Source organism: Streptomyces sp. O3 (genome assembly GCF_054788135.1).
Genome location: NZ_JBTVYK010000040.1, coordinates 1 through 55303, shown reverse-complemented (window position 1 = coordinate 55303; position 55303 = coordinate 1). Strand labels below are relative to the sequence as shown.

At 70.8% G+C, this 55303-nt stretch carries 55 protein-coding genes, 1 tRNA gene and 1 pseudogene (1 of these 57 cut by a window edge); 27 read left to right on the top strand and 30 right to left on the bottom strand.

Features of this window, described 5'->3' with window-relative positions; genetic code table 11:
- The 4 genes from ACX6XY_RS20740 to ACX6XY_RS20725 form a co-directional block, all read right to left on the bottom strand.
- Window positions 1-578 carry the beginning of a PucR family transcriptional regulator gene (locus ACX6XY_RS20740; RefSeq protein WP_460332702.1) on the bottom strand. The gene continues 637 nt to the left of window position 1, outside the view, so only the first 578 of its 1215 coding nucleotides appear in the window; it begins with the start codon at window positions 576-578; its stop codon lies off the left edge, out of view.
- Window positions 579-728: 150 nt separating this feature from the next.
- Entirely contained in the window at window positions 729-1904 is a 1176-nt protein-coding gene (locus ACX6XY_RS20735) for a PucR family transcriptional regulator (protein WP_460332700.1), read from the bottom strand.
- 172 nt (window positions 1905-2076) lie between these two features.
- Window positions 2077-2940, bottom strand: a complete 864-nt coding sequence (locus ACX6XY_RS20730) for a poly(ethylene terephthalate) hydrolase family protein (protein ID WP_460332698.1) — start codon at window positions 2938-2940, stop codon at window positions 2077-2079.
- A gap of 226 nt (window positions 2941-3166) precedes the next feature.
- On the bottom strand, window positions 3167-3832 hold the full coding sequence (locus ACX6XY_RS20725; protein ID WP_460332696.1) for a TetR/AcrR family transcriptional regulator: 666 nt from the start codon (window positions 3830-3832) through the stop codon (window positions 3167-3169).
- Between the two features lie 37 nt (window positions 3833-3869).
- Here ACX6XY_RS20725 and ACX6XY_RS20720 point away from each other — a divergent pair, with 37 nt between their 5' ends.
- The gene (locus ACX6XY_RS20720) at window positions 3870-4196 is read left to right on the top strand and encodes a rhodanese-like domain-containing protein (RefSeq protein WP_460332694.1); all 327 of its coding nucleotides are present in this window, start codon (window positions 3870-3872) and stop codon (window positions 4194-4196) included.
- An 11-nt stretch (window positions 4197-4207) separates the two neighbouring features.
- On the opposite strand, the gene ACX6XY_RS20715 is transcribed toward ACX6XY_RS20720, so the two are convergent.
- The 6 genes and pseudogenes from ACX6XY_RS20715 to ACX6XY_RS20690 all read right to left on the bottom strand — a co-directional run bounded on the left by ACX6XY_RS20715 (window position 4208) and on the right by ACX6XY_RS20690 (window position 10686).
- Window positions 4208-4675, bottom strand: a complete 468-nt coding sequence (locus ACX6XY_RS20715) for a nitroreductase family deazaflavin-dependent oxidoreductase (RefSeq protein WP_460332692.1) — start codon at window positions 4673-4675, stop codon at window positions 4208-4210.
- Window positions 4676-4783: 108 nt separating this feature from the next.
- The gene (locus ACX6XY_RS20710; protein ID WP_460332729.1) at window positions 4784-4912 is read right to left on the bottom strand and encodes a hypothetical protein; all 129 of its coding nucleotides are present in this window, start codon (window positions 4910-4912) and stop codon (window positions 4784-4786) included.
- A 27-nt stretch (window positions 4913-4939) separates the two neighbouring features.
- Window positions 4940-5077 (bottom strand): annotated as a pseudogene (locus ACX6XY_RS20705) (YbaK/EbsC family protein); the annotation flags it as partial.
- Between the two features lie 184 nt (window positions 5078-5261).
- Window positions 5262-6992 (bottom strand): penicillin-binding transpeptidase domain-containing protein, encoded by a 1731-nt coding sequence (locus ACX6XY_RS20700; protein WP_460332690.1) that lies wholly within the window; start codon window positions 6990-6992, stop codon window positions 5262-5264.
- 121 nt (window positions 6993-7113) lie between these two features.
- Entirely contained in the window at window positions 7114-8781 is a 1668-nt protein-coding gene (locus tag ACX6XY_RS20695) for a penicillin-binding transpeptidase domain-containing protein (protein ID WP_460332688.1), read from the bottom strand.
- A gap of 171 nt (window positions 8782-8952) precedes the next feature.
- Window positions 8953-10686 (bottom strand): dolichyl-phosphate-mannose--protein mannosyltransferase, encoded by a 1734-nt coding sequence (locus tag ACX6XY_RS20690; RefSeq protein ID WP_460332686.1) that lies wholly within the window; start codon window positions 10684-10686, stop codon window positions 8953-8955.
- 170 nt (window positions 10687-10856) lie between these two features.
- Here ACX6XY_RS20690 and rsmI point away from each other — a divergent pair, with 170 nt between their 5' ends.
- The 6 genes from rsmI to ACX6XY_RS20660 all read left to right on the top strand — a co-directional run bounded on the left by rsmI (window position 10857) and on the right by ACX6XY_RS20660 (window position 16767).
- Entirely contained in the window at window positions 10857-11771 is a 915-nt protein-coding gene (gene rsmI, locus ACX6XY_RS20685) for a 16S rRNA (cytidine(1402)-2'-O)-methyltransferase (RefSeq protein ID WP_460332684.1), read from the top strand.
- Window positions 11772-11933: 162 nt separating this feature from the next.
- The gene (locus tag ACX6XY_RS20680; protein ID WP_460332682.1) at window positions 11934-12359 is read left to right on the top strand and encodes a hypothetical protein; all 426 of its coding nucleotides are present in this window, start codon (window positions 11934-11936) and stop codon (window positions 12357-12359) included.
- Window positions 12360-12398: 39 nt separating this feature from the next.
- Window positions 12399-13268, top strand: coding sequence for a TatD family hydrolase (locus tag ACX6XY_RS20675; RefSeq protein ID WP_460332680.1), 870 nt, complete (start codon window positions 12399-12401; stop codon window positions 13266-13268).
- 115 nt (window positions 13269-13383) lie between these two features.
- Complete coding sequence (locus ACX6XY_RS20670) at window positions 13384-14862, top strand: ubiquitin-like domain-containing protein (RefSeq protein ID WP_460332678.1); 1479 nt, start codon at window positions 13384-13386, stop codon at window positions 14860-14862.
- Window positions 14863-14889: 27 nt separating this feature from the next.
- The gene (rsmA, locus tag ACX6XY_RS20665; protein WP_460332676.1) at window positions 14890-15852 is read left to right on the top strand and encodes a 16S rRNA (adenine(1518)-N(6)/adenine(1519)-N(6))-dimethyltransferase RsmA; all 963 of its coding nucleotides are present in this window, start codon (window positions 14890-14892) and stop codon (window positions 15850-15852) included.
- The gene (locus ACX6XY_RS20660; RefSeq protein ID WP_460332674.1) at window positions 15853-16767 is read left to right on the top strand and encodes a 4-(cytidine 5'-diphospho)-2-C-methyl-D-erythritol kinase; all 915 of its coding nucleotides are present in this window, start codon (window positions 15853-15855) and stop codon (window positions 16765-16767) included.
- A gap of 32 nt (window positions 16768-16799) precedes the next feature.
- Here the strand turns inward: ACX6XY_RS20660 and ACX6XY_RS20655 are convergent, their stop codons facing one another.
- Together ACX6XY_RS20655 and ACX6XY_RS20650 are read right to left on the bottom strand one after the other, a co-directional pair.
- Window positions 16800-17642, bottom strand: coding sequence for a PIG-L family deacetylase (locus tag ACX6XY_RS20655; RefSeq protein ID WP_460332672.1), 843 nt, complete (start codon window positions 17640-17642; stop codon window positions 16800-16802).
- Between the two features lie 80 nt (window positions 17643-17722).
- Entirely contained in the window at window positions 17723-18571 is an 849-nt protein-coding gene (locus tag ACX6XY_RS20650) for a maleylpyruvate isomerase N-terminal domain-containing protein (protein ID WP_460332670.1), read from the bottom strand.
- A 75-nt stretch (window positions 18572-18646) separates the two neighbouring features.
- On the opposite strand from ACX6XY_RS20650, the gene ACX6XY_RS20645 reads away from it, so the two are divergent.
- The gene (locus ACX6XY_RS20645) at window positions 18647-19339 is read left to right on the top strand and encodes a TetR/AcrR family transcriptional regulator (RefSeq protein WP_460332668.1); all 693 of its coding nucleotides are present in this window, start codon (window positions 18647-18649) and stop codon (window positions 19337-19339) included.
- Between the two features lie 94 nt (window positions 19340-19433).
- Here ACX6XY_RS20645 and ACX6XY_RS20640 read toward each other — a convergent pair whose 3' ends face one another.
- From ACX6XY_RS20640 to ACX6XY_RS20630, 3 genes are all read right to left on the bottom strand, one after another.
- On the bottom strand, window positions 19434-20309 hold the full coding sequence (locus ACX6XY_RS20640) for a geranyl diphosphate 2-C-methyltransferase (RefSeq protein WP_460332666.1): 876 nt from the start codon (window positions 20307-20309) through the stop codon (window positions 19434-19436).
- A gap of 15 nt (window positions 20310-20324) precedes the next feature.
- Entirely contained in the window at window positions 20325-21599 is a 1275-nt protein-coding gene (locus tag ACX6XY_RS20635) for a family 2 encapsulin nanocompartment cargo protein terpene cyclase (protein ID WP_460332664.1), read from the bottom strand.
- Window positions 21600-21681: 82 nt separating this feature from the next.
- A complete protein-coding gene (locus ACX6XY_RS20630) occupies window positions 21682-23097 on the bottom strand; it encodes a family 2B encapsulin nanocompartment shell protein (protein WP_460332662.1) in 1416 nt (471 codons plus the stop codon).
- Between the two features lie 436 nt (window positions 23098-23533).
- Between ACX6XY_RS20630 and ACX6XY_RS20625 the strand changes: the two genes are divergently transcribed.
- Both ACX6XY_RS20625 and ACX6XY_RS20620 read left to right on the top strand, forming a co-directional pair.
- A complete protein-coding gene (locus tag ACX6XY_RS20625; protein WP_460332660.1) occupies window positions 23534-24292 on the top strand; it encodes a helix-turn-helix domain-containing protein in 759 nt (252 codons plus the stop codon).
- A 66-nt stretch (window positions 24293-24358) separates the two neighbouring features.
- Window positions 24359-24757, top strand: a complete 399-nt coding sequence (locus ACX6XY_RS20620; protein WP_460332658.1) for a DUF3703 domain-containing protein — start codon at window positions 24359-24361, stop codon at window positions 24755-24757.
- A 103-nt stretch (window positions 24758-24860) separates the two neighbouring features.
- On the opposite strand, the gene ACX6XY_RS20615 is transcribed toward ACX6XY_RS20620, so the two are convergent.
- Together ACX6XY_RS20615 and ACX6XY_RS20610 are read right to left on the bottom strand one after the other, a co-directional pair.
- Window positions 24861-25505, bottom strand: a complete 645-nt coding sequence (locus ACX6XY_RS20615; RefSeq protein WP_460332656.1) for an MBL fold metallo-hydrolase — start codon at window positions 25503-25505, stop codon at window positions 24861-24863.
- Window positions 25502-26587, bottom strand: coding sequence for an S-(hydroxymethyl)mycothiol dehydrogenase (locus tag ACX6XY_RS20610; RefSeq protein ID WP_460332654.1), 1086 nt, complete (start codon window positions 26585-26587; stop codon window positions 25502-25504). The genes ACX6XY_RS20615 and ACX6XY_RS20610 overlap by 4 nt, the downstream gene beginning before the upstream one ends.
- Window positions 26588-26790: 203 nt before the next feature.
- Here ACX6XY_RS20610 and ACX6XY_RS20605 point away from each other — a divergent pair, with 203 nt between their 5' ends.
- The 7 genes from ACX6XY_RS20605 to ACX6XY_RS20575 all read left to right on the top strand — a co-directional run bounded on the left by ACX6XY_RS20605 (window position 26791) and on the right by ACX6XY_RS20575 (window position 32968).
- Window positions 26791-27807, top strand: coding sequence for an AsnC family transcriptional regulator (locus tag ACX6XY_RS20605; RefSeq protein WP_460332652.1), 1017 nt, complete (start codon window positions 26791-26793; stop codon window positions 27805-27807).
- A gap of 795 nt (window positions 27808-28602) precedes the next feature.
- Window positions 28603-30216 (top strand): S1 RNA-binding domain-containing protein, encoded by a 1614-nt coding sequence (locus tag ACX6XY_RS20600; RefSeq protein ID WP_460332650.1) that lies wholly within the window; start codon window positions 28603-28605, stop codon window positions 30214-30216.
- The gene (locus tag ACX6XY_RS20595; protein ID WP_460332648.1) at window positions 30213-30473 is read left to right on the top strand and encodes a hypothetical protein; all 261 of its coding nucleotides are present in this window, start codon (window positions 30213-30215) and stop codon (window positions 30471-30473) included. The genes ACX6XY_RS20600 and ACX6XY_RS20595 overlap by 4 nt, the downstream gene beginning before the upstream one ends.
- Window positions 30455-31129, top strand: coding sequence for a hypothetical protein (locus ACX6XY_RS20590; protein ID WP_460332646.1), 675 nt, complete (start codon window positions 30455-30457; stop codon window positions 31127-31129). Before ACX6XY_RS20595 ends, ACX6XY_RS20590 begins: the two co-directional genes overlap by 19 nt.
- Before the next feature lie 122 nt (window positions 31130-31251).
- Complete coding sequence (locus ACX6XY_RS20585) at window positions 31252-31923, top strand: hypothetical protein (protein ID WP_460332645.1); 672 nt, start codon at window positions 31252-31254, stop codon at window positions 31921-31923.
- Window positions 31920-32576: a Fic family protein gene (locus tag ACX6XY_RS20580; protein ID WP_460332643.1), complete on the top strand. Its 657-nt coding sequence runs from the start codon at window positions 31920-31922 to the stop codon at window positions 32574-32576. The genes ACX6XY_RS20585 and ACX6XY_RS20580 overlap by 4 nt, the downstream gene beginning before the upstream one ends.
- Window positions 32573-32968, top strand: a complete 396-nt coding sequence (locus ACX6XY_RS20575; protein ID WP_460332641.1) for a DUF5958 family protein — start codon at window positions 32573-32575, stop codon at window positions 32966-32968. Before ACX6XY_RS20580 ends, ACX6XY_RS20575 begins: the two co-directional genes overlap by 4 nt.
- A gap of 58 nt (window positions 32969-33026) precedes the next feature.
- Here ACX6XY_RS20575 and ACX6XY_RS20570 read toward each other — a convergent pair whose 3' ends face one another.
- Window positions 33027-33509, bottom strand: a complete 483-nt coding sequence (locus ACX6XY_RS20570; RefSeq protein WP_460332639.1) for a DUF4253 domain-containing protein — start codon at window positions 33507-33509, stop codon at window positions 33027-33029.
- A gap of 350 nt (window positions 33510-33859) precedes the next feature.
- Entirely contained in the window at window positions 33860-34264 is a 405-nt protein-coding gene (locus ACX6XY_RS20565; protein ID WP_460332637.1) for a hypothetical protein, read from the bottom strand.
- 280 nt (window positions 34265-34544) lie between these two features.
- On the opposite strand from ACX6XY_RS20565, the gene ACX6XY_RS20560 reads away from it, so the two are divergent.
- The gene (locus ACX6XY_RS20560) at window positions 34545-35486 is read left to right on the top strand and encodes a serine hydrolase domain-containing protein (RefSeq protein WP_460332727.1); all 942 of its coding nucleotides are present in this window, start codon (window positions 34545-34547) and stop codon (window positions 35484-35486) included.
- Between the two features lie 182 nt (window positions 35487-35668).
- On the opposite strand, the gene ACX6XY_RS20555 is transcribed toward ACX6XY_RS20560, so the two are convergent.
- Both ACX6XY_RS20555 and ACX6XY_RS20550 read right to left on the bottom strand, forming a co-directional pair.
- On the bottom strand, window positions 35669-36196 hold the full coding sequence (locus ACX6XY_RS20555) for a hypothetical protein (protein ID WP_460332636.1): 528 nt from the start codon (window positions 36194-36196) through the stop codon (window positions 35669-35671).
- Between the two features lie 81 nt (window positions 36197-36277).
- Window positions 36278-36820, bottom strand: coding sequence for a DUF4240 domain-containing protein (locus ACX6XY_RS20550; RefSeq protein ID WP_460332634.1), 543 nt, complete (start codon window positions 36818-36820; stop codon window positions 36278-36280).
- A 91-nt stretch (window positions 36821-36911) separates the two neighbouring features.
- Here ACX6XY_RS20550 and ACX6XY_RS20545 point away from each other — a divergent pair, with 91 nt between their 5' ends.
- Complete coding sequence (locus tag ACX6XY_RS20545) at window positions 36912-37577, top strand: hypothetical protein (protein ID WP_460332632.1); 666 nt, start codon at window positions 36912-36914, stop codon at window positions 37575-37577.
- 21 nt (window positions 37578-37598) lie between these two features.
- Here ACX6XY_RS20545 and ACX6XY_RS20540 read toward each other — a convergent pair whose 3' ends face one another.
- The gene (locus ACX6XY_RS20540; protein WP_460332630.1) at window positions 37599-38471 is read right to left on the bottom strand and encodes a barstar family protein; all 873 of its coding nucleotides are present in this window, start codon (window positions 38469-38471) and stop codon (window positions 37599-37601) included.
- A 188-nt stretch (window positions 38472-38659) separates the two neighbouring features.
- On the opposite strand from ACX6XY_RS20540, the gene ACX6XY_RS20535 reads away from it, so the two are divergent.
- The 3 genes from ACX6XY_RS20535 to ACX6XY_RS20525 all read left to right on the top strand — a co-directional run bounded on the left by ACX6XY_RS20535 (window position 38660) and on the right by ACX6XY_RS20525 (window position 40580).
- Window positions 38660-39172 carry a hypothetical protein gene (locus tag ACX6XY_RS20535; protein ID WP_460332628.1) on the top strand — a complete coding sequence of 171 codons (513 nt, stop codon included), beginning with the start codon at window positions 38660-38662 and terminating at the stop codon, window positions 39170-39172.
- A gap of 65 nt (window positions 39173-39237) precedes the next feature.
- Window positions 39238-39483, top strand: a complete 246-nt coding sequence (locus ACX6XY_RS20530; protein WP_460332626.1) for a hypothetical protein — start codon at window positions 39238-39240, stop codon at window positions 39481-39483.
- A 383-nt stretch (window positions 39484-39866) separates the two neighbouring features.
- Window positions 39867-40580, top strand: coding sequence for a hypothetical protein (locus ACX6XY_RS20525; RefSeq protein WP_460332624.1), 714 nt, complete (start codon window positions 39867-39869; stop codon window positions 40578-40580).
- Between the two features lie 266 nt (window positions 40581-40846).
- On the opposite strand, the gene ACX6XY_RS20520 is transcribed toward ACX6XY_RS20525, so the two are convergent.
- From ACX6XY_RS20520 to galU, 7 genes are all read right to left on the bottom strand, one after another.
- A tRNA-Ala gene (locus ACX6XY_RS20520) sits at window positions 40847-40920 on the bottom strand.
- Between the two features lie 97 nt (window positions 40921-41017).
- Complete coding sequence (gene sepX, locus ACX6XY_RS20515) at window positions 41018-42343, bottom strand: divisome protein SepX/GlpR (protein ID WP_460332623.1); 1326 nt, start codon at window positions 42341-42343, stop codon at window positions 41018-41020.
- Between the two features lie 165 nt (window positions 42344-42508).
- Window positions 42509-43141: a GNAT family N-acetyltransferase gene (locus tag ACX6XY_RS20510; RefSeq protein ID WP_460332725.1), complete on the bottom strand. Its 633-nt coding sequence runs from the start codon at window positions 43139-43141 to the stop codon at window positions 42509-42511.
- On the bottom strand, window positions 43138-43740 hold the full coding sequence (locus tag ACX6XY_RS20505; RefSeq protein ID WP_460332621.1) for a MogA/MoaB family molybdenum cofactor biosynthesis protein: 603 nt from the start codon (window positions 43738-43740) through the stop codon (window positions 43138-43140). Before ACX6XY_RS20505 ends, ACX6XY_RS20510 begins: the two co-directional genes overlap by 4 nt.
- A complete protein-coding gene (gene moaC, locus ACX6XY_RS20500; RefSeq protein ID WP_460332620.1) occupies window positions 43737-44216 on the bottom strand; it encodes a cyclic pyranopterin monophosphate synthase MoaC in 480 nt (159 codons plus the stop codon). The genes ACX6XY_RS20505 and moaC overlap by 4 nt, the downstream gene beginning before the upstream one ends.
- Window positions 44217-44309: 93 nt before the next feature.
- Window positions 44310-45638 (bottom strand): molybdotransferase-like divisome protein Glp, encoded by a 1329-nt coding sequence (glp, locus tag ACX6XY_RS20495; protein ID WP_460332618.1) that lies wholly within the window; start codon window positions 45636-45638, stop codon window positions 44310-44312.
- Complete coding sequence (gene galU, locus ACX6XY_RS20490) at window positions 45635-46546, bottom strand: UTP--glucose-1-phosphate uridylyltransferase GalU (protein ID WP_460332616.1); 912 nt, start codon at window positions 46544-46546, stop codon at window positions 45635-45637. The genes glp and galU overlap by 4 nt, the downstream gene beginning before the upstream one ends.
- Window positions 46547-46713: 167 nt before the next feature.
- Between galU and ACX6XY_RS20485 the strand changes: the two genes are divergently transcribed.
- Complete coding sequence (locus ACX6XY_RS20485) at window positions 46714-47280, top strand: 5-formyltetrahydrofolate cyclo-ligase (protein ID WP_460332723.1); 567 nt, start codon at window positions 46714-46716, stop codon at window positions 47278-47280.
- 67 nt (window positions 47281-47347) lie between these two features.
- On the opposite strand, the gene ACX6XY_RS20480 is transcribed toward ACX6XY_RS20485, so the two are convergent.
- Window positions 47348-50203, bottom strand: a complete 2856-nt coding sequence (locus ACX6XY_RS20480; RefSeq protein WP_460332614.1) for a penicillin acylase family protein — start codon at window positions 50201-50203, stop codon at window positions 47348-47350.
- Between the two features lie 240 nt (window positions 50204-50443).
- Here ACX6XY_RS20480 and ACX6XY_RS20475 point away from each other — a divergent pair, with 240 nt between their 5' ends.
- The 4 genes from ACX6XY_RS20475 to ACX6XY_RS20460 all read left to right on the top strand — a co-directional run bounded on the left by ACX6XY_RS20475 (window position 50444) and on the right by ACX6XY_RS20460 (window position 54907).
- Complete coding sequence (locus ACX6XY_RS20475; protein WP_460332721.1) at window positions 50444-51970, top strand: potassium/proton antiporter; 1527 nt, start codon at window positions 50444-50446, stop codon at window positions 51968-51970.
- Between the two features lie 291 nt (window positions 51971-52261).
- Window positions 52262-53554, top strand: coding sequence for an MFS transporter (locus tag ACX6XY_RS20470; protein WP_460332612.1), 1293 nt, complete (start codon window positions 52262-52264; stop codon window positions 53552-53554).
- 67 nt (window positions 53555-53621) lie between these two features.
- Entirely contained in the window at window positions 53622-53975 is a 354-nt protein-coding gene (locus ACX6XY_RS20465; RefSeq protein ID WP_460332610.1) for an FmdB family zinc ribbon protein, read from the top strand.
- 98 nt (window positions 53976-54073) lie between these two features.
- Window positions 54074-54907, top strand: a complete 834-nt coding sequence (locus ACX6XY_RS20460; protein ID WP_460332719.1) for an S-methyl-5'-thioadenosine phosphorylase — start codon at window positions 54074-54076, stop codon at window positions 54905-54907.
- Window positions 54908-55303 lie beyond the last annotated feature (396 nt).

Below are 55303 nucleotides of genomic sequence, written 5' to 3'. Positions count from 1 at the left end.
GCGGCGGCTCCGGCCAGGATCAGACGCAGCAGCCGGCGGCGCTGGGCGTCCCGCCCCTGCCGTGTCTCCGCCTTGGCCTCCAGATAGCCCTCGCGGGCCACCGCGGCCAGCTCGTCCAGGTACGCGATCAGGGCGTCGGCGAAGCTGAGCAGCAGTCCGGGAGGGAGGCTGTAGCGTCGGGCGACCGTGCGGGCGTGGCGCAGCGCCATCCGGGTGCCCAGCCGGAACGCGGCCTCCATCGTGTCCAGGCCGCGCCCCTCGTACGCCTCGAAGCGGCCGAAGCGGCGCAGGGTCTCATCGCGCCGCGCGGTGGACGCGGCGGGCGAGGCCACCTTCTCCACGAACGCGCCCAGGGCCTGCCGGATGACGCTTTCCACCGCTCGGCCGTACGGGCCGTCGCACAGGGCCGCGTACTCCGGTATCCGGCTGCGGATCTCGGCCCCGATCTCCCCGATCAGGCTGGGCAGTTCCGGCCGCATGATCGCGGCCAGCTCGGGCGGCAGCCCGTTCATGGACCGGCGGTGTTCCTCCGGCAGCACGCCGCCCGGCGCTGGCCGAGGCGTGTGCGTGGTCTTCATCGCGGCTCCCACGTCCGGGAATGTGGTCGCAGGACATGGTGCGGACAGACCGCGAGTGGCTTGAAGGGGCAGGGGCGCAACTCTAAGCAAAAGCCCAGCCTTCTCGGGGCTCGGATGGGATGCGGCACAACGGAAGTCCGCGCCCCGCGCTCACCGCGCGATCTCAAGCGCCCGTAGCGCGAGCGCCCAGCCGAGCCGGGCCTCGCCGGACTCCGCCGGCCAGCCGGTGAGTTCGGTGATCCGCCCGATGCGGTTGAGCACGGTGTTGCGATGGCAGTACAGCCGCTCTGCGGCGCGTGCGGCCGAACAGCCCTCGTCGAGCCAGACTCGGAGCGTCTCCAGCAGGAACGGGCGCTCGGAGCCGCTGCGCAGGACGCCGTCCAGGTAGCGCCGCACCGTCCGGTCGGCCATCTCCCGGTCGGCGGCGAGGACGGCATGCGCCAGCCGGTCGTCGAGCGCGGCGACCTCGCCGCTGCCCGGCGGGAGTGTCGCGAGCGCCCGTTCCGCGTGCCGCAGCCCCTGACCGGCCAGGGCCAGCTCATCGAACGGCGGTGAGACACCCGTCGCGCGGTGCACGTGTTTGCGCAGGAGTTCCGTGAGCTCGTCGCTCTCGGCGGAGCCGAGCTTGACCAGCCCGGCCAGGCCCTTGGTTCGCGGGCGCCAGAAGGACCACAGCCCGTCGGCCTCCAGCGCGGGTCCCGGCTCGGTCGGCGACGCCGGGTCCTGGGCGATGACGACCAGGGCATAGCGGTCGCGTACCGGCACCCCGAGCGCGGCGGACGCCGCGGCGGCCACGACCGGGTCGTCGCCCCGCCCGTCGAGCAGCGCCTCGAAGAGCGCGCCCCGCCGGGAGTCCGCCCGGTGCTGAAGCTCCACCGTGGTGAGCTGGTAGCTGTCAGCCATGACGGAGGAGAAGCGGTCGATGGCCTCCCACACCGCCCCCGCCACGTCCCCGAGCGCGCTCTGCCCGACGGGCGACCGGTCCCGCAGCTGGTCCGCCATCGCCTGCCAGATGACCCGCCCGCCGCGGCGGAACGCCTTGAGCACGGCCGCCAGCGGCACGCCTTGTTCGGCGCGCAGCCGCCCGGTCTCGTCAGCGGCCGCCTCGATATGGCGGCCGCTGGAGGGCAGTTCGCCGATGGCGCTGAGGGCCAGCTCCACATTGCGGCGGCAGATGCTCCACAGATCCTCGCGGGAGACCGGGCTTCCGGAGGCGTACACCGGGCTGTGCGCGCAGATGTCGGCCACCAGGTCATCCGTGAGCCGGTCGAGGTCCGCGAGCAGCGCCCTCGCGAGCTCCCGGCGCAGGGTCCGCTCGTCGTCCATGACCGCCAGGTTAGGCATAGGCATCTGCAACGAGCCAGCGGAAGCGACGCCGTCCGTACCCTGCGGATTCAGGTAGCACGGTCCAGGCGGTCATGGCGAGCGGTGGGCATGTGCACACCGTCATGTTCCGGTGTGCGTGTTTCGGTGTGCGTGCCGGCGTGCGCGGCGTCCGTCAGAACGGGCAGGTGCTGCGGTAGTCCGACACCTCCGGGCCCGTCGCCGGGCCCGGACAGAGGGTGTCGCTCGCGCCGGTGTCACCGTCGATGAACCGCTTCAGCCACGCGATGCTGTACCTCGCGATCGTGTCGTTGCTGGTGTTCGGCGCGAGGTGCCCGGCGTCGTTCAGCTCCAGGTACGCCTTGTCGAGGCCGCCGGGGAGGCCGTTGTAGAACGGGATGGAGTGCGAGGCGACCGGCGCGATGCCGTCGTTCTCGGCCCCCACGACGAGGGTCGGCGTGCTCACCTCGGGCCAGGTCTTGTCCATGTTCCAGCCGGTCAGCGCGATCGCCGCCTTCAGTGACGGCCGGTCCTTGACCGCTTCGAGCGAGCCGCCGCCGCCCATGGAATGCCCCATCACGCCCAGCCGGTCGGCGTCGACGCGGTCCCGTACGGCGCTGCGCTGGGTCAGGTGGTCGAGTGCGGCGAGCAGCTGGTCGCCACGGCTGGCCGGGAAGTCCCAGACGGAGTTCGTGTCGATGATGAACACGACGAAGCCCTGCTCGGCCAGCCGCGGGCCGAGCCAGGCCAGGGTGGACTTGCTGGCGGTGAAGCCGGGCGAGACGGCCACGGCGCCGAACTCACCGCCGTCGGCGGGGTGGTAGATGGTGCCGCCGCCGAATCCGACGGCGGACCACCTGGAGACTTCCTTCGTCTCGACCTCGTACCGCGCCGCCGAGGCGGACGCGGCCTCGCTGGCCTGGGCGGCGGGCAGCGTGGCCAGGCTGAGTGACCCCGCGGCGGCCAGCGCGGCCGCCGCGAGACCGGCACGGCGGGATCGGGCGGGGCGCCGGTGCGGTGCGACTGAATGCTTCAGCACGTTCAACTCCCTTGAGGCGGGCGCGGCGCACGTCGCGACGTCGTCACCGCCCCGGTGCCGGCAGCCGGGCGGGACCGGCGCGCGACGTGCGCCGGATGTGTGTGACGCGCCAAACGCTGACAGGCATACCGACCGGCCGGAACCCTGTAGGGACCTCCGGCTTCCTTACGACGCACGGGCGGTGCGGGCGTGCGCAGCCCCGCACAGTCGGCGGGGGCGGCGGTCATCAGGAAGTGAGCACGCGCACGAGGTGGAGCAGGCCGTCGCGGATCCGTTCCGCGCCGAGTTCCGGCAGGAGTGCGGCGACGTGCTCGGCGGCGAGCGCGGCGAGCAGCGCGTGGGCGGTGTGCTCGGGGTCGGGGTTGGGGTTGGGGTTGGGGTTGGGGTTGGAGTTGGGGTTGGAGTTGGGCGCGTCGGCGAGCAGGAGCACCGTGTGCTGGTGCCAGAAGCGGTAGGCCCCGATCCGGTAGCGGGCGCCCGGCGTGGCGGTCTCGGACATCCGGACCAGCGCCAGATGCTCCAGCAGATAGTCGAGGTAGGCGCCGACGAACGCGGCCAGCCGCTCATCCGCCGGGGCGCCGGGACCGAGCGGGGGCGGCCCCTGCAGGATCGCCTCCTGCAACACCCGCTCACGGGCGTCCAGCAGCGCCGCGGCCAGCCCTGACTTGTCGCCGAAGCGCCGGAACAGGGTGCCCTTGCCGACGCCGGCGGCCGCCGCCACCTGGTCCATGGACACCGCGTCGACGCCCCGCTCGGCGAACAGCCTGGCGGCCGCCTCCAGCACCGCGGCGCGGTTGCGCGCCGCGTCCGCGCGCTCCTTGGGCGGCGGCGTACGCAGCAGTTCCAGGGGTGTTGCCGAACCGGACTGCGGTCCGTTAATGTCGTGAGCCATAACAGGACTGTAGTCCGATTCCCTTGGAGGTAGCGACATGACCGCGCTCATCACCCGCGACGAACTGGCCGCGGCGATCAAGGACGAGTCCGTCACCGTCGTCGACGCGCTCGGCGGCGAGTACTACGCCCAGCAGCACCTGCCGGGCGCGGTGCCGCTGGTCCTCGCCGACGTCGGCGCCCAGGCGTCCACCCTGCTCCCCGACCGGGACGCCGCGATCGTCACATACTGCTCCAACCCGGCGTGCCCCAACAGCGGCCAGGTCGCCGACCGGCTCGCCGCCCTCGGCTACACCAACGTCCGCAAGTACCGCGAGGGCATCCAGGACTGGGTCGAGGCGGGACTCCCCGTAGAGACCGCCTGACCGGTCAGGCCCTAGTCCCGTTCGTCCGGCTCGAACCGTACGAACGGGATCGACCGGCCCGCCCGCCGGAACTCCTCCACGTCTCCGTCCGTCACCTCGAACCCCATGAAGGCGGTCAGCCGCCGCGCGACCTTAGGGTGCCGCACCGCGTACCGCGCCATCAGCTCCCCGCCCTCCTCCGGCGACAGGAACCGCGCGACGACCTCGTGGCGCCGGGGGCCGACCTGGATCGTCACCCGAGGCGTGGCCCGGAGATTCCGGTACCACGCGGCCTTCGGCCCGAATCCCGAGGCCACCGTCCAGGAAGGCCCGGACGGATCGTCCCGCGCGACCACCTCGACCACGACCCGGCGCGGCAGCCCGGACTTCCGCCCGACGTGTTCCAGCAACAGGAACCGCTGCCCCAACAGCCAGCCCAGCCGCGCCCGGTACAGCCGGATCGGCAGCCGGAAGAGGAGCCGCCGCCAACCTTTCGGCAACGGCGGCCGGCCCGCATCAGACCCACCCGGACTCGGACTAGAACTAGGACTCGAACTCGAATCACTCACATCGACACCCTAGGCCGGACCGCCGCTCCCTGACCCGCCTCAACTCGCATGCAGCATCAGGCCGATGCCCACCGCCATCAGGCCCGCCGCCGCGATCCGGGGCGCGCCGAAGCGCTCCTTGAGGTGGTGGGCTTCGCGTTCCAGCTGGCGTGCGGTGACGGCCGCCAAGCACCACGGCCGCCGCGACGAGCGGCGTCACGCGGTGCGCTCGCGCACGTCCGCCAGCGTGCCGCCCGCGTGGGCGATCAGCGTCTTGGGGTCCATCGGGAAGACGGCGTACGGGGTGCCCGCGGCCGCCCAGACCGTGGCGTGGTCGAGTACGCCGCGGTCGGACGCCCCGGCCCGGTCCCGCTCCTGGCCCGCCCCGCCCCGCACGCTAACGGTAGGTGCAGGGGGCACGCGAACCGGTATCGGGGCCGGTGGCGGACGCCCCGGCCCGGTCCCGCTCCTGGCCCGCCCCGCCCCGTACGCCCGCCCCGCCCGTACGCCCGGCCGCCCGGCCGCCCGTACGCCCGCGTCAGCTGCCCGCGCGCAGGACCTCCCGTACCACCGGGCCCGCCGACTCGCCGCCCCGGCCGCCCTCCTGGATCACGGCCGCCGCCGCCAGATCGCCGTACCAGCCGGTGAACCAGCCGTTCGGCTTCTCCTGGTTGTCGACCTCGGCGGAGCCGGTCTTGCCGCCGATGTCGGAGCCGAGCCCGGACATCGCCGGGGCCGCCGAGCCGGATGTCGCGGTGGTGCGCAGCAGTCGCACCAGCTGGTCGTGGGTCGACGCGGACATCTCGCGCGACGCCGTGGCCAGCTTCCGGCCGTCGACCGACGGAGCGACCAGGTACGGCTGCCTGAACGTGCCGGTCTTCGCCGTGGCCAGGAACGACGCGACGTTCAGCGGGTTCATCCGCACCCCTCCCTGGCCGATCAGCGAGGCGGCCATCGGCGCGTCCCGCTGCACCGGTACGGCCCCGTCGAAGGTCGGCACGCCGATCGCCCAGTCGTTGCCGCCGAGCCCGAAGACCTCCCTGGCCTGCTTGGTCAGCGAGTCGTCCGAAAGCTCGTCGGCCTGGCTGATGAAGGCCGTGTTGCAGGACGCGGCGAAGCTCTGCCGGAACGTGCCGCCGTCGATCTGGAACTTCTCCAGGTTCTGGAACTTCCAGCCGCCGTACGAGGAGTACTTGGGGCAAGGGTGCTGTTCGTCGATCCCCGCGAGGCCCTTCTCCAGGAGCAGCGAGGCACTGACGATCTTCATCGTGGAGCCGGGGGCCAGCGAGCCCTGGAACGCCACGTTGAAGCCGTCGGGGCGGGAGTTGGCGGCGGCCAGGATCTCGCCGGTGCTCGGCTTGAGCACGACCACCGAGGCCCGCTCGCGCTTGCTCACCTGCTGCTCGGCGGCGGCCTGCGAGGCGGCGCTGATCGTGGTCCTGAGAGTGCCGGGGGTGCCCTTGGTGAGGGTGAGCAGAGTCTTGTCGGGCAACTCGGAGGCCGCTGCGTCAGCTTCGGCTTCCGTGTCTTCCGTTGCGGCGTCGGCGTCGGCGTCCGCTCCGGTGCCGGATGTGCCGCGTACGACCTGGAGTTCGACGCCCGGTGAGCCGCCCGCCTTGTCGCCGTACCGCTGGCGCAGCGAGTCCAGGACCGTGCCGAGCGAGGGGAATTCCTCCTTCGTCAGCTCGCCGCCGTCGCGGTCCAGGGCCTTGATCGGCGGGGTGCCGGTCTCGCTGGTGCGCAGGGTGTCGCCCGCGCGCAGGTCCGGGTGGACGATGGCCGGGTTCCAGTCGACCAGCGGCTTCCCGTCCTGCGGCCCGCGCACCACGGTGAGTTCGGAGTCGTACGCGAAGGGCTTGGTCCCGCCCTCGTACGAGACCGTCGCCGCGACCGCGAACGGCACCTTGACGTCCGCTCCTTCACCCTTGTCCGGGGTGAGCTTCACCTTGGCGATGTGGGCCTGCTCGCGGTACGCGGTCAGCGCGGCCTCGGCGGCGGCGCTGTCGTCCGTGTGCGCGGCCGCGGCGGCCGCGTCGCCCTTCGCCCAGGCGGTGAGGAACGCGTCGGTGGTCTCGCGGACCTCGTCGGCGGTCAACGGGCCCGTCCTGACCCGGTCTTCGGCGGTGTCGCCCTTGCCGCCGTCGCCGACCAGGGAGCACGCGCCGAGCCCGAGCCCGGCCACGACGACGGCGGCCGCGCGGGCGATCAGGGCGACCCTGCTCCGCCCACGTGGCTGGTTGTCCTGCCCTTGTGCTTGCCCGGCGCTCATGCTGCTCCCACGCTTCCTCCGCGAACCGGCCCCTATAGGGTCCTCAGGGTGAGGACCCTATAGGGGCCGGTGTGGTTCCAGGTGCGGTTCCCTGACCGGGCGGATTTCGGAGAGCGCGGGCTCAGTTGCCCGCCGCCAGCACCCTGGCGACCAGTGGGCCCGCGGCGTCGCTGCCGTGTCCGCCCGCGCGGACGACCGCAGCGGCCGCGAGGTCGTTACGGAACGCGGTGAACCAGCTGTCGGGGGTGGCGTTGTCGACCTCGGACGAGCCCGTCTTGGCGCCCTTGTCGCCGCCCAGGCCCGCCAGGGACTTGGTGCCGGTGCCGTACGAGGCGGTCGCGGTGAGCCGCATCATGGACCGCAGCTGCTGCGCCGTTCCGGCGGGCAGCGGCGCGGCCGTGGCGGGCTTCCGGTCGTCGAGCGACAGCGGAACGATGGTCGGCTGCTTGAACGACCCGGTCTTCGCGGTGGCGGTGATGGACGCCACGTTGAGCGGGTTCATGCGGAGCTTGCCCTGGCCGATGTACGAGGCGGCGGTCTCCGAGCCGGAGGACCGCGGCACGTCCCCGTCATGGGTCCTGACGCCGACGCTCCAGGTGAGGCCGATGCCGAAGTACTGCTTGGCCGTCGTGCCGAGCGCGGTCTCGTCGCGGTTGTCCTTGTACTTCGTGATCGGCTTGATGAAGGCGGTGTTGCAGGAGCGGGCGAAGCTCTGCTTGAAGGTGCCTCCACCGGGGATCGAGAACCCGTCGAGGTTGGTGAACTTGGTTCCGAACCACAGGGCGTTCGGGGTGCACTCGGCCGGGCCGTCCGCAGTCAGGAACCCGTTGTTGATGTGCATCGCGGCCGTCACGATCTTCATCGTGGAGCCGGGCGCGATCTCCCCCTCGAACGCGGCGTTGAACGCGTCCTCGCGGTTGTTGGCGACCGCGCGTATCTCACCCGTCGACGGCTTGATGGCGACCACCGACGACTGGGCGTACTGCTTCACCGCGGTCTCCGCCGCCGCCTGTACGTCCGCGTCCAGCGTCGTCCGCAGCAGGCCCGGCTTGCCCTTCTGGAGGGTGACCAGCGTCTCGTCCGGCAGTTCGTCGCCCGCCCGGTCGATCCGCAGTTCCACGCCCGGCGTGCCCTTGGCCGTCTCGCCGTACCGCTGCCGCAGCTGGGGCAGTACGGCGGCCAGCGACGGGTACTTCTCGGCGGTCAGCTCGCGGTTCCTGTGGTCCACCGCCTTGATCTCGGGCGAGGACGCCTCACCCGTCCGCAGCGCGTCCCCGTTCCGCAGCTCCGGATGCAGCACCGACGACTGCCAGTCGACCCGCGGCTTCCCGGTGGTCTCTCCGCGTACCACCGTCAGTTCGGACTCGTACGTGAGCGGCTTGGACTTGCCCTCGTACGACACCGTCGCCTCGACCGAGAACGGCACCTTCGCGCCGACCGCCTCGCCCGGCGTCAGCTTCACGTCGGTGATGTGCGCCTCGCTCGCGTACCCGGCGAGCGCGGCGCCCGCCTGGGCGGCGTTGTTGGTGTATCCGGCCGCGACCGACGTCTCGCCCTTGGCCCACGCTTCCAGGAACCCCTTGGCCGTGTCCCGGACCTCGTCCGCGCTCGGCGGGCCCGTCCGGTCCTCTGACGGCTTGTCCGACGAGGACGACGAGGACGACGAGGACGACGTGGAGCTGATGCCTCCCGAGATCCCGTCGTACAGATTCCAGGCGCCGTATCCCGCGCCCCCCACCATCACGGCGAACACTCCGCCGATCAGGGCGTGCTTCGCCCCGTTGCGCATGATGCGCTCCCCTCCCCTTTGCGGTCACGCACTCCCGGACGTGTCGTCCGCTGGGTTGACGGCGTAACAGTCAGGGGTGCTGGTCTGCACCTTACGGGGTGGGAGTGACCGGCTTGTCGTGGGTTATCGGAGGGTTATGCGAATGGGATGTTCAGTTCTGGAACGGAGTGGTCAGATCCAGCTGTCCAGCCACATTCTGGCCCGCCAGGATTCGGTCGGGATCACCTCGCCGGTATAGAGCGGCCAGAAGTAGATGAAGTTCCAGACGATCAGCAGGACGAGCACACCGGCCCCGACCGCGCCCACCACCCGACGACGCTCCGAAGAACCCGGCGGGCCGATGAGCGCGCCGGTCATCATGGCCAGGGCGAGACAGATGAACGGGACGAAGACGACCGCGTAGAAGACGAAGATCGTGCGTTCCTGGTACATCAGCCACGGCAGGAATCCGGCCCCGATCCCGCACAGGATCGCCCCCGCGCGCCAGTCCCGCCGGAACAGCCAGCGCCACAGGACGTACGCGATGGCGAAGCAGCCCGCCCACCACAGCAGCGGGGTGCCGAGGGCCAGCACCTCGCTGGCGCACTTGTCGGCCGCGTCGGCGGGGCAGCCGCCCTGGCCCGGCTCGGGTGACTCGTAGAAGTACGAGACCGGGCGGCCCATCACCAGCCAGCTCCAGGGGCTGGACTCGTAGCGGTGTTCCGACGTCAGGTTGACATGGAACTTGTAGACCGTGAACTCGTAGTGCCACAGGCTGCGCAGCCATTCCGGGACCCAGCCCCAGCCCGTGCTCGCGCCGTGCACGGCGGCCCAGTCCCGGTAGTAGCCCTTGTCCGTGAACAGCCAGCCGCTCCACGACACGACGTACGTCGCCAGCGCCACCGGCACCGTCGCCAGGAACCCCGGCGTCAGATCGCGCTTGAGCACGCTCAGATACGGCCGCCGCGCCCCCGCGACCCGCCGCGCCCCCACGTCCCAGAGCACCGTCAGCAGCCCGAACGCGGCCAGGATGTACAGGCCGTTCCACTTGGTGCCGAAGGCCAGGCCGAGGCAGACGCCCGCCGCGATCCGCCAGGGCCGCCAGCCGAGCCGCAGGGTGTCGGCGACGCGCGCGTCGGCGCGTAGGACGCCGTCGGCACCGGTCGGCAGCGCGGCGGCGAGCCGCGCCCGCGCCTTGTCCCGGTCCACCACCAGGCAGCCGAAGGCCGCCAGGACGAAGAACATCAGCGGCAGGTCGAGCAGCGCCGTGCGGCTCATCACGAAGTGCAGGCCGTCCACGGCGAGCAGCGCGCCCGCGAGGCAGCCGAGGAACGTCGAGCGGAACAGCCTGCGGCCGATCCGGCACAGCAGCAGCACCGACAGAGTGCCGAGCACGGCCACCATGAAACGCCAGCCGAACGGCGTGAACCCGTGCAGCCACTCGCCGAACCCGATCACCCACTTGCCGACCGGCGGATGCACCACATAGGACGGGTCGGCGGGGACCGGCACCGACGACGGATCGGCGATGATCTTGTCGTTGACGTCGTCCGGCCACTTGACCTCGTAGCCGCGGCTGATCAGGCCCCAGGCGTCCTTGGCGTAGTACGTCTCGTCGAATATCACCGCGTTCGGCTTGCCCAGCTGCCAGAACCGCAGCGCCCCGGCCACCAGCGCCACCAGCAGCGGTCCCGCCCAGGCCAGAGCGCGGTGCAGCGGCGCGGTGAGGTGGGCGGGCACGCCGAGCGCCGTCCACAGCTGACGGCTCGGTTCGGCGTACGGCGGGACCAGCCGGCCTCCGACGCTCGTCCTGGGCGGCGCGGCGTACCCGAACCGGCGCAGCCGTCGCTGCCAGCTCGGGGGCCCCGGCTGTTTCTCGGGTGCCTGGCCCTGCCGGGCGTCGGTGGAAGACGCGGTACTCGTCACCGCGCCATCGTAGGGAACGAGTCTGAGTGATCTCAGCACCCTGACGCTTCACACACCCTGCGAGCCCCACGTGCCCTCCGTGCGCTCTGCGCACTGTGCGCTGTGCGCTGTGCGCTGTGCGTCGCCCGCGCTGACACGGCGCCCGGCCGCGCCCCTGCGAGGATGGGCCTGTGACTGCAACGACTGGAACGACCGCCGGGACGCTCGTGCCCGCCGGGACGCTCGTGCTCGCCGGAACCCCCATCGGGGACATCGCCGACGCGCCGCCGCGGCTGGCCGCCGAACTGGCGGCCGCCGACATCGTGGCCGCCGAGGACACCCGCAGGCTGCGCCGCCTCACCCAGGCGCTCGGCGTGCAGCCGGGCGGACGGACGGTGTCGTACTTCGAGGGCAACGAGGCGGCCCGTACGCCGGAGCTGGTCGAGGCGCTCGCGGACGGCGCGCGGGTGCTGCTGGTCACGGACGCGGGCATGCCGTCGGTCTCGGACCCCGGCTACCGGCTGGTCGCCGCCGCCGTCGAGCGGGACATCCGGGTCACCGCGGTGCCGGGTCCCTCGGCCGTCCTCACCGCGCTCGCGCTGTCCGGGCTGCCCGTCGACCGCTTCTGCTTCGAGGGCTTCCCGCCGCGCAAGGCCGGGGAGCGGCTGACCCGGCTGCGCGAGGTCGCGGACGAGCGCCGCACCCTCGTCTACTTCGAGGCCCCGCACCGCCTGGACGACACCCTGGCCGCGATGGCCGAGGTGTTCGGCCCCGAGCGCAGGGCGGCCGTGTGCCGGGAGCTGACCAAGACGTACGAGGAGGTCAGGCGCGGCTCTCTCGCGGAGCTCGCCGCGTGGGCGGCCGACGGGGTGCGCGGCGAGATCACCGTGGTCGTCGGGGGCGCCCCCGAGTCCACCGAGCGACTCGACGCCGACGAGCTGGTGCGCAGGGTCCGGGTGCGGGAGGAGGCCGGGGAGCGGCGCAAGGAGGCCATCGCGGCGGTCGCGGCCGACGCGGGGCTGCCCAAGCGTGAGGTGTTCGACGCGGTGGTGGCGGCGAAGAACGCGGCTGGAAAAGCCCCAAAGGGCGGTAAAGAGCTATCGTAAAAGGCAAAGTGCAGGACGCGCACCGGGTGGTTTTACCGAGAAAGCACAAAAACAGCTCCAAGAATCGACAGGCCTGGTGCGCTCCTATCGGGAGAGGCGTCCAATGGTCGAAGGGACGCTTTCGTCCCGGACATGCCTGTCCAGCGGACAAGAGGAGCTGGCATGAGTGAGATCACCGGCCGCAGCACCACCGGCACGACACCCGGACCCGCGGCGCCCGGCCCTGCGGCGCCCGGACCCGCGGCGCCCGGCCCCGCGGCGCCCGGACCCGCGGCGGCGCCCCGGCCTACGCAGGCCATCGCGACCGTTCAGGAGTCATACGGGTTCGCCTGCCTGGACTGCGGGTACAGCTGGGCGCAGTCCTACGACATCGAGCACTACATCGACGGCTTCGGCAACGAGTTCGTTATGTACATGGTCAACGGCGAGCGAGTGCCGTCCCCGATAGCCCGGCCCACCTGCGTGAACTGTGGCGGGCACAAGGTACGCATCATGCAGCCCGGACGCGTCTCCTCTGTCCTGGACATCCTGAACCAGCGCCAGGAGGCGTTGCACCCTTTCCAGCACCGCAGGGCCGAGGGCGGGTAGGAGCGAGGGCGCGTATGAACGGCTCGTAGGATTGGGGGCATGAGCCAGAAAGACGCCGCACCGCCGCTGCCGGAGCCGCTCAGGGTGTCGGTGGCCGACTCGCACACCCACCTCGACATGCAGGCGGGCACGGTGGACGCGTCATTGGCCAAGGCGGCGGCGGTGGGGGTCACCACGGTCGTGCAGGTCGGCTGCGACCTGGCGGGCTCCCGCTGGGCTGCGGACACGGCGGCCGCGTACGGGAACGTCCACGCGACGGTCGCCCTGCACCCCAACGAAGCGCCCCGCATCGTGCACGGCGACCCCGCCGGGTGGTCCCGGCAGGGGGCGCGGGCGGCGGGCGGCGACGCGGCGCTGGACGACGCGCTCGCCGAGATCGACCGGCTCGCGGGGCTCGACCAGGTCAGGGGGGTCGGCGAGACCGGGCTCGACTTCTTCCGCACCGGGCCCGACGGCGTCCAGGCCCAGGAACGGTCCTTCCGCGCGCACATCGAGATCGCCAAGCGGCACGGCAAGGCGCTGGTCATCCACGACCGGGACGCCCACAGCGATGTGCTGCGCGTCCTGAAGGAGGAGGGCGCGCCCGAGCGCACCGTCTTCCACTGCTACTCGGGCGACGCGGAGATGGCCGAGGTGTGCGCGCGCAACGGCTGGTTCATGTCCTTCGCGGGCAATGTGACGTTCAAGAACGCCCAGCCTCTGCGCGACGCCCTGCGGGTGGCCCCGCTGGAGCTGGTCCTGGTCGAGACCGACGCGCCCTTCCTGACCCCGACGCCGTACCGCGGTCGGCCCAACGCCCCGTATCTCATCCCGGTCACGCTGCGGGCCATGGCCGCGGTGAAGGACGTGGACGAGGACACGCTGGCGATGGCGGTGAGCGCCAATACGGCGCGCGCGTTCGATTACTGACGTACCGCAAACGCGACGACGCAGCGTAGCGCGATGACTTTGAAGAGTGACGCCCGCTCCGCTAGGTTGCTCCGCTAGGTTCGCTGGACCCGATTCGCTGGACCGGAGCGTCGTCGTGAGCAATTCGCAGGGCAGCCATCGTTCGGGGCGCGGTCATGGCCGCGGGCGCGGTGCTCGTGGCCGCCGTGCGGCGACCGTGGACGCCTTCGCCGTCGCCTCCGCGCCGACCGAGCCCCGCCTTCTGCCCCATCAGGCTCCCGCGCCCGTCGCGCCCGTCGCGCCCGTCACATCCGTCACGCCCGTCGCGCCCGTCACGCCCGTACGCGAGCCGGACGCTGAGCCAGACCCCGCATCCGTGCCCGCATCCGTGCCCGCGCCCAGGCCCGATGCCGCGCAGCCGCCCCTGCCCCTGCCCCCGCATCCGCACCCGCACCCGCACCCGCACCCGAGCCGGGCCGAGGCCCGCAGGGCCGCGCGCCGCAAGAAGGCCGACGGGCGGCCCGAGACGCTGCGCCGCCTGGTCCCGCAGGCCCTGGTCGTGGCGTTCCTCGCGGGCGGCACCTCCGCGTTCGTCGCCGAGGACAAGGCGATCAAGCTCTCCGTGGACGGCGAGGAGCCGCGCGAGCTGCACACCTTCGCGGACGAGGTCGGCGAGGTGATCGCCAGGGAGGGTCTAGAACTCGGCCCGCACGACCGCGTCACGCCCGCGCCCGGCGCCGACCTGGCCAACGGCGACGAGATCGTCGTCCGCTACGGCCGCCCGGTGGACCTCACCCTCGACGGGCAGCGACGCCGCGAGTGGACCACCGCGCACACCGTCGCCGGGATGCTCCGCGAGCTCGACGTACGCGCCGACGGCGCCTATCTCTCGGCCCCGCCCGGACAGCGGATCTCCCGTGACGGGCTGCGCCTCGACGTCCGTACCGAGCGCACCGTCACCGTCATGGCCGACGGGCGCGAGCGCACCGTCCGCACTAACGCGGCGACCGTACGCGAGGCCGTGGACCAGGCCGGGATCACCCTGCGCGGCCAGGACACCACCTCCGTACCGCCGTCCAGCTTCCCGCGCGACGGCCAGACCGTCTCGGTGCTGCGGATCAGCTCGACCAGGGAGGTACGCGAGGAGCGGCTCCCCTTCGCCGTGGAGCGCACCCCGGACGCCTCGCTCTACCGGGGCGCCGAGGTCGTCGAGCAGCCGGGCCGCCCCGGCGCCCGCCGCCTCGTCTACTCCGTGCGCACGGTCAACGGCGTCAAGCAGAAGCCGAAGCTGCTGCGGTCGGATGTGGTGCGCGAGCCGCGGACCCAGCGCGTGCGGTTCGGCACCAAGCCGCGCCCCACGTCGGTCGCGGGCGCGGACGGCCTGAACTGGAGCGCCCTCGCGGCCTGCGAGTCGGGCGGCCGCCCGAGCGCGACCGACCCGTCGGGCACGTACGGCGGCCTGTACCAGTTCGACGTACGCACCTGGCAGGCCCTCGGCGGCAGCGGACGCCCCCAGGACGCGCCGGCCGCCGAGCAGACGTACCGCGCGAAGAAGCTGTACGTCCAGCGGGGCGCCAGCCCGTGGCCGCACTGCGGAGGCAGACTGCGCCGGTGACCTGCCGGGGCCGCTTACCCTTGAGCGGTGAGCAGCCCCACTGATGACCCGCAGGGCCCCCAGGGCCTTCAAGACCCGCAGGACGCCCTTCTGGGTCCGGCCGACATCCGCGAGCTGGCCGCGGCGCTCGGCGTGCGCCCGACCAAGCAGCGCGGCCAGAACTTCGTCATCGACGCCAACACGGTGCGCAGGATCGTGCGCACCGCCCAGGTGCGCGCCGACGACGTGGTCGTCGAGATCGGCCCCGGCCTCGGCTCGCTGACGCTGGCGCTGCTGGAGGCCGCGGACCGGGTCACCGCCGTCGAGATCGACGACGTACTGGCCGCCGCGCTGCCCGCGACGATCGCCGCCCGGATGCCCGCCAGGGCCGACCGGTTCGCGCTCGTCCACCGCGACGCGATGCTCGTGGACGAGCTGCCGGGCCCCGCGCCCACCGCGCTGGTCGCCAACCTCCCGTACAACGTCGCGGTGCCCGTGCTGCTGCACATGCTGGCCGCCTTCCCGACCATCGAGCGCACCCTGGTCATGGTGCAGGCCGAGGTCGCCGACCGGCTGGCGGCCGCGCCGGGCTCGCGGGTGTACGGCGTGCCGTCGGTGAAGGCCAACTGGTACGCCGAGGTGAAGCGGGCCGGGGCCATCGGCCGCAACGTCTTCTGGCCCGCGCCGAACGTCGACAGCGGCCTGGTGTCCCTGGTACGCCGCGCCGAGCCGGTCAAGACCACCGCCTCCAGGGGCGAGGTCTTCGCGGTCGTGGACGCGGCCTTCGCGCAGCGCCGCAAGACGCTGCGGGCGGCGCTGTCCGGGTGGGCGGGTTCGGCCGCCGCGGCGGAGGCGGCGCTGGTCGCGGCCGGGGTGTCGCCGCAGGCGCGCGGCGAGGCGCTGACGGTCGAGGAGTTCGCACGCGTCGCCGAGAACAAGAACGCCGGGAGCGCCGCAAGCGCCGGGAACACCGGGAACACCGGGAGCTCCGAGAACAAAGGGGTCGGGTAAATGGGTGCGAGCGTCACGGTACGGGTCCCGGCCAAGGTCAACGTCCAGCTCGCGGTCGGCGGGGCCCGCCCGGACGGCTTCCACGACCTGGCCAACGTCTTCCTGGCGGTAGGCCTCTACGACGAGGTGACGGCGACCCCGTCGCCCGGCGGCCCGCGGATCACCTGCTCGGGGCCCGACGCCTCCCAGGTCCCCCTGGACGAGACCAACCTGGCGGCCCGTGCGGCGATCGCGCTCGCGGCCCGGTACGACCGCCCTGCCGACGTGCACCTGCACATCGCCAAGGACATCCCGGTCGCGGGCGGCATGGCGGGCGGCAGCGCGGACGGCGCGGCCGCGCTGCTGGCCTGTGACGCCCTCTGGGGCACGCGGACGCCGCGGGACGAACTCCTCGCCCTGTGCGCCTCGCTGGGCAGTGACGTGCCCTTCAGCCTGGTGGGCGGCGCGGCCCTGGGCACCGGCCGCGGCGAACGGCTGACGCCCCTGCCGGTCGCGGGCCCCTTCGCCTGGGTCTTCGCCACGGCCGACGGCGGACTGTCCACGCCCGCCGTCTACCGGGAGTTCGACCGTCTGACCGCGGCCCGGACCGTCCCCGCCCCGACGGCCTCGCCCGCGCTCCTCGACGCCCTGCGCACGGGCGACACGGCGGCCCTCGCCGGGACTCTCGCCAACGACCTCCAACCGGCCGCCCTGTCCCTCTTCCCGTCCCTGGCGGACACCCTCGCCGTGGGCACGGCGGCGGGCGCCCTGGCGGGCCTGGTCTCGGGCTCGGGCCCCACCACGGCCTTCCTGACCAAGGACACCGAGTCCGCGCGACGCGTCGCCGCGGCCCTGACGGCCTCGGGCACCTGCCGCACGGCACGGGTGGCGTCCTCCCCCGCGCCCGGAGCGACCGTGCTCCCCGCGGGCGACTGAGCGCTCGCGACGGCGGCGAGCGGCAGGGGCTTTCAGCGCAGTCCGGCGAAGAGGTCGTTCTCGGGCACGGCCGCGCCGGTGGTGTCCCGGACGCGTACGAAGGTCTCGACGCCCATCGACTCGGTGAACCTCTCCTGGCCCATTCTGAGGAAGAAGATGTTCTCGCCCTGGCTGGCGTGCGCGGCCAAGGCGGCGAACTTCCGGGCGCCGAACCCGGTGGTGTCCACCCAGGTGGTGATCTCCTCGTCGGGGAGTCCGATCTCGGCGATCGCGTCGATCATCGCCGCATCGGCGGGTTCGGGCCCCTGTCCGTCCGCGCCGGACTCGCGCATGCTCTCCGCGAGTCGCCGCGTCATCGAGCGGGGCGCCGTAGTCCAGTACACCTTCGGTGTCAGCGCGGTCATCGCCAGCGCCGCCATCGTGACGCGGTTGGCCTGGATGTGGTCGGGGTGGCCGTAGAGGCCGTTCTCGTCGTAGGTGACCACGACATCGGGCCGGTAGCGCCGCAAGAGCTCCGCGAGCCGGGCGGCGCTCTCGTCCACGGGTGTCCGCCAGAAGGACGCGGGGGCGTCGTTGGTCGGCCAGCCCATCATCCCGGAGTCGGCGTAGTCCAGCGTCTCCAGATGACTGACCTTCAGAATCTCGCAGCTCGCCCGGAGTTCCTGGCGGCGCGTCGAGGCCACGGCCGCCGGGTCGTGTCCGGGGTCGCCCGGCTTAGCGCCCCCCGGCCCGTCTCCGCAACCGCCGTCGGTGCACGTCACGAGGACCGTGCGAATGCCCTCCGCCGCGTACCGCGCGAGGACGCCTCCCGTTCCACTGGCCTCATCGTCGGGATGGGCGTGTACCGCCAGCAGCGTCAGGGGCCGGTCAGTCATGAGTGACACACTCCTCGTGTACGAAAAGGCGTACGGTCGGCCCGAGTTATCCGCTGCGGGGGGGGCGGGGAGACGGGTGCTCAGGGCGCACGGAAGAGCGTGCCGAACCGCGCCGCCAGCGACGAGTCGACACCCTGGACCTGGCCGGGGTTCTGGATCTCAAGGAGTCCGCGTTCCATAGCAGCCGTGGGATCGCCGCGCCCGAGGACGATGCGCAGGAACGTCGCCGGCTCCGCGACGAGGACGCGGTCGGGCCGCTCCAGCGGACCCGGCTCCGCACTGATCCGGTCGCCGTCGACGGTCACGCCGAGCCGGGCGCCGCCCCACAGGCTGACGGAGTAGCGCGCGGTGAGTCCGTCCGCCGCGTCCTTGTCGAAGATCAGGGGGATCGCGTAGACGACGAACGGCAGCGCCGACTCCACCCGTTCCCGGTCGACCCGGTGCGGCTCGGCGACGGCTCCGGCGATGTCGAAGCAGTGCCCGAGCATGTGGGTGAGGAAGTACGAGCCCATGGTGGGCAGGTCCATCTCTCCCATGGGCGTACGTCTGCGCTCTTCGGGAGACCGGCCGGAGACCGCCTCGATGAACGCCTCCGCCTGCTCCTCGATCATCTCGGCGAGCGGTTCCGCCCGCCGTTCGGGAAAGGCCGCGAGGGCTTGTGCGTTGGCCTCGGCGATGCTTCCGGGCGTTCCGTCGCCGTGCTCCAGGCCCTGTCCGGCGGCGACTTCCGCGAAGAACCAGTTGGCCTGCGCCAGGTGGGCCGCGGTCTCGCCGAGCGTCCACTCCAGTCCGGGAACGGCCCGGCCGGTATCGGTCACCGGCCGGAGCATGGCTTTGACGTCGGCTGCGGTGCCGCGTATCGCGTGGGCGAGTTCGCCGGTCAGGACGGGGGGCGGCGCTATGTCCTGTCCGAGGTGCGGGTTGACCATGACATCCCCCATAACTCAGTCAACTCAGTGATGAACACTGGGCGTTGATAACAAGGTTATGGCAGGGTGTCAAGCATGGCTGGCCATGACACCCCTCCGAGACAACGGCTCCTGGACGAGGCGATCCGCCTGCTCGGCGCGCACGGCCCGGAAGCCCTGCAAGCACGGAAGGTCACCGCCGCCGCCGGTACTTCGACCATGGCCGTCTACACGCACTTCGGCGGGATGCGCGAACTCGTGGAGGAGATCGCCGTAGAGGGATTCCGGCTGCTGGACAGCGCACTGGCCGCGGTGCGGCCCACCCGAGATCCCGTCGCCGACCTCGCCGGCCTCGCTCTCGTCTACCGGGCGTGGGCCCTGGACAGCCCCCACCTGTACCGGGTGATGTTCGGACTCGCCGCGACCGGCGGGCACCGGCTCACGGGCGCCGACCTCACCGCCCACGCCACGGCCGAGAGCTGCATCGGCCAGGAGACCTTCGCCCGCCTCGCCGAAGCCACCCGCCGGGCGATCGCGGCGGGGCGATTCCGCGACGAAGACCCCACCCACACCGCCGCCCAGCTGTGGAGCGCGCTCCACGGCTATGTCCTGCTGGAGATGTCCGGCTACTTCGGCGAACCCGACAGCGCACTCGAACCCGTCCTGATCCCCCTCCTGCGCGGACTCGTCATCGGCCTCGGCGACGAACCGGCCCGCGTCGAGAGCTCCTCAGCCCGCTTCGCCGCCCGGTTCGCGCACCTTCTCCGGCCAGGTGCGCGAAGACGGTGACGTTCGGCTACTTCAGTCCCGCGAGTGAGGGGACGACAGCGGCATGAGCCCTCCCTGGGAGGGAGGGCTCATGGGGAGCCGTCTGGGCGGCTGTTCAGACGCGGTCGGCCGCGATCAGGACGTACTGGAAGGAGCCGTCCCGGTACGACTCGGTGAACGCCTCTTCGATGCCGGTGGCCAGCGAGGAGGTGGCCCGCAGCTCCCAGTAGGGCAGGGTGTCGGGGGTCAGGTCGATGATCGTCTGGGGCACGAGCCGGTTGTCGGCCATGGCCCGCAGATACTCACGGCGGGAGTGGATGTTGCACTCGAAGTGGGCGTTGATCTGGGAGACCCACTTCGACGGCTGGCCGTAGCGGGGGTTCCAGCAGCCGGTGATCGTCACATACCGGCCGCCCACCCTGAGGAAGCGGGAGTGCTCGGCGAACAGGTCGTGCAGGTCTACGTACATCGTCGACTCGTTGTTCCACGAGGCGGCGACGCTGCCGTTCTCGAAGGGCGTGTCGAGCATGTTGCAGACGTGGGACCGGACATGGTCCTGAATACGGAGATCCCGCGCGCGTCCGTTGCCGAAGTCGGCCTGCGCGGCGGACAGGGTGACGCCCTGGACCTGGCAGCCGAAGCGGCGGTGAGCCATGACCATGGACCCTCCGCGCCCGCAGCCGGCGTCGACGAGGGTGTCGCCGCCGCTGATCGGACCGAGGTGGTCCAGGAGGAGCTCGGCCTGGGCGGACTCGAGCCGGTGGAGCTCGGCGATGAGCTTCTTCTCGTACTCGCTGTGCTCCGGGTCACCGAGTGCGGCGTGGTTGACGGCGCCGATGCCGTAATGGTGGTGGTACAGGCCGTCCACGTCGCCGAGGCGCAGGTTCACCGGCCTCGCCTCGTTGTTCCAGTAACGGGCGATGTCCTCCTGATAGGGGGTCGCCGGGGCCGGGATCGTCGTGGCGAGGGCGGGAGTTGCTTCTGTGGTCACAGGCGTATCCGTTCGTTACCAGAAGTCGGGCAGGCTGTATCGGTAGGTGTTGGTGCGGTGCCAGTCGTGGTTGCCGTCGACCCAGGTGGCCACGCCCTTGAGGAAGCGCAGCACGCTGGGCAGTGGACAGGCCGCGGCGACGTCGGCCGCGGCGGCTTCAAAGGCGTGCATGAGGTGGTTGTGGACTTCGACAGCCTTCAGATACGCGTCGCGTTCGGAGAGTTGCTCACGCTCGGCGATCACCACGGGCAGGTTCAGGTGCAGACCGGGGCTGTCGAGTTCCTTGGTGTAGGAGTAGAGGTCGTTGACGATGGTGGTCGCGTTCCCGGCGAGGGCGATGGCCCGCTGCATCTCCGGCCGTGCGTGCAGGTCGGCTGGCAGTTCGTAGCCGCCGACGGTGTCGGTGATGGTGGGGCAGGGGCGGAAGTTGTTGAACTGGCGCATCGCCAGGTACTCCCACACTTCCGGAACGTGATCGGTCTCGGCCCAGGCGGCCTCGGCCAGGTAGCCCATGTGCAGCCGGGCCATGTCGTGCCGGTAGCGGTCGGCCTGGGAGGGCGTGGCCGCGCGGACGAAGTAGTCCATCGCGCTGCGGTACGCGCGCCGCGGGGCGTCGGAGCCGAGCGACTCCTCCCATGCCGGCGCGTACTCCGGCGTGGTGTGGAGGGGGTCGAGCGCGGTGTGCGCGAGGAGGATGCGACCGCCCAGGCCGACGGGTGAGCCGCCGTGGTCCTCGCAGTAGCAGTCGTCGACGGCGTTCTCCGCGACCATCAGCCGGGTGGCGAGCATCAGGTGGTCGATCGTGGGAGCGTCGGGGTGACAGGCGACCATGTAACGCCCGACGGAGAAGCCGTCGAACTGGCCCTCCCATTCGTCGGGGTAGAGCTGGACCTCGTCCTCGGCCCAGCGCTTGATCCGGCGGCTCACCTCCTCGACGCGTCCGGGGTCGGGCTCCGGAACGGGGTGGTGGTAGAGGCCGGGAACGGCTCGGCCTTCGGCGGGCGCGGTCGGGGCGGTGGGCACCGGGTCCGGGTCCGGCTCCGGGGACGGCGGCTGCTTCAGGAGGCGGGCCAGGGAGAGCGAGGACGTGCCCAGGCCGGTCGGCCCGCCGAGGACTCGCCGGAGGGCGGGGTTGGCGGCGGGTTCGACGGGGGCGGCGGGTTCGACGGGGGCAGCGGGTTCGACGGGCGCGGCGGGGGCGGTGAGTTCGGCGGGGGCGGTCGTCGTCCGCGATGACGTGATCGGCTGCTGCTCGGGGATGGACGGTCCGTGGGGCCTGGTATCGGGCATCTGCGACTCCTTGCTGCGGCGAGGGACAAGGACCCCGTGCTGTGCCGGGCGGGGTTGCCGGCCTCTTCCGCGAAATGGTTCTTCAAGCCTGCCTGCGGGCGATCTGTACGTTCTCCAGCACGCCGAGCGCGTCGGGTACGAGCACCGCAGCGGAGTAATAGGTACTAACGAGGTAAGAGGTGATGGCCTGCTCGCTGATGCCCATGAAGCGCACGGAGAGCCCCGGTTCGTACTCCTCCATCAGGCCTGTCTGCCACAGGCCGATGACTCCTTGGTTGTCCTCGCCTGTCCGCATCGCGATGACGGAGCTGGTCTGCTCCTTGCTGATCGGGATCTTGTCGCAAGGCAGGATCGGGACCCCGCGCCAGGCCGGGACGGACTGCCCGCCGAGGTCGACGTGGTCCGGGTAGAGGCCGCAGGCGCTGAACCCGCGTCCGATCGCGGCGATCGTCCGCGGGTGGGCGAGGAAGAACTTGGTGCCGCGGCGGCGGCAGAGCAGCTCGTCCATGTCGTCCGGGGTCGGCGCCCCGGAGTGGGTCTGGATACGCTGCTTGAAGTCGGCGTTGTGCAGCAGGCCGAACTCACGGTTGTTGATGAGCTCGTGCTCCTGGCGTTCGCGCAGCGCCTCGACGGTGAGCCGGAGTTGCTCCTCAGTCTGGTTCATCGGCCCGTTGTAGAGGTCGGCGACCCGAGTGTGGACCCGCAGGACGGTCTGTGCGACGGACAGCTCGTACTCGCGCGGATTCAGCTCGTAGTCCACGAAACTGCCCGGCAGTTCGGCCTCGCCGACATGACCGGCCGACAGGGCGATCTCGGCCTCACCGTACTTGTTCCGCGCCTTCCGCGCGGCGGAGCTGGACTGCTCGATATGGGTCCGCAGGCCCGGCGCGGAGGCGCGCACGGCGGCGAAGTCGGCGCGGGACAGCGTGAGGAGAGTGCCGGAGGTCTCGGCGGTGGCCGTGTAGGCGTAGCGGGCGTCGTCGTCCAGGAGGGCGTCCTCGCCGAAGCGGTCGCCGTCCGCGAGTACCGCGAGGGCGACTTCCTCGCCGTATCGGCCGTCGCAGGTCTGGCTGACGCGGCCGTGGGCGACCAGGTGGATGCGGTCCGCGGGCGTGCCGCGCTCGACGAGGACTTCCCCGGCGGTGAAGTCGCGCTGCGTGCAGCGGTCGGCGAGTGCCGTGAGGACGTCGAGGTCGTCGAAGCCTCGCAGCAGGGCCAGTTCGCCGAGCTCACGGGGAATCACACGGACCGTGGCGCCCTCCTGGACGAACTCGACCCGTCCGTCGCCGAGAGTGTGACGCAGCCGTCGGTTGACCCGGTAGGCGCCGCCCTTGGTCTCGACCCAGGGGAGCATCCGCAGCAACCAGCGGGAGGTGATCTCCTGCATCTGTGGAGCGGACTTGGTGGTGGTGGCGAGGTTGCGGGCAGCGGCGGTGCCCAGGGACTGCTGCGGTGCGACCGGCCCGGTCTGGGTCTCCGGGCCGCTGTCGACGGTCATCGAGTGAGTTCTCCTGACGTGAGACAGCGTCCGACGCGCGCGGGGCGCCGACCGCGAAGAGGGAATGAAGAGGGAATACGGAAGGACCGTAACGGCCGATCAGGCCGCACTCCCGGAATCATCACGCGCTTACCTCGAAGTAGTGATAAGGAATCACACACGGTTTATCGGGCCGGCAGGCGTGATTGCGCCACCCGTGCGAGGGCCGCGACGGGTCGCGGCGTGCCGTGGCGTACCGCACAGGACGATCACCGCATCGCGACCCACATGATCAAGCCAGCACCCACGTGGCGGCCTCGGCCATCCGCGTTCGATTTATGCCGTTCGCGCTCGACAGGCCGCACCAAGGGCAGGCGCCGCCGGATACCCGACACGCTCAACTGCCGTACCCTGCCCGCATGCGTACCGGCCGGCCTCTCGAGCGGACCCGCACGCCGTGACCGCGGCCTGGAGCGGATCGGCCCGGCTGCGGCCGGGGCGACTGGCGTTCGGTGGTGCGATCGGTGCGACGTCGGCGCACGCGCACCATTCCGTGCAGGTGATCGCGGCGACCGACGGGGAGTTGACCCTGGCCGGCCCGTCGGGCGGCGGCTTCGGCTGCCGGGCGGCCGTGGTGCCCGCCGACAGCCCGCATACGGTGCTGACCGGTGTCCCCTCGGGGGTACTGATCCACTACGCCCCGGAGTCGCGGGCCGGGCGGCGGCTGGCCCGCCTGACCGTCGACGGCGGGCCCGAGGCGTGGGTGCGTACCGGTGCTCTGCTGATTCCGGAGGAGCTGCCGGACGATCCGGCTCTCGCCGCTCATGCCGTGGAGCGACTGGTGGACGCGGCAGTGGACGACGGTCCCCCGCTAGGGCGCACAGCCCGCCACTCCGGGCTGGCCGAGGTGCTGCGGACGCTGCCCGGACAGCTCGCCGCGGGACAGGTGCGCCTCGGTCAGGCGGCACGCGTCGCCGGCCTGTCCGAGAGTCGGCTCAGCCATCTGTTCCGCTCCCAACTGGGGTTGCCGTTCCGCTCCTACGTCCTGTGGCTACGGTTGCAACGGGCGACGGAACTCGTCGCGGCGGGATGCTCGCTGACCGAGGCGGCGCACGGTGCCGGGTTCGCCGACCAGGCGCATCTCACCCGCGTGTGCCGCCGGATGTTCGGCATCGCTCCGTCCAGCTTCACCCGGCACGCGCACTGGTCGGCCTGACGGGCAAGACCCGTCCGCAGCAGGTTCGTTCAAGTCTCCGCTCAGCTCCGCGGGCAGCCTTGGTCCATGCCGAACCGCTACAGGAATCCGGGCCGGAGACTTGGCGGCAGCGCCTTCAAGGCGATGCCGCCAGGCGTCCGCGCCCCCTTTGAAGAGGAACTGCGCCGGGCGCGGACGACTCCGGACACCGAGGCGATGTGGGAGGCGCTGGAACGGGCGCACATCCTGTCCCAACCCTGGCCCTGGCCGCACACCCGCGCCCACTGGCACATGCTGCGGCTCGCGGTGCGCTGCCGGGACCGCAGGGAGGTGACCGGCCAGGTGATCCGGATCCTCGTCGCCGGCGCCGGTTCAGCGACCGGCCGCGTCCCCGAGGGCAACACCGGTCGCACTCGGGTGGGGCTGTTCACACCGATGCCGATACCGGACGACCTCGCACGCATCCTGGCTGCCAACGGGGCTTGAGCCCGGACGCGTACGAGGGTGGTCTCGACGTCGGCGCCCTGATCGTCTCCCCGTCCGGACAGCCGCTTGCGCTCGGGCCGCCGATCGCTGTGAGCTCCGGGCTCTACTCTCCGCGTGGGGCCCGGTCGATGCCGGGGGCTTCCCGGGCGATCGTCGTGTCCGGTCCGTGGCCGGTGCGGACGACGGTTTCCAGGGGCAGTGTCAGCAGCCGGCGGCGGATCGAGTCGATGATGGTCGGGTGGTCGGAGAATGAGCGGCCGGTCGCGCCAGGGCCACCCTGGAAAAGAGTGTCGCCGGTGAACACGGTACCCAGCGCGGGCGCGTAGAGGCAGACGGCGCCCGGTGCGTGGCCCGGGGTGTGCAGGATCTCAAGGTCGATGCCCGCGACCTGGATGCGCTGGCCGTCGTGCAGTTCGCCGTCCGGTCGGCGCGTCGGGTGGGTGAGCGCCCAGACCGGCAGGTCCTCGGGGTGGAGCAGAACGGGGGCGCCGGTGCGGCGGGAGAGTTCGGGGGCCGCGTCGACATGGTCACTGTGTGCATGCGTGCAGATGATCGCGCGCACGGTGCGCCCGGCGATCAATGTCTCGACGGCGTCGGCGTCGTGCGGTGCGTCGATGACAACGACCTCCGTATCGTCGCCGACCAGCCACACATTGTTCTCGACCTCCCACACCCCACCGTCGAGCTTGAACTCACCGGTGGTGACGGTGTGGTCGATCCGTGCGCCCGTCCCGGTGCCGGTGCTCACAGGACCACCACCGAGCGCAGGACGTCGCCGCCGTGCATCCGCTCGAACGCCATTTCCACGTCCTGGAGGCCTACCGTCTCGGTGACAAAGGCGTCCAGGTCGAGGCGGCCCTGACGGTAGAGGTCGATGAGCATCGGGAAGTCGCGGGACGGGAGGCAGTCGCCGTACCACGAGGACTTCAGGGCGCCGCCGCGGCCGAAAACGTCCAGGAGCGGCAGAGTGAGCTCCATGTCAGGGGTGGGGACGCCGACGAGGACGACGGTTCCGGCGAGGTCGCGGGCGTAGAAGGCCTGTTGGTAGGTATCCGGGCGGCCGACCGCCTCGATGACGACATCGGCGCCGTTTCCGTCGGTCAGGGCGCGGATTGCCGCGACGGGGTCGGTGTTCTTGGAGTTGACTGTGTCGGTGGCGCCGAGAGTGCGGGCCAGCTCGAGCTTGCGGTCGTCGAGGTCGACGGCAATGATCTTCGCGGCGCCGGCGAGGCGCGCGCCTGCGATCGCCGCGTCGCCGACGCCGCCGCAACCGATGACGGCCACCGAGTCGCCGCGCGAGACCTGACCGGTGTTGATCGCGGCGCCGATACCCGCCATCACACCGCAGCCGAGCAGGCCGGCGACGGCCGGGGAGGCCTCCGGGTCCACCTTGGTGCACTGGCCGGCGGCGACCAGTGTCTTCTCGGCGAAGGCGCCGATGCCGAGAGCCGGGGACAGCTCGGTCCCGTCGGTCAGCGTCATCTTCTGCCGGGCGTTGCGGGTGTCGAAGCAGTACTGGGGGCGGCCGCGACGGCAGGCGCGGCACTGGCCGCACACCGCACGCCAGTTCAAGATCACGAAATCGCCGGGGGCGACGCCCGTGACACCCTCGCCGACCGTCTCGACAACGCCCGCCGCCTCGTGGCCGAGCAGGTAGGGGAACTCGTCGCCGATGCCGCCCTGCTTGTAATGAAGGTCGGTGTGACAGACCCCGCAGGCCTGGATCCTCACGATGGCCTCATCCGGGCCGGGGTCGGGGATCACGATCGTCTCTACGCCGACGGGCTCGTTCTTCGCCCGCGCCACCACGCCTCGTACCTGTTGCGCCATGAGTGCTGTCCTCGTCTCGTCTCGTCGCATCGCCGGCCGCGGGCAACTCGTCCCCGAGATCCGGTCCGGTCCTTCTGCGTCGTACCATCGCTCGCGGTGCGCCGGATGCGAAGCCAGGGCAGCGATGGCGGCAGGAACCAGCAGACGGGAGAATGATCGTGGCAAATACCGGCACAAGCGCGGGGGCGGGGGCGGAGCCATACGTGCCGGACGCTCTGGATCGCGGCATCCTGCACGTGCTGCAGCTGGACGGCCGCGCGCAGTTTCGCCGGATCGCGCCCGTCCTGGACGTCTCCGAGCACACGGTCGCGCGCCGGTACCGGCGGTTGCGCGCGGCGGGCCTGCAGGTCGTGGGCGAACCGGACGCGGAGCGGCTGGGCCGCACTCAGTGGCTGCTGCGCCTGCGCTGCGCGCCGGACGCCGCCCTCCCACTGGCTGACGCGCTCGCCCGCCGCCCGGACACCGGGCACGTCACGCTCGCCTCCGGCGGTACCGAGCTGCACTGCACCATCCACACCGGCAGCGCCGAGGAGGACGAGGAGGTCCTGCTGCGCGCACTGCCCCGAACTCCCCGTGTCGTCTCCTTCGACGCCCACTGCTTCCTGCGTACCTTCAGCGGCAACCCGCCCCGCTGGTACACCAAGCTGGGCGCGCTGACCGCCGCGCAGCACGCGGTCCTCGCCGCGGACGGCGAGCCGCGGCCCGCTACACCGTTCACGACGCCCCCGCCCTTGACCCCTCTGGCCCCACCGCGCCCGCATGTCGAACTCGACGCCCTCGACCGCGCTCTGATCGCGGCCCTCGCCCGCGACGGCCGCGCCCCGCTTCCCGAACTGGCTGCCGCCACCGGCCTGTCCCCGTCCAGCATCCGCCGCCGTCTGGACCACCTGCGCGCCACCGGCGCCGTCCGCATCAACGTCTACTTCCCTCCGGCCCGCCTGGGATACCGCAAGCGCGCGATGCTCTGGCTACGGGTCGCGCCGGGTGCGCTGCAGACCGTCGGCGAGGTCCTCTCCGGCCATCCCCAGACCGACCTGGTCGCGGCAACCACCGGCCCCTCGAACCTGGTCGCCACCGTCATCTGCCGCGACGCCACCGAGCTCTACCTCTACCTCAATCACCACATCGGCTCCCTCCCGGACATCCAAGCGGTGGAGACAACACCCGTGATCCGCGAGGTGAAACGGCTGGCGGCATGGCACGGAGACGGCCACCGCTGACCCGCGGCCTATCCGACTCGGGACACGTCGGTCCCGCGTGTCATCGACGTGGTGACTCATCCTGGATCACCGCCTACCGGCCCACCCGCAGCCACAACGAAGGCGCCAACGGGCGCTTCAAGAGCACACCCAGGCGCTTCTCCTCGCCGTCATGCTCACGGTCGCCAACCTGACCGTCCTGGAGACCTGGCTCACAGAACGCCACGGCCCCGACCAACTCACCGAGGCCAGCTTCGACGCCAGCGGCCCCCTGCCACCACTCGCTGATCCCGATATGCCACAGGCCCTGCCCAAGGGACGCCCGCCACCGCCCGACACCCGCTTGACCAAGCCCGCGCGGAACAACCCCACAGCGCAGAAGCCCGCTGATCACCACGATCGGCGCGCTTCCCCATGCCCAAAGACAGGCAAGCACGCGCAGCACGCCCGCCACACCGCCCCGCCACCGGCACCCAGACCTCCCGACGAGCCCAGAAACGACGAGATCCCGCCCGATCGAAATGATCGGACGGGATCTCGTGAACCGCCTACGAGGTAACTCGCGAACGGCCCGTCGGTGGGGTGTTCACGAGTGCGTCTGACCAGGCGGGACGGAAGCGGTTGGAGATCGTTTCCCAGTTACCCGAAGATCGTTCCCCGCTGCCTGGGGCAGCCACTCGTGTCCCGCCGCAGGGACCGCCACCTGCACCTCGGCTCGCTCCTGCCGCAGCAGCGCACCCCGCAAGACCACTCCACGCGGACCGGGGACGCGATCGCACCTTGATCCTTTCAGTCTCGTGCCTGTTCAATCTGCAGATGACTGAGACTGATGTCGACCTTGGCACCGTCACCGCGCCCTCCGGGAACGCCACCAGGCCCCAGCCGCAGCGCATTCAACCTCCGGCGAGCAGTGACGTGCTGCCATACGTCTATCAGGTCACCAAGTACGATCCTGCCGACCGCGATCAGCACGGCCACTACGCCGGCGTCGAGCCTGCGACCAGTGACCACGGACCGGTCGAAACCGCATACCTGCAGGCCATCGCCGCCTTCGCCGAAGAAGCCGGTGTCGACCAGTTGGCCATCCGCGAGCCGCAGATCGGCGGTTTCGCCCACTTCGGTCTGGAGCCACCGGTCGACGGCTACGGCCTGGCCGACCTCTTCCCAGCTGGCCCCATCGGGTTCCACGACGGTGCCCTGGTACCGATGGCCGCCGGTCTGGAGCTCGTCCGGGCCATGCTCCGCGACAACGGCGCCTGGTGCCGTCTGGAGGTGGAGGGAGCATTCACCGTGCACGTCGGCTGGGACCAGTACCTCTACATCGGCAGCAGCCGCCCTTGCGAAGCGGCGCTGGCCCGCACCCGCTCGCTCGGACTCTTCCCGGAACGCGTGCACGCATCGCCGTACGACTTCGCCCCCGATGACCCACAGCACGTACAGCGCCCGGCCGACGCCGACTTCTGGGGCCGTCTGCGCTGGACGGTCAGCGCCCACCGTGCCGTGTTCCTGGAGGAGGTCTTCGCCACCAACGCCTCCCGATGGCACCGCCTGACCCGCGACACCATCGAGACCGTGCGCTCCGAGTTGACCCCACGCTCCCAGTTGGCGGTCTGGCCGGACCTGCTCACCGACGTCGACACGGCCGTGGCCGCTCTGCCCGACGAAGGCATGGTGGAGGTCGTCTGGGAGGACAAGGACGGACAGATCACGAGCACGGTCGTGGACGAGACCCAGTTCGAGGCAGTGGCCTCCCAGCTCGCCAGCGCGCATGCTGCGGGTGTTGTATCCATGTATGCCGGTGAAGATCTCGCCCTGTTCACAGCTGTACTGCCGGACAGTGACGGTGTCCTGCGCGCTCGCTGGCAGACCGAGCCGACGCCCAGCGACCGGGACTGGGCGTTCCTGAAGACCCTGTGCCGCGGCCAGGTCGTCACCGGCACGGTGACGACCATCGCCGACTTCGGCGTCACCTTCGTGGACATCGGCGGCTTCACCGCAATGATCAACATTCCGGAGCTGTCCTGGCGTCCCTTCGACCACCCGTCCGATGTCGTCAGCGTCGGCCAGGAGATCACAGCCGAAGTCCTCGACGTCGACATGGTCCGGGAGCGGGTGCCGCTGTCGCTGCGAGCGGTACAGGAGGACCCGTGGCCGCAGGTGGCGCAGCGGATCGGCCAGGTGGTCACCGGACCGGTCACCAAGATCGTCCCGTTCGGCGTCTTCGTCCGCATCGAAGACCGAGAGGACGGCTTCTGGGGGCTGGTGCACACCAGCGAGCTGAATGAATCGTCCGGGAAAGACATCGAGGTCGGTGACGCCCTCACCGTGAAGATCATGGAGGTCGATATCGCACGCCGCCGCATTGCCTTGTCGCGTACCCAGGCCCGCACAACCCGCCCTGAGGGTGGCAGTAAGGACGGATCGGCATGAGGAGCCAGGAGGCCGAGCTCGACCGGGACGTAGCCGCGCTTCTGGCGGCCAGGGCGTTCACCGAGATCCGCCATCCGGCCGGAGGCGCGCAGCACGTGGCGCATGACAACTCCCCTGACGAGGCTCTGGACCGCATCAGATTCCTGGCCAACTTGAGCCACAATCTTCCGGGCGTCGCGCGGCCACGCCCCAGGAAGCCGTCCCGTCGGGGCAAGTCCCCTGGAGTTTCGATCGGACGATGGCCGAACGACCGATGAGCTGGGCCTGGAACACCGCCGGCCCGGAGGCGCGGGCATGGATGCTGCGTCACATCGAACAGGCAGAACGAACCTGGACGCCACCCCCGCCACTGCCTGCGCCCCACAAGGACCCGTCGCCGAGGACGCCGCAGCAATGGGTCAGCCTTCTGCTCAGGCGCTGGCCGGTCAAGGCCCCAGCCGGGCGCCAGCCACTGCCTCCGGTAGCGAACGTTCTCAAGGCGGTCGACACCGAAGCGATCTGCGCCCTGCACGACGAGGCCCGTCGGCTCCGGCTCGGCCTGGGTGGAGGGGCGGCATGGCTCCGGGCCCACCTGGCCCCCGACGGAGTCCACTATCTGCTCCCGGACCCGGCCCACTACTACTGGCCCGGCACCCCAGACGGTCGCGGCGGCAAGATCGACTGGTGGCAGTGCACCACGCTGCTGGAGATGTGCAACGGAGAGCAGGTCAGCGGCCTGGTCGCCGTACGCCCGGAGACCTTCACAGCGTTGCCCTCGACTCTGCCCCGCAAAGCCCAGTTGCGACTCGTCCACCGTGTCCGCTCCATCGAGCGAGACACCTCCCTTTGGGGCCGGGACCACAAGGCCGAATGCGCACCGCACCTTTGCGGTTACGTCCCCGAAGCGAACGACAACGCTCCGACGACTACATGACCGCCGACAACGACGGCCAATGGGATCGACCGTCAGCCGCAGCTAGACCATGGCGACAGCCTCGGGAACGCAGGGCCGATATGGAGTGGAGTCAGGGTGGCTGCGCACGGCAGAGTGGGACGGTGAGTGAACTGTGGGCGCATGCCCTGACATGGGCAGATGTGGATCCGGCTCGACATTCGTTCGAGATGGACGCCGATGCGGCGGAGGAGTTGGCGGGCCTTGTCGTGCCCTTGCTGCCCAGCGCTGAAGTCGCTCGCGAGGATCGCTGGCGTTCATTGGAGCCGGTCACCGAGTTCCTGGCGGGCCGGTACGGCCGATGGGCCTGCGGATGGAACTGGTCGGTCGGCGAGGGTGACGTCGACGGAGGCGTCGTCGAGGTGTGGTGCTGTTCATCCGACTCCGTGACGACCCCGGATACGACTGCCCCGCTGGTTGTTGAGGCCCTTCAGGAATGGCGTGGCTGGCTGGAGGACCTGGCGGAACGGTTTGCGGCCCTGACTCCGCCGGGGAACACCCCGGTGACTTCGGCGGACCACTGGTACTGGGAGCGAGCATGCACCCGCCTGGTCACCGTGGTGGCCGACCGCACCCAGGCCGAGAGCGGCTGGTACGGGCACTGCATGCAAGTCCTCCGATGGTTCCTCGCCTACAACGACATCGACGAGAGCCAGGCCCAGGAGATCGTCAAGAACGCGGTCGGCGGCCGGTTCGGCAGTTGGATCGCACCTGACGTTCCCGTGGTCGACGCGGTGAGCTCGCGGTTCGCCAGAGGCGTGGGCGAAATCAGATGACTTCCGGGCCCGTCCGACTGAAGGACAGCCTTGCCGACTGGCTGCGCATCCGGCCGGAGATCTCCTGGCCATCCTGGCGCGGCGCACGCCCCGTCCCTGGAGCACCGGCCCGCGACGGCTTCCGGAACTTCTTCATGGCAACGCGAGGCGGACGTGACAGCGAGGGAACCGCGCGGGTCCTGACCGCCCTCGACGTGGCCTTCGCCGACGCGGAGCAGCGTCAGCCGCTGGCTTTCGCCCTCATGGCGGAGTGGCAGCGGACCCTGCTGGGCCACGACTTCGCCGGTTTCCGCACGATGCCGGCCCTCGCGAAAGGCGGACGGGAGCGCTACGGCCTCACCCCCGACACCCAGGAGCGATTCGAGCGATGTCTGTCCGAGAGCGCTCAACCGGATCTCCCCCTCCCCTCACGCGCCGCCCGCACCTACCTCGACATCCTCTTCTTCCATCCGTTCGAGGACGGCAACGCCCGTGCGGCCATGCTGGCGTTGGCCTTCGTCCTGGCACGCGAAGGCGTCCTCCTCGACCAGGTTCACCCACTGCAGACCACGCGCTGGGCCGACGACGCCGAAGGCGCGGCCGATCTGGCGGCGCTGCTCGGAATCCTGATCACCGCAGCGGAGCGACGTCCGTCCCACGGGAGGCAGTCATGAACGAACGCGACGTCCTGCTCAACGAGCTCGCGCAGGGGCTGCGCCCGATGTCAGAGGGCATCGAATGGTTCGACGGCCTTGGCCAGGAAGAGCAGTCCGAGGTGCTGCTGTTCCTGCGCCATCACTGCGTCCAGGCACGCGCCGTCGCCGAGGACGCACCGGAAAGCATCCGCCGTGCCGGGCTGCACCCGACGCATACGCCCGCAGTGCTGATCTCACGAGGCCGGATCGACGAGCAACTGGGGAAGATCGCCGGTCTCGCACCTCTCGACGAACGCCGCAAGGCGTTCAGGCTACTGATCGCGGTGCTCACGATTGCCGACGCGCGACGCCGTGAGCGCTTCTGCTCTGGCGGCTGCAGTCACTGGTGGCACAGACTGTCAGCTGGCTGAAGCCCAGCACCGCACCCCTGAAGGCCACTTCTCGGTCGAACGTCTTCTGGGGAGCAGATCAGTCCCACCAGAAGTCCCAGTGGTGGGCATCGGTGATCTGCTCGGCGTACGCGGCGAGTGTGTACGGCCTTCTGCCCTGCCAGATGTTGTCCGGGCAGAAGGCGAAGTGCTCGGCCGCGACCAGGAGAGCCTCATGCTCGTCCACCGGTGGCGCGGCAACACTGAGGTGCAGCGTGGAGAACCCGACCGCAACGACACGAACGCCGAACCGATGTTCCCAATCTCGGAGGACCGCGGAGAACTTCGCGGTGTCGTTGTCGTAGTTGCAGGGCCCGGACCAGCCCGCGACCGTCAGCGCCTCGGCACCAGACGCTGCGGTGACCAGCCCGAGGCGTGTCTGGGGGCTGTTGGCAAGGAACGCCTGCGCGTACTCGGCGGCCAGATGGTCGGGACGCGAGGCCGTCTCCCGCCAGGACGCGAGGCCGGGCCAGGTCTGTCCGAAGGGAGCCGTGACGGCAAGGCGCCTGTCGGTATCGAGCATGTCGTCGTCTTCGTCGATGGCTGTGTAGGTCGCCCACCACTGTGCGAGGAGGCAGGCAGGGTCGTGGCTTGCAGGGGACGACATCTGCTCGGGGAAGACCTCCCCAGATCCCCATGGGCGGAACTCGCCATCGCTCGAATCCAGCGAGTCAAGTAGGAGCGGCCACAGGCCGGAGCGTGTGTGTTCGGCGTCCATCCGCGTCCACAGCTCGGCCGTGGCCGGCCCGTCACTGAGCCACAGGGGTTGTACATCTCCGTCACCCTCATCGGACGTGACCATCCGACCGGGCGGAAGGTCCAATCGCGTTTCGGGTTGCATGGGGTGGATGCCAGCGCTGTGACCGATAGGTATCACTGAGAGGGTCCCATCACTCGATCGCGGAACTGCTGGAAAGCGTGCCAGCCCGACGTTTGCCCCGGAGTGATCAGGTCCCCTTCGGCGCAGTCGAGCGCCTTGCACCGCAGAGCCTCGGCAAGACGGAGGACGGGCGTCAGCACGTCGTCGCCGGAGCCCCGGATGTGGAGCGTGACGGAGTCCACCGGGTCCTCTGAGCCGATGTTGAGTTCGATGGACCACGTGGGGCCGGAAAGTTCACCCCACGCGGAGTCCGAGAGATCAACATCGGGCACGGCCTGGGTGACAGCCGCGAGTACGTCGTGTCGCCGGCCGAGCGGGTCCGGGGTGTAGTCGGCGGGGATCTCCTGCACCGAGGTGACGTCGTCGGGCAGGCGTAGGAGGATCACGTCCCAGCTCATGGTGGCCTTCCGGATAGAACTTGAGTAGCGGTTGCGGTGGGGCAGTTCAGGCTGGGCTCTGTCGGTATCACGGGATGTTGCCGACTGCTGTCAGTACGAATACAGCGCGTCGGTGGGGTGTTCACGAGTTGGTCTGGCCTGCACGTTCGCCAGGGGTTGAAGATCGTTCCCCACCGGGCGGGTGATCGTTCCCCTGATCGAATGGTCTGAGGGGCGCCGATCAAGCGAGCGGGATGGCTACGGTTGGCAGGTGGATGGGGTCTACGGCTTGAGCGGGTCTATGTTGGTGATGCGTGGGTCGGAAGTCGTCATGCGGGTGTCGGCCGGTGTGGCGGACGCTGGGACCGGGGCGGTGTGTACGTCGGAGACGCGGTTCCAGGTCGCGTCGGTGAGTAAGCAGTTCACCGCGGCGGCGGCGATGATCCTGGTCGAAGACGGTGCCCTGGCCGTGGATGTCCCGATTGCCGAGTGGCTGCCCGACTGCCCGCCCCGATGGCAGCCCGTGACGCTGCACCACCTGCTGTCCCACACCTCGGGTTTGGGACACTGGCTGGAGCTGCCCGGTTTCGACATCAACACGCTGCGGGACGCCGACGAGTTCCTGGAGCGGTTCGCGACGGTGCCGCTGCGCGGGGTACCCGGTACCGCGTGGCATTACAGCTCGCCGGGTTACCTACTGGTCGCGCGGATCATCGAGCAGGTCAGCGGCCGTCGGTACGGGGACTTCGTCACCGAGCGGATCCTGCGCCCACTGGGCCTGGAGGCCACTGGTGTCGGCGTTCCTCCGCGAGGTGCGGTGGCGCACGGTTACCGGGGCGGCCGACGGGTGGACGTAGCGGAGTTCGCCGCCCTGCCCGGAGCTGGGGACATCTGGTCGACCGTGGGTGACCTGGCCCGGTACACCGCGGCGTTCAACGCCGGTGGCGTGGTCTCCGTTTCCTCGCGTGAGGTGATGGTCGCCGCACACGCGCCGATCACGAGTGACCTGGGGGCCGACGGTTGTGTTGCCGCTGGCGGCTACGGATACGGCTACTGCCTCGGCACCCTCGCCGACCACCCGGCACGCTTTCATCCGGGAGACAACCCCGGCTTTCAGTCGTTCCTCGGCTGGCTTCCCGAGTCCGGCGTGACCATCGTGGTCCTGTCCAATAGCGAGGACTCCGATGTCAGCGACGTCCTGCGGCAGGTTCTACCGGTGGTGACGACCCCATGTTGCGGCTGATCGCTACCCGACCAGGCGCTGTCCGCGATGAGGCGTGGGCGGTGCGGATGAGCTCGGCATTGTCGGGGCAGGGGGACGGTCTGGGGGTGTTCACGAGTACCTCTGAACAGCGACGTACGGTGCAGGTCGGAGATCGCTTCCCGAATGGCGAGTGATCGTTTCCCGGAAACCGAGTCGTCGAGTCAGCCCTTGATCAGCGGGTTGTAAGGCTCATTCTCGGGTGTGAAGATCAGGACGAACTCTTTGCCCTCCTCGGTGGCGACCTTGCGCAGGCGGGCAAGGACCTCGGCGTCAGTGGGAAGGTCGAGGCCGAGAGCGGCTGCCGCGCGGTCCCGCCGAACCGCCAGGTCGGGCATGTCTTCCAGGTACTCGGCAGTCAACTCGGCGCTCTCCTCAGCGGTGAACGCGCGGCAGTCGCGCCACCAGGGCGCGACCAGCAGGAGCCGAAGGAGTTCCGGCATGCCGATAGCGACGAGAGCGGCACCGCCTTCGGAGTCTGCGTACAGGACCGGGCGTTCCTCGCCGCCGTTTCCGCAGAAGAAGTAGGTGCCCCCGGCGCCGTCGCCTGCGAAGCCTTCCAACGCCGCACCGGATGCCAGGTGGACTTCCTCGACGTGGTCGCCTCGGTCCAGGTCGAAGTCACCCGGCCATGCCAGGAAGCCGGCAGCATCGTCGTTTTCGCGGATGGTGGTGATCAGCGGTCGCAGCATGCATCGCACCGTAGTGGCAAGGGCCGACACTGCTCGCCGCCTGGGTCTGGGAAGGGCGGCAGCCCCTTCGCCGTGGTGCGGTCACGCGGCGGCCGAGTAGAGCTCCGTCAGGCGGGGCAACCGTCGGCCCAGCTCGCCTTCATCCTCGAAGTCGAAGTTCCATTCCGGGTCCAGCTCCGGATAGCGGATGGTGAAGGCGTCGTTGTGGAGTTCCTCGCCGGTGGCTTCCTGGTGGGCGGTCCAGGCGATGCTCAGGGCCTCTTCGCACTCGATGTCGATCCCGTCTGCGGCGAAGGCGCGGACTGCGGGGAGATCGGCGAGTACGTCGGGATCGGCGATGACGCGCTGGAATGTCTCGCGGCCCTGGGTGATCAGCCAGCCGCGAAAGTAGTTGAATCCGTCGTCGGAGCATCCCCCGTTGATCACGTAGGCGGCGCCCCAGACTGGAGCTCGATAGGAGTCGGCCATCAAGCCCCAGAGGGCCTGCTGGGCGGCGACGATCTCCTGGGCCGGGCGAAGGGCGAGTAGTGTGGCCGCCCGCTCGGCGACGGCGTCACCGTTGTCCGGGGCCGGCACCTGCGAGCGGGCTTCCTCGATCAGCTTCCAGAACTGCTTGGTGTCCATGGCCGCTGAGAATGCCACCGCGCTCTGACAGAGCGGTCCAGACTTTGGAGGCGCCGCCGCTGATGTCAGTGGCAGGCAGTTGAATGAGGCCATGACTGTCCACGCGCTGGCGGCTTTGCTGCCCGACCCCGATGTTCTGCGCGCCCGCTGTCGGGCACTGGCGCTGCTCGATGCGATCCTCGACGCGGATGCTCCCACCCACTCCTTCGTCTCGGACTGGCGTGAAGGCGTCGACCTGGCATTCATGGACAACGGTTCTGGTGACCAGTACGCCGTCGTGTTCGATCCGGGCGGGGTATTCCTCTACGGGTTCGATCACGAGAGTGATGCCACTCCATGGCGAGAGTCGCCCCGCGCGCATTGTCCTGGCCTCCTCGACGGTCTGCCCCCGTCACTCGCGCACTATCCGGCGGCACCGGAGTTCCAGTTCGAAGGGTTTTTCGACGCGACGGTGTGCATATGGCGCGAGAAGGATGCTGAGGCGTGGCAGTGCGGTCAGGTCGAGTTCGACGACGAGTCAGACGGGAGCGACTGGCTGTTCGACCTTCTCACCGACGGCAGCACGGACGCGTACGTCAGCTTTGCCGAGGACTACTTTGAACGGACCATCGACCGTGACGCCGTAGCGGCCATCCTGGCTGGGGCGCCACTGAGCCACGGGACGGTGACCTCGTTGTCCTCCACGGCCGACTTCGAAGCAGTGGCTGTGCAGGCCCGCACGCTGGGCTATGCCGTCCAGGATCAGCCCGCACTCTGACCCCGTGGAGATTGCCCTCCCCTACGCTCCACGGCTGGCGTCCGACCATTCATCGCTGTTCCACATGACGGGCATGGCGCCGATGGGCTCGAACCGGATCTGCGGGTCGTTGCTCTGGACCAGGCCGATCAGGCGGCGGTGAAGCACGGCCGCCTGGCGGGCCCGTTTGGCAATGACGTCCAGGACGATCTGCGCCGCCCTGGGGCAGGTTGTCACGAACCGGTCGTAGTCAGTAAAGGCTAGGACCAGTCCGGCGTCTTCGGGGGCATCGTCGTAGCCGCCGTAGCAGGCCACGTCGCCGAGGCAGTCGTTGAGCGCGTCCAGGTTGTGGCCGTAGTAGTCGGGGAAGTCCAGGGCGGCGGCCATGGCACGGTGCATGTCTCGCTCCGTGTTCCATTGGCCAGCTTCGAGACGGATCACGCGGAAGCCGCGGCCTTCGAGACGTTCGGTCGCCTGTGTGAGGAGACGCTTGCGCCAGAAGAGGGTGACGAAGGTGTTGACCATGTACTCGATACCGGGAAGACGAGTCGTCGCGGCGGCCTGCGCCGTTTCGCTCCGGTAGGCGTCGAGGAGGCGGAAGAACTCTTCGACGGGAGTTGAGCCGTCGGGGGTGTTGCGCTCGATGTCGGCTGCCCAGCCGAGCGGGCTGGTGCCGCCAAGGTGTGTCCCGAGCCACTGACTGAAGGCTCCACCGTGCCAGAAGTCGCAGGGGTCGTCGATGGAGTGCACGCCGAGAGCTACCTGGTAGCCGATCAGCATCGTCTGCAGATCGTGGAGTGAGCCGCCGGGCAGCCACATGCCGGGCCGGAGACGGATCTGGTCCAGGAAGTCGTACACGTCCGTGCAGTCCTGCCAGTGCTTGGCCGTGGGGGCGGGAAAGTCTTCGGTCGGCATGTTCCGACCCTACGGTGCGAACGGGTGCTGTCGTCGGTCGGAGGGGTGTGAGCGCAAGGCGATCACATGCGGTCGGTTGGGGGCATCTGCGGTCACCCTCTGCGATCTTGCTGGGGCTGGTCCTACGTTTGACTGGGGGCCTGGAGTGCCATCAGGCCCCAAGATAGGCGAGTGAAGGTGGGGCCGGCATGACGTCACTGTTCGAGCGTCTGGACCAGGAAGAGGCGGTCGTTCGGGGCGAGTTGGCTGCACTGCGCGAGAAGATCGCTGTCGCCGAGGAACGGCTGGCTCACCTGACGATCACACGCGAGACGCTGCTGTCCCTGGTCGTCGAGGAGTACGCCGACCAGGGCGACGACGTCACGCAAGAGCCACCAGAGGCCCCCACGGACGAACCGGTGGCGAATGGCCCTGCCACCGATTCCCAGCTTGCCGACGCAGAAGTACCTTCCAGCGGGTCCGCGTCTGCCGGCCCGCTGGAGTGGGAAGAGGCGCGCGAGCGGATGCTGGTGCTACTGGCGGGGGCTGGGCGGTCCATGAAGGTGCAGGACATCGCTGCGGCGATCGGCGAGGACGTCTCGGACACGTCGAAGGGGCGGCGACCGCCCGGTCGTGGCTCGGCGTCCCGGACGGCAGCCGTGCCGACGAGCATGCCAGGATCGCCTTCTCCCGCCGTGTCTATCGCTCTTTCGACCGGCTGACCACCGCCCTCGACCCCCTGCGCTGCGACCGGCGACGGCGGCTGCCCGCCGAGGAGGCCCACGTCGTGGCAGCCGCCTGGGAGGACACGGACGCCGAGCGCACACGCCGGCGGGAGCTGCTGCAGGAGGTCAGTGACCGTCTGGTGCTGATCACCGTCCGCCTCGCCCACCGCCGGGGCCTGTTCAAGGACTGGCGGGGCGACATCGCCGCCGACACCACTCCGATTCCCGCCTGGCACCAACCGCCCCAAGAGCGACGAGGCTTGGCCTCCGTCGAACTCACCGCCGGCTGGCACTTGCGGAGGCTCTGAGGAAGGGATCTTCGGACACTCTGCCAGCCTTCTGGTCGCCTCCAGCCGACGCCACCCCACGGGGCACCCGCAGGCCGGTGAACGCGTCAGCCGCCATCCACAACTCGCACTCGGCCTCGTCCTGGACACCCCAGGCAAGCGCATCGGCCCGAACGCGGTTCACTCCCTCACCCGACTCGCCCCGTTCGGCTTCCCGACAGGACTGCTGGCGGCCGACCGCGCCTACACCGACCAGATCACCGAGCACTTCGCCCGACCGGTCCGCACCTTGGGCTACCAGATGGTCCTCGACTACAAGCAGCAGCACCGGGGTGTCCAGGGCACCCACCAAGGCGCCCTCCTCGTCGACGGCTCCCTCGCCTGCCCCGCCATGCCGGACGCGCTTGGCCCACGCGACCGCCGGGCTCGACGACAGAGCCGTACGCGGCATCGACGACAGCCCCGAGCTCAGCGATCTGATCGCCGCCCGCGAACCGTACTTCCTCAGGCTCAAGGAGTCCGCGGACCAGCGGGGCGCGATCAGGCTCCAGTGCCCAGCCAGCGGGTCCTCGCCCGCCGTGTCGTGCCCGCGATTCAACCAGGTCCACCGCGTCCCGGCACCGCGGCCGGCCGTGGTGGACCTCACCAACAAGCGGGCCACCGCCGCACACGCTGCGGCCAAGCCAACCGTCCCGATCCCTCCAGGCGAACGGCTGCGGCCACTGCCCAAGGGTGAGCTGCCACGGATCTGTCAGAAGCCCACGATCACTGTCCGGCCCGGCGCCCTCGGCAAGCTCGACAAGTTCCGCCAGGACCGGCACTACCTTCACCCCACCTGGCAGGACGCCTACCGGCCCGAGCGGGCGAACATCGAGGGTCTCAACGGCAGGGCCAAGAGCCACGGCATCGACATCTCCGACCCCACGAAGCGTCTCGCCCACGGACGGGTCGCGCAGACCATCCTGCTCGCGCTGATGATCTGCAGCATCAACCTGCACATCCTCTTCGTCTGGCAGCAGACCGCCGGCGCCCAAGCGACCGCGACCGCTCATGAAGTCGCCCCGATCGCCGGAGCCCCCGCTCGGCCACCCGGCGCGACCGGGCTGCCTCCCCCATAAGGCGGGAGATCCACACGCACACCTGAGACGTCAGCGCCACAAGCCGGGATCACACACGCCCGCCGACAGCCCCAGAACGCCGCACGCACCGGAACCACCCCGAAACTTCAGGCCGACGACCGCCAGGCAACCGCCTCCGGCACTGGCCACGTTCGGACACCGCCTCGAACAGACCCCGGAAACGCCGAGATCCCGCCCGATCAATCAGATCGGACGGGATCTCGTGAACTCTTCCTGAGCGAACTCAAGAACAGTCGGTCGGTCGGTGGACCTGTGGGGATTTGAACCCCAGACCCCCTCGATGCGAACGAGGTGCGCTACCAGACTGCGCCACAGGCCCTTGCGACGTGTGAAACCTTAGCACCCTGATCGGGGTACTCGGAAATCCGCTCCCTGGCTGGTCAGCTCGGCGGCCTGGCGTGGGGGCGCGGTGCGGGCTACTCGTTGGCGGCGCGGGGGCGGTCGCCCTCGGCGTACTGGTCGAACAGGGGGGTGCGGCCGTGCTCGCGGGAGCGGCGGGCGGGGGCGGTGCGGCGGGGTGGGGTCTGGGCGGCGTCCGGTCCGGGGTCCGCTGGCGCGGGGGCGTCGGGCGCGGGGGTGCGGGCGCGGTCCGTGGCGGCGGGTTCGGCCGCGCTGGAGCGGGCCGAGCTCCAGGTGTCCGGTGCGCCCAGGTCGACGCCGCCGGTGGCGCGCGGGGCGACCGGTGCGGTGACGTAGGTCGGCAGGGGCACCGGGACCGGGTCCCAGCTCTCGCCGCGGCCCGCGCCGCGGTCACGGTCGCGCTGCTGGTCGACCCACTCCGCGTGGTCGGTCTGCTCGACCAGGGCGCGGCGGTCGGCGGCGAGCGCGGAGAGCCCCAGCGCGGCCTCCGGTTCGGGGTGCTCGGACGGCTCGGCGGGCGTGCGGCGGGCGGCGACGCCGTCGGGGCGGCGGTCACGCAGCCGCTGGGCGGCGGCCTCGGCGCGGCGACGGTCCATGGTGTACGTGAAGCGGCGCCGCTCCTGGGCGCGCAGATATCCGATGTACACGCTGAGCAGCAGGGCCGGGGCGGCGGGCGCCCAGAGGAACGTCAGGCCACCGACCGCGGCGACGACCGCGCCGACGGTGAAGGCGAGGAAGAGAGCCAGGGTGGTGCGGCGGCGGCGCGCGAGCACCTTGGAGCGCCGGGCGCGCGCGGCGGCCCCCGGTCCGGCCGGACCGCCGACGCCGGGGCCGGTGGCGGGTCCGGTGCCGGGTCGGCCCGCGGATCCGGTGGCGGGTCGGCCCGCGGATCCGGTGGCGGGTCCGGCGGTATCGCCGGGGCGGGGGCGGGCGGATCGGGGCCCGGCCCGTTCCGGTCGCGCCGCGGGCGCGTGCGGGCGCGCGCGTGCGTCGGGGGCCGATTCCGGGTCCTCGGCGTCCGAGGGCATGGCGAAGGACCGGGCGTCGGCGGATCCGGGGCCCGGCGAGGGGCCCGAGCCGATGCCCGCACCGCCCGTGCCCGTACCCGTGCCCGTGCCTGTGCCGAGGTCCGGGCTGGCGTCCGTACCGGCGTCCAGGTCGCTCCCGAGCTCGTCCTCTTCGGTCCCTTCGGTGCGCTCCCGCAGGTTCTTGGCGTACCGGCGCTCCATCGCCGCCCGTCCGGACAGCAGCCGGATGGCCGTGCTGAAGCGTTCCGTCGGACGGGCCTCGTTGAGCTCGTCCTGCCTGCGGAGCCACATCGGCACCAAGTAGGCGGCCCAGGCCCCGACGATGACTGCGTAGATGAGGCCGCTGCTGCTCACGCTCACACGGTAGAGGGGTTTGCGTGAGGCCATCTGCCAATTAGGCCGGTGTGTCGCACGATCTGGCTGATATCTCGAACTTTTTTTGTGACTGGTGCGATCAGCAGCCTTCATTCCGGGCATATACCGGGTCAACTACCGCGACCTATCGAACACTTATTTCATTTATGAGTGTTCTTGCGTGTTCCGGCGTCGCGCCTGGTGCCAGCGGTTGAGCAGGCCGTCGGGCACTTCTTCCACGGTGAGCGCGAACACCAGATGGTCCCGCCAGGCCCCGTCAATGTGGAGATAGCGCGGCCGCATCCCCTCCTCGCGGAATCCGAGTTTCTCCACGACCCGGCGGCTTGGCCCGTTCTCAGGCCGAATGCAGACTTCGACCCGGTGCAGCCCGACGGTACGGAAGCAGTGGTCGACCGCCAGCGCCACCGCGGCCGGCATCACCCCGCGGCCCGCGACCGACTGGTCGACCCAGTAGCCGACATGGCCCGAGCACATGGAGCCCCAGGTGATCCCGGCGACCGTCAACTGCCCGGCGAGCCGCCCCTGGTAGTCGATGACGAACGGCAGCATCCGGCCCGCGCCCGCCTCCGCGCGCAGATGGCGCACCATCTGGCGGTACGTGGGCCGGTGCGACGCCGGGCCGCCGGGCACCGGGGGCGGAATGGTCGCCTCCCAGGGGCGCAGCCACTCGCGGTTGCGGCGGTTCACCTCGCGCCAGGACCGCTGGTCACGCAGCTTTATCGGGCGGAGGACGATATCGCCGTCCGCCAGTTCCACGGGCCAGGACGGGCCGTTCAGCTCGGGCTCCCGAGTCTGGGGTGATCGCCGCCCGCGATCTGCTCGACGGCGTGAACCAGGATCTTCTCCAGTATGGCGAGCCCGTCGCGCACTCCGCCCGTCGAGCCCGGCAGGTTCACGATCAAGGTGCGTCCGGCGACCCCGGCCAGGCCGCGGGAGAGCGCGGCCGTGGGCACCTTGGTGAGTCCGTACGCGCGGATCGCCTCCGGGATGCCGGGTACCTCGTAGTCGAGGACGCGCCGGGTGGCCTCGGGGGTGCGGTCGGTGGGCGAGACGCCGGTGCCGCCGGTGGTGAGGATGACGTCGTATCCGGCCGCCGCGCCCGCGCGCAGCGCCTGCTCGACGGGGTCGCCGTCGGGGACGACCAGCGGGCCGTCCACGGCGAAGCCCAGCGCGGCCAGGCCCTCGGCGAGGAGCGGGCCCCCCTTGTCCTCGTACACTCCGGCCGACGCGCGGTTGGAGGCCGTGACGACGAGGGCGGAACGCGGCGCCGTCAGCGCGGCACCCAGTCCGGTGTCCAGTGTCGTGTTCGGGGTGACGCCCGGTGCGCCGCCCGGCGTCGCGCCCGGTGCGCCGCCCTGTTGGGCGCCTGTGGTCATGAGCGGGTCCAGTCCCCGGACTTGCCGCCCGTCTTCTCCTCGACCCGTACGTCCGTGATGACCGCGGCCTTGTCGACCGCCTTCACCATGTCGACGACGGTGAGCGCGGCGACCGAGACAGCGGTCAGCGCCTCCATCTCCACGCCCGTACGGTCAGTGGTCTTCACCGTGGCGAGGATCTCGACCGCGTCGTCGGCGACCGACAGGTCCACCTTGACGCCGGACACGGCCAGCGGATGGCACAGCGGGATCAGGTCCGGGGTGCGCTTGGCGCCCATGATGCCCGCGATGCGCGCGGTGGCCAGGGCGTCGCCCTTGGGCACCCCCTCGCCGCGCAGCAGCTCGACCACCCGAGGCGAGACGAGCACACGTCCGGTGGCGCGGGCGGTGCGCGCGGTCACGTCCTTCCCGGATACGTCGACCATCCGGGCCGCGCCCGCCTCGTCGATATGTGTCAGTCGGTCCTGCGTGCTCATGCCTGGCGCTCCCGGTGGGGCCCTGCGGGCCCGTGTACTGGCCTGGGGTCTGTCCCTGGTGTGGGCAGACACGGTACCCGCACCGGGTGGCGCTCAGCCGAGCAGTATCACGTCGAGCTCGGTGCCGGGCTCGACCTCGGTGGTGTCCTCCGGGACGACGATCAGCGCGTCGGCCCGGGCCAGGGCGGCGATCAGATGGGAACCCGCGCCGCCCACCGGGGTCACGGTGCCGTCCTGCGCGTAGGTCCCGCGCAGGAACTGCCGCTTGCCCGCGGGCGAGGTCAGCGGCTGGTCCGTCTTCAGGGTCGCGCGGACCGGCTCGCGGTGGACGTCCGGCAGGCCCATCAGGGTGCGGATCGCGGGGCGTGCGAACAGCTCGAAGGAGACGTACGACGAGACCGGGTTGCCCGGCAGCGCGAGCAGCGGGGTGTGGTCGGGGCCGATGGAGCCGAAGCCCTGGGGTTTGCCGGGCTGCATGGCGAGCTTGCGGAACTCGATGCCGCTGCCCGCCTCGTCCTCGTCCCCGACGTGCGACAGGGCTTCCTTGACGACGTCGTACGCGCCGACGCTGACGCCGCCCGTGGTGACCAGCAGGTCGGCCCTGATCAGCTGGTCCTCGATGGTGGCGCGCAGGGTCTCGGCGTCGTCGGCGACGGCTCCGACGCGGTAGGCGAGCGCGCCCGCGTCACGGGCCGCGGCGGTGAGGGCGAAGCTGTTCGAGTCGTAGATCCGGCCTTCGGTCAGCTCCTCGCCCGGTTGCAGCAGTTCGCTGCCGGTGGAGAGCACCACGACGCGGGGGCGGGGGCGCACCCGGACCGTTCCCCGGCCGATCGCGGCGAGCAGGGCGAGCTGCGGGGGCCCGAGCACCGTCCCGGCCGCGAGGGCGCGCTCACCGGCCCGTACGTCGCTGCCGCGCGCGCGTACATGCGCGCGGGCCGCGGCGGGGCGGTACACCCTGACCTCGCCCGCCGCGCCGCCGGGGGCCGTGCTGTGCGGGGTCATGGAGCCGACCGGGCCGCCGCCCAGGCCGCCGTCGGTCCACTCGACGGGGACGACCGCCTCGGCGCCCGGCGGCAGGGGCGCGCCGGTCATGATGCGCGCGGCCTGGCCGGGGCCGACGGCGAGGCCGCCGGCGCCGCCCGCAGCGACGTCGCCGATGACCTCCAGGACCGCGGGGAACTCCTCGCTGGCGCCCGTGACGTCGGGCGCCCGGACGGCGTACCCGTCCATGGAGCTGTTGTCGAAGGGCGGCAGCGAGACGGGCACCGTGATGTCGTCGACGAGCACGCAGCCCTGGGCGTCCAGGAGCTGAAGCTCGATGGGCTCCAGCGGGCGGACCGTCGCCAGGATGTCGTCGAGGTGCTCGGTCACCGACCAGACGTGGGTCTGGCCGGGGGCCTGTTCCGTCGTGCTGCTGCTCAAGACCGCTGCATCTCCTCGGTGACGTAGCTGTGGAGCCAGGTCCGGAAGTCCGGGCCCAGGTCTTCACGTTCGCACGCGAGTCTGACAATGGCACGCAGGTAGTCGCCGCGGTCGCCGGTGTCATAGCGGCGGCCCTTGAAGATCACGCCGTGCACCGGGCCGCCGGTCTCCTCGTGCGCGGCGAGCTCCTGCAGGGCGTCGGTGAGCTGGATCTCGCCGCCGCGGCCGGGCTCGGTCTTGCGCAGTATGCCGAAGACGGCCGGGTCCAGGACATATCGGCCGATGATCGCGAGGTTGCTCGGCGCCTCGGCCTGGTCCGGCTTCTCGACCAGGTTGGTGACCTGGACGACGTCGCCGTCGCCGGTCGGTTTCACGGCCGCGCAGCCGTAGAGGTGGATCTGCGACGGGTCGACCTCCATCAGCGCGATGACGCTGCCGCCGTGCTGCCGCTGCACGTCGACCATGCGCTGGAGCAGCGGGTCGCGGGGGTCGATCAGGTCGTCGCCGAGCAGGACCGCGAAGGGCTCGTCGCCGACGTGCGGGGCGGCGCACAGGACGGCGTGGCCCAGGCCCCTGGGGTCGCCCTGGCGGACGTAGTGCATGGTGGCCAGGTCGCTGGACTCCTGGACCTTGGCGAGCCGGGACTGGTCGCCCTTCTTGGTGAGGGCGGACTCCAGCTCGTAGTTGCGGTCGAAGTGGTCCTCCAGCGGGCGCTTGTTACGCCCGGTGACCATGAGGACGTCGTCCAGACCCGCCGCGACGGCCTCTTCGACCACGTATTGGATCGCCGGCTTGTCGACTACCGGGAGCATTTCCTTCGGGGTGGCCTTGGTGGCCGGAAGGAAGCGGGTGCCGAGGCCTGCTGCCGGGATGACAGCCTTGGTGATCGTGGGGCGCGTCTCAGTCATGCCCGAAGCCTAACCGGTACCTATGGGTGGAAGACGCTCCCCTGGCTCAGTCGCCCGCTTGGGGCGCATCGAGAGTGGGTGAGGGGATTGTGAGCACCGAACGTGAGGACGGAACCGACCGGCAAGGCGGCGGGACCGACCGGCGGAACGGCGGGACCGACAAGGCCGTGCTGCGCCGGGAACTGCTCGACGCCAGACGCGGGTTGACCGCCGACGCCGTACGGGACGCCGGTGCGGCGCTGGCGGAGCGCGCCCTGGAGCTCGCCGAGCTCTCGGCGGCGGGCACCGTCGCGGCGTATGTCTCGGTGGGCCGCGAGCCGGGCACGCGCGCGTTGCTGACGGCGCTGCACGCGCGCGGGGTGCGGGTGCTGCTGCCGGTGCTGCTGCCGGACAACGACCTGGACTGGGCGACGTACGAGGGGGACGAGCGCCTCGCGCGTGCGGGACGCGGCCTCCTGGAGCCCGACGGCTCGCGGCTCGGCCCGGACGCCGTGCTGACGGCGGACGCCGTGCTGCTGCCCGGACTCGCGGTGGACGGCGACGGGCTGCGGCTCGGCCGGGGCGGCGGGTCCTACGACCGGGTGCTCGCCCGGCTGGCGGGGGCGGGCGCCGACCCGGCCCTGGTGGTGCTGCTGTACGACCACGAGGTGGTCGCGCGGGTTCCCAGGGAGCCGCACGACCGCCCCGTGCACGCGGTGGTGACGCCGTCGGGCGTCCGGAGATTCGCAGCCTAGGGCGCGAAATCGCGCCCTAGGTCGGATACGCGCCCTTAGGGCACACACGTGCCCTAAGGGCGGCGGGTCACGGCCTGAGCACCAGGTGGTCGGCTGTGGCGTCCTTGACCGCCTGCTCGCTGAACGCCCAGTCGAGCAGCTCGCCCTTGGCCCACTTGTCCGTCTGGTCGGTGTAGTGGGAGCTGTAGGCGTGCCCCGATGCGCCGGTGAGGTTGATCCACTTGGACTTGTCGAAGTCCTCCAGGCTCACCACCATCCGCATCGACGGCACCCAGGTCACGTCGTAGCCGCCCGCCGCGTTCCAGCCGGTGGCGTTGACCGCGGCCTCGCCGCCGCCGAGCTCCCACGGTCCGCGGTTGAGCATCCACTTCATGAAGCCGGGGCCCTCGGTGCCGATGGTCTGGTTCTTCAGCTCCAAGGTGTGCAGGCGGCCCCAGCTCCAGCTGTCGACGTCCTTGCCGAGCTTGGCGGTCAGCTCCCAGCGGGCGTCCCTCATGGCGCGGGCGAAGAGCTGGTCGCGGGTCTTGGTCTCGCCGTCGAGGCGCGACCCCGGCGAGTGCCACCACTCGTTGTCCTGGTCGTCCAGGATGCCGCGCACCACCTCGAACCAGCGGTCGCCGCCATCCGGCTGGGCCGCGTCCGCGTCGCGCTTGCCGCACTCGAGCACGCGCCTGTTCGGGTCGTCCACGGGTCCGGTGTTGTCGGCCGGTGCGACCCGGATGCAGTCGCCCTTGACTCGCAGCTCCTTGGGCAGCTTGTCGCCGAAGGACAGCTTGAGGATGTTGCGCCACACCGCGTTGAAGTACGCGGCGGCCGCCGAGTCGGCGTCCTGCGTGTAGTCCCAGCCTTCCAGGAGCTGCTGCGCCTCGCGGACGTACGAGTCCGAGATGTCGATCTTGAGCAGCTTAGGCGTCAGCATCTTGGCGATCTCGCTGCTGTTGTCCAGCTGCATGGTGCGCATGTCGTCGGTCGAGATCTTGCCGTCGTTCTTGATCTTCGACGCGATGAGGTCGTTGATCCGCTGACTGCGGGCCCCGTAGCCCCAGTCCTCGGTGAGCTTGTACGGGTACTTCTCGGCGTCCACCACGGCCTGGTTGGCGGTGACGATGTAGCCGCGCTCGGGGTTGTACTCGTACGGCAGCGCGCGCTGTGGGATGTAGCCGGTCCAGTCGTACGCCGAGTCCCAGCCCGGCGCCGGGAGCGTGCCGTCATGGCCCTCGCCGCGGGTGGGGATCCTGCCCGGCGCCTGGTAGCCGATGTTGCCCTCGGTGTCCGCGTAGATCAGGTTCTGCGAGGGCACCTCGAAGTCGGCGGCGGCCTTCTGGAACTCCTTGAAGTTCTTCGCCTTGTTGAGCGCGAACACCGCGTCCATCGACTTGCCCGGATCCAGGGCGGTCCAGCGCAGCGACACCGCGTAGCCGTCGGCGCGGTCCGGCGCCGCGGCCGGGACCGGGGCCTCGTCGCCGACCTTGCCGAGCTCGGTGCTGCGGTCGGACAGCAGCGGGCCGTTGCCGGTCTCCCGTACGACGATCTTCTTGTCCTTGCCGCCCGCGACCTTGATGGTCTCGCGGCGGGTCTCGAAGGGCTGCACCTTGCCGTCGCGCAGGTAGCCGTCGCCCTGGATCTTCTCCAGGTAGAGGTCCGTGACGTCGGCGCCGAGGTTGGTCATGCCCCAGGCGATGTCCTGGTTGTGGCCGATGATCACGCCGGGCAGACCGGCGAAGGTGTAGCCGGAGACGTCGTACTGGCACTTCTTGGCGTCGCCCGTGCAGTGCAGGCCCATCTGGTACCAGATCGACGGGAGCTGGGGGGCCAGGTGCGGGTCGTTGGCGAGCAGGGGCTTGCCCGTGGTGGTGTGGGCGCCGGAGACGACCCAGGAGTTGGAGCCGATGCCGGAGCCGTTCGGGCCCAGGCCGTCGGGGAGGCTGTCCAGGATCTCGGCGAGGCCGGAGAGCTGGGCGGTCATACCGTCGGGGGCGGCCGCGCCGCCTGCGAGGCCGGTGCCGGTGCCAGTTCCGGTCCCGGTGCCTGTACCCGTCCCGGTGCCTGTACCCGTACCGGTGCCCGTGCCCGCACTGCTGCCGGTGCCGGTGCCGGTGCCGGCGCCCTGCTGAGCGTCCGCGTCGGTCTCCGACGGAGTGCCCTTGGGGTCGTACTTCTGGGTGTCCGGGTCCACCGCGCCGCCCTCGATGATCGGCTGGTGGAGGTCGTACGGGTACTCCGGGTACAGGTCGGCGATCTGCTTCGGGCCGAGCCTGGCGTACATCAGGGAGCGGTCGATCTCGTCCTTCATGTTGCCGCGCAGGTCCCAGGCCATGGCCTTGAGCCAGGCGACCGAGTCGACCGGCGTCCACTTCTCGATCTTGTAGTCGTTGGTGAAGCCGAGCGCCGCGTACTCGACGGAGACGTCCTCGCCGCTCTTGCCGTCGAGGTACGCGTTGACCCCGTCGGCGTAGGCCCGCAGGTACTTCTTCGTCTGCTCGGAGAGCTTGGTGTCGTACTCCTCCTTCGCCACCCGGTGCCAGCCGAGCGTGCGCAGGAACTCGTCGTTGTCGACCTGGCCCTTGCCGAACATCTCGGAGAGCCGCCCGGAGGTCAGATGGCGCCGTACGTCCATCTCCCAGAAGCGGTCCTGCGCCTGGACGTAGCCCTGGGCCTTGAACAGGTCCTCGTCGGTCTCGGCGTAGATCTGCGGGATTCCGTTGCCGTCACGCCGTACGTCGACCGGCCCGGCGAGGCCCTCGACCTTGATCGTCCCCTTGGTCTGCGGGAAGGAGGCGCGCACGGTGCTGATGCTCCAGTACGCGCCATAGCCCACGGCCGCGACGAGCGCGAGCACCAGCACGATCACGATCAGGCGGGCGCGTCGCCCCTTCTTCTTGCCGGTCTGCTGGCCGGAAGAGGCGGTGGTGTTCGCGGGCATCGCTGTCCTTGTGGGTCTTCGTTCGCCTTCGAGTGCCTTCGAGTGCCCTTGAAGGGAGGCGATTGGCAGAGCGGTCCTGGAGTACTGGAGCAACCATAGGCGGAGGGTCCGACACCCCTGGACGCGGTGTCCGCAAGGTATATCGCACCGGTGATCAGCACCCGTCAAGAACCCGTCAAGGTTAGGTAGGGTAACTAGACAAAGTAACTAACTCGTCTTGCCTCGTGGAAGGAACGGCCCCTGACTGTCGACCAGCTGAACCAGCTGCTTCTCGTCGCCTCGCTCGTCCTGCTCGTCGCCGTCGTCGCGGTGCGCATCTCCTCGCGCAGCGGCCTCCCCAGCCTGCTCCTGTACCTGGGGATCGGGATGGCGCTCGGCCAGGACGGCATCGGCAGCGTCGCCTTCGACAACGCCGAGCTGACACAGGTGATCGGCTATGCCGCGCTGGTGGTGATCCTGGCCGAGGGTGGTCTGGGCACCCAGTGGAAGGAGATCAGACCCGTCCTTCCGGCGGCGTCCGTGCTGGCGCTGGGAGGCGTCGCGGTGAGCGTGGGCATCACGGCGGCGGGCGCGCACTATCTGGTCGGCCTGGAGTGGCAGCAGGCGCTCATCATCGGCGCGGTGGTCTCGTCGACCGACGCCGCCGCGGTCTTCTCGGTGCTGCGCCGGATCCCGCTGCCCGCTCGCGTGACCGGCGTCCTGGAGGCCGAGTCCGGCTTCAACGACGCCCCGGTGGTGATCCTGGTCGTGGCCTTCTCCACGGTGGGTCCGATCGACAGTTGGTACATGCTCGTCGGCAAGATCGCCCTCCAGCTGGCGATCGGGGCCGTGGTCGGCCTCGCGGTGGGCTGGCTCGGCGCGTACGGGATCCGGCATGTGGCGCTGCCCGCGTCCGGCCTCTACCCGATCGCGGTGATGGCGGTCGCCGTCACCGCTTACGCCGCGGGCGCTCTGGCGCAGGGCAGCGGCTTCCTCTCCGTCTACCTGGCCGCGATGGTGCTCGGCAACGCCAAGCTGCCGCACTGGGCCGCCACGCGCGGCTTCGCCGACGGTCTCGGCTGGATCGCCCAGATCGGCATGTTCGTCCTGCTCGGACTGCTGGTCACGCCGACCGAGCTGCTCGCCGACGCCTGGCCCGCGATCGTCGTGGGCCTCGTCCTGACGATGGTGGCCCGGCCCGTGTCGGTCCTGGTCAGCCTGCTGCCGTTCCGGCTGCCCTGGCAGGAACAGGTGCTGATGTCGTGGGCCGGGCTGCGCGGCGCGGTGCCCATCATCCTGGCCACGATTCCGCTGGTCACCGGGGTCGAGGGCAGCGACCGGATCTTCAACATCGTCTTCGTCCTGGTGGTCGTCTACACCCTGGTGCAGGGGCCGACGCTGCCGTGGCTGGCCAAGGCGCTGCGGCTCGGCGACTCCTCGGAGGCGGCCGACCTGGGGGTCGAATCCGCACCCCTGGAGCGGCTGCGCGGCCATCTGCTGTCGGTGACGATCCCCTCGACGTCGCGGATGCACGGGGTGGAGGTCGGGGAGCTGCGGCTGCCTCCGGGGGCCGCGGTCACCCTCGTCGTACGGGGCGGGGAGTCCTTCGTGCCCACGCCGACCACCGTGCTGATGCACGGTGACGAGCTGCTGGTGGTGGCGACCGATCCGGTACGCGACGCCGCCGAGCACCGGCTCCGGGCGGTCGGGCAGGGCGGCAAGCTGGCCGGATGGCTGGGCACCGCGCGCCGGACCGACGGGGAGCACGGCCGCCGGACGTCTGGGTGACCGGGCGTCCGGCCTGACCGGGCGTCCGGCAGCGCGCCCGGCAACCAAACGTCTGGTAGATCACAGGCGGCAAGCCGGATTACTTCCCGATTTCAGAGGCATAGGTGCGGATAACCCCTTACTATGAAGGGACACTGATCAAACCACCTCTGTCTGATGCAGAGCTGGCGCGACCGCACGGCGGCCGCGGCCCTTGAGCGGGGGCCGGGTATCACCGACGTTCCTGCGCAAGAGGACAGCTCTCGGCGACGTCACACGGGCCCGCCACCAGGCAGCAGAAAGGCAAGGACCGTGGCGTCCACGGTCAACTCCGGCTCCCGTCCCGGATACGGGCAGCTTCTGCGCACTCCCGGCGCTCTCTCGTTCGTCCTGCCCGGCTTCGCCGCGCGGCAGCCGTTCGCCATGCTGACGATGTCGATCGTCCTGCTGGTGCAGCACACCACGGGGTCGTTCGGCAACGCGGGCGCCGTCGCCGCCGTCGCCGGTGTCTCGATGGCGCTGTTCGCCCCGCAGAGCGGCAAGCTCGCGGACCGCTTCGGGCAGCGCGCGGTCCTGGTTCCCGGCGTCCTGGTGCACGCCACGGCGGCGATCCTGCTGACCGTGCTGGCGCTCGCGCACGCGCCGCTGTGGGTGCTGTTCGCGGCCGCCGTTCCGGTGGGCGCGTCGGTGCCGCAGGTCGGCCCGATGGTGCGGGCCCGCTGGGCCGCGGTGCTCGACCGGCCCGAGCGCCGCCGTCTCACGCAGACCGCCGCCGCCTTCGAGTCGGTCACCGATGAGCTGACCTTCGTGGTCGGCCCGGTGCTCGCCACCGCCCTGTGCACCTGGGTGCACCCCGGCGCCGGGCTCGCCGCCGAGGCCGCGCTGACCCTCGCGGGCGGCCTGCTGTTCGCCGCCCAGCGCGGCACCCAGCCCACCCCGCACGGCATCGCCCGCGCGGGCGACGGCCACGCGCGCGTGAAGCGCGTTTCCGCCCTATCGGTGCCCGGCCTACGGGTCCTCGTCGTGGCGCTGCTCGGCATCGGCGTCGTCTTCGGCGGCATGCAGGTGTCCCTGACGGCCTTCGCCGAAGAGGCCGGACAGCCGGGCGTGAACGGCCTGCTGTACGGGATCTTCGCCGCGGGCAACATGCTCACGGGCATCGTGTTCGGCGCGATCGCCTGGAAGGTGGGGCCACAGCGCCGGCTCCTGCTCGGATACACGGCGCTGACGCTGATGGCGTCCACCCTGTGGACCGTGCACTCCGTGCCGCTGTTCGCGATCGTCGGACTGCTGGTCGGCGTCTGCATCGCGCCCGCCCTGATCACCGGCTTCACCCTGGTCGAGACGCTGGTCCCGGCGTCGGCGCGGACCGAGGCCTTCACCTGGCTGACGGGCGCGGTCGCGTTCGGACAGGCGGCGGCCGTGACGGTCTCCGGGCAGCTGGCGGACGCCCACGGGGCCAGCGCCGGATTCCTGGTCCCGCTGGCCGGTACGGCGCTGGCGCTGATGACCCTGGTGGCCCTGCGCTCGCGGCTCACACCCCCCACTCAGGGGCGCACCGTGGCACGTGGCGTCGGTCACCGCGTACCCGTAACAGTGGACTGATCCGAGGGAATGCGTCACTATTGACCGTCGTTAGCACTCATCGAGTGAGAGTGCCAGGAGGAAGCAAGTGCCGACGTACCAGTACCAGTGCACCGAGTGCGGCGAGGGCCTCGAGGCGGTGCAGAAGTTCACCGACGACGCCCTGACCGAGTGCCCCAGCTGCGCGGGACGCCTGAAGAAGGTGTTCTCCGCGGTCGGCATCGTCTTCAAGGGCTCCGGCTTCTACCGCAACGACAGCCGTGGCTCCTCGTCGAGCAGCACGCCGTCGCCGGCGCCCGCCGGATCGACCTCGGCCTCGGCTTCGTCCTCGTCGGGTTCTTCGACGTCCGCGTCTTCGTCGTCGTCCTCGTCCTCGTCCTCTTCGGCGTCGTCCGCCGCTTCGGGGGCCAAGAGCTCCAGCGGCGGCTCGTCGGCCGCCTGACGGATTCCTGTTCCCGGCGTCCGTCTGACGCCCGTGATCTCGGGGCCCCTCGTTCGTACGGGCAAGGGGCCCTTTAGTCTGCTCGGATGGCTAATCGGATGAGGCACGCGGACATCGGTGTGATCGGCGGATCGGGCTTCTACTCCTTCCTGGAGGACGTCACCGAGATCCAGGTGGACACCCCCTACGGAGCGCCCAGCGACTCACTCTTCCTCGGCGAACTCGCCGGTCGGCGGGTCGCCTTCCTGCCCCGGCACGGCCGCGGACACCACCTGCCGCCGCACCGCATCAACTACCGCGCCAACCTGTGGGCCCTGCGCTCGCTCGGCGTCCGGCAGGTGCTCGGCCCCTGCGCCGTGGGCGGGCTGCGGCCGGAGTACGGGCCGGGCACGCTGCTGGTCCCGGACCAGCTCGTGGACCGTACGAAGGCGCGGACGCAGACGTACTTCGACGGGGAGCCGCTGCCCGACGGCACGGTGCCGAACGTGGTGCACACGTCGTTCGCCGACCCGTACTGCCCCGAGGGCCGCAGGGCCGCGCTGAAGGCGGCGCGCGCACGGTCCTGGGAGCCGGTGGACGGCGGGACGATGGTCGTGATCGAGGGGCCGCGCTTCTCCAGCCGCGCGGAGTCGCAGTGGCACAGCGCGATGGGCTGGTCGGTGGTCGGGATGACCGGGCACCCGGAGGCCGTACTCGCCCGCGAACTGGGGCTCTGCTACACCTCGATGGCGCTGGTGACGGACCTGGACGCGGGGACCGAGACGGGCGAGGGCGTCTCGCACACCGAGGTGCTGCGGGTGTTCGGCGAGAACGTGGGCCGCCTGCGGGAGGTGCTCTTCGACGTGGTGGGCGCGCTGCCGCCGACCGAGGAGCGCGACTGCCTGTGCACGCATGCGCACGACGGGTGGGACCTGGGCATCGAGCTGCCCTGACTCCCCCTGACTCCCCCGGACCCCCTGGCCCCCTGACTCCCTGACTCCCTCGGGTGAGGGAGTTATCCACAATCGGGGGCGGGTCCACAGGGCTCAGCGGGATCGGGCGGAAGCCTGCATGGTGAGAAGCGTTCAAGCGTTCAGCGGACGTTCCTCTCTCATCTCACGGCAGGCGGTGTTTGCCATGTCCTCATCTCACCCGCCCCACTCCCCCTCGGTTCCTCCCCCGTGCGAGGTTCCGCACTTCGCGCCGCTACGGGTGCGCGGCGGGCCGCGGCAGCGGCTGCTGCGCGCGGTGCGCCGCAGACGGCGGCCGCTGGCCGCGGGGCCTGTCTCGTATACACAAATCCCAGCCCCCGAGACGCTACAGGTCATCGCGTATTGCGGCGTGTGGGT

Excerpts from the sequence above, each read along its gene's own strand:
- ACX6XY_RS20735 (WP_460332700.1), bottom strand. The coding sequence starts at position 1,904 with ATGGACGACGAGCGGACCCTGCGCCGGGAGCTCGCGAGGGCGCTGCTC.
- ACX6XY_RS20725 (WP_460332696.1), bottom strand. The coding sequence starts at position 3,832 with ATGGCTCACGACATTAACGGACCGCAGTCCGGTTCGGCAACACCCCTG.
- ACX6XY_RS20720 (WP_460332694.1), top strand. The coding sequence starts at position 3,870 with ATGACCGCGCTCATCACCCGCGACGAACTGGCCGCGGCGATCAAGGAC.
- ACX6XY_RS20700 (WP_460332690.1), bottom strand. The coding sequence starts at position 6,992 with ATGAGCGCCGGGCAAGCACAAGGGCAGGACAACCAGCCACGTGGGCGG.
- ACX6XY_RS20695 (WP_460332688.1), bottom strand. The coding sequence starts at position 8,781 with ATGCGCAACGGGGCGAAGCACGCCCTGATCGGCGGAGTGTTCGCCGTG.
- ACX6XY_RS20680 (WP_460332682.1), top strand. The coding sequence starts at position 11,934 with ATGAGTGAGATCACCGGCCGCAGCACCACCGGCACGACACCCGGACCC.
- ACX6XY_RS20675 (WP_460332680.1), top strand. The coding sequence starts at position 12,399 with ATGAGCCAGAAAGACGCCGCACCGCCGCTGCCGGAGCCGCTCAGGGTG.
- ACX6XY_RS20660 (WP_460332674.1), top strand. The coding sequence starts at position 15,853 with ATGGGTGCGAGCGTCACGGTACGGGTCCCGGCCAAGGTCAACGTCCAG.
- ACX6XY_RS20655 (WP_460332672.1), bottom strand. The coding sequence starts at position 17,642 with ATGACTGACCGGCCCCTGACGCTGCTGGCGGTACACGCCCATCCCGAC.
- ACX6XY_RS20650 (WP_460332670.1), bottom strand. The coding sequence starts at position 18,571 with ATGGTCAACCCGCACCTCGGACAGGACATAGCGCCGCCCCCCGTCCTG.
- ACX6XY_RS20645 (WP_460332668.1), top strand. The coding sequence starts at position 18,647 with ATGGCTGGCCATGACACCCCTCCGAGACAACGGCTCCTGGACGAGGCG.
- ACX6XY_RS20635 (WP_460332664.1), bottom strand. The coding sequence starts at position 21,599 with ATGCCCGATACCAGGCCCCACGGACCGTCCATCCCCGAGCAGCAGCCG.
- ACX6XY_RS20630 (WP_460332662.1), bottom strand. The coding sequence starts at position 23,097 with ATGACCGTCGACAGCGGCCCGGAGACCCAGACCGGGCCGGTCGCACCG.
- ACX6XY_RS20620 (WP_460332658.1), top strand. The coding sequence starts at position 24,359 with ATGCCGAACCGCTACAGGAATCCGGGCCGGAGACTTGGCGGCAGCGCC.
- ACX6XY_RS20610 (WP_460332654.1), bottom strand. The coding sequence starts at position 26,587 with ATGGCGCAACAGGTACGAGGCGTGGTGGCGCGGGCGAAGAACGAGCCC.
- ACX6XY_RS20600 (WP_460332650.1), top strand. The coding sequence starts at position 28,603 with ATGACTGAGACTGATGTCGACCTTGGCACCGTCACCGCGCCCTCCGGG.
- ACX6XY_RS20595 (WP_460332648.1), top strand. The coding sequence starts at position 30,213 with ATGAGGAGCCAGGAGGCCGAGCTCGACCGGGACGTAGCCGCGCTTCTG.
- ACX6XY_RS20590 (WP_460332646.1), top strand. The coding sequence starts at position 30,455 with ATGGCCGAACGACCGATGAGCTGGGCCTGGAACACCGCCGGCCCGGAG.
- ACX6XY_RS20580 (WP_460332643.1), top strand. The coding sequence starts at position 31,920 with ATGACTTCCGGGCCCGTCCGACTGAAGGACAGCCTTGCCGACTGGCTG.
- ACX6XY_RS20575 (WP_460332641.1), top strand. The coding sequence starts at position 32,573 with ATGAACGAACGCGACGTCCTGCTCAACGAGCTCGCGCAGGGGCTGCGC.
- ACX6XY_RS20570 (WP_460332639.1), bottom strand. The coding sequence starts at position 33,509 with ATGCTCGATACCGACAGGCGCCTTGCCGTCACGGCTCCCTTCGGACAG.
- ACX6XY_RS20565 (WP_460332637.1), bottom strand. The coding sequence starts at position 34,264 with ATGAGCTGGGACGTGATCCTCCTACGCCTGCCCGACGACGTCACCTCG.
- ACX6XY_RS20560 (WP_460332727.1), top strand. The coding sequence starts at position 34,545 with ATGTTGGTGATGCGTGGGTCGGAAGTCGTCATGCGGGTGTCGGCCGGT.
- ACX6XY_RS20555 (WP_460332636.1), bottom strand. The coding sequence starts at position 36,196 with ATGCTGCGACCGCTGATCACCACCATCCGCGAAAACGACGATGCTGCC.
- ACX6XY_RS20550 (WP_460332634.1), bottom strand. The coding sequence starts at position 36,820 with ATGGACACCAAGCAGTTCTGGAAGCTGATCGAGGAAGCCCGCTCGCAG.
- ACX6XY_RS20545 (WP_460332632.1), top strand. The coding sequence starts at position 36,912 with ATGACTGTCCACGCGCTGGCGGCTTTGCTGCCCGACCCCGATGTTCTG.
- ACX6XY_RS20540 (WP_460332630.1), bottom strand. The coding sequence starts at position 38,471 with ATGCCGACCGAAGACTTTCCCGCCCCCACGGCCAAGCACTGGCAGGAC.
- ACX6XY_RS20535 (WP_460332628.1), top strand. The coding sequence starts at position 38,660 with ATGACGTCACTGTTCGAGCGTCTGGACCAGGAAGAGGCGGTCGTTCGG.
- ACX6XY_RS20505 (WP_460332621.1), bottom strand. The coding sequence starts at position 43,740 with ATGACCACAGGCGCCCAACAGGGCGGCGCACCGGGCGCGACGCCGGGC.
- moaC (WP_460332620.1), bottom strand. The coding sequence starts at position 44,216 with ATGAGCACGCAGGACCGACTGACACATATCGACGAGGCGGGCGCGGCC.
- galU (WP_460332616.1), bottom strand. The coding sequence starts at position 46,546 with ATGACTGAGACGCGCCCCACGATCACCAAGGCTGTCATCCCGGCAGCA.
- ACX6XY_RS20480 (WP_460332614.1), bottom strand. The coding sequence starts at position 50,203 with ATGCCCGCGAACACCACCGCCTCTTCCGGCCAGCAGACCGGCAAGAAG.
- ACX6XY_RS20460 (WP_460332719.1), top strand. The coding sequence starts at position 54,074 with ATGAGGCACGCGGACATCGGTGTGATCGGCGGATCGGGCTTCTACTCC.